Below are 49,084 nucleotides of genomic sequence, written 5' to 3'. Positions count from 1 at the left end.
ACCCTGAGATCACCGATCTGCCCATCACTCCGCCGATCGTCATCGCCGGGCTGCAGCGTAGCGGAACCACCATGCTGCACCGACTGATCGGCGCGGACCCGCAGATGCGGTCGGTCGGGTCGTGGGAGGTCGTGCACGTCCTTCCGCGCAAGCACGAGAAGCCGGGCAAACCGACGGTGCGCATCGCCCAGACCAGACTTGCCGAATGGTCGTTGCGCTACCTGAACCCTCAATTCTTCGCGATCCACGCGGTGGAGGCCGACGGACCGGAGGAAGACGTGCTGCTGCAGGAGTATTCGCTGCTGTCGCAGGTTCCCGAGGCGATGCTGACCGTGCCATCTTACGCCGACTGGCTGGCCCACCAGGACATGCACGGATCATATGCGTACCTGAAGACATTGCTGCAGGTTCTGGCGTTCCAGAATCCGCGGCCCCGTTGGGTCCTCAAGACTCCCGCCCACCTCGAACACCTCGACACGCTGCTCGACGTGTTCCCCGATGCGGTGATCGTGCAAACCCACCGCGACCCGCTGCGCACCACGGCGTCATTCTCCAGCATGCTGGCCCACGGACATTCGATGTTCAGCGATCATGTCGATGCCGAAGCGGTGGCCCGGCATTGGCTGCGGCGAAACGGTGACATGGTCGACCGCGCGCTGGATGTTCGTGCCATCCGGCCCGACGTGTTCCTCGACGTCCGCTACGACGACCTGATCGACGATCCGATGGCCCAGGTCGAACGCATCTATGCCGCTGCGGGTTTCGTTCTCACCGACTCGACTCGGTCCCGGATGGAGGAGCATCGGGCCGGGCACGCCCAGAACGCGCACGGCGTGCACCGATACACCCTCGAGGAGTTCGGGATCAGAGAGGCCGAGGTGAACGCGGTGTATGCGCGCTACCGCGCGGCGTTCGACCTGTGAGACTTCTGGTAGACGATCTCCCCACGAACGATGGTGCAGCGCACCGATTCCGAGGTCGGTTCCGCGAGTTCCTCACGCAGGGCGCGGTCCAGGAGCACCAGATCCGCGGACGCACCGACCTCGACCGTGCGCGGGTCGCGGCCGGGGCGCTCGGGCCGGGTGAGGTAGCCGACCAGGGCCTCGTCGGTGCCGATCCGTTCCTCGGGGCCGACGACGACGCCGGTCGGCGCCCTCCGGTCGGCGGCCGCGGAGATGACGGTCCACGGGTCCAGCGGACCGTACGGGGCGTCGCTCGACAATGCCAGCCCGACACCGCCGTCGAGGAGCGAGCGACACCGATACAGGTCGGGCAGATCGTCGGCGTCGACCCGCTCGAGGTAGTCGTCACCTCGGTGCGCGAGGAACCCGGGCTGGGTCACGACGCAGATCCCGTTGCGTGCCAGATCCCCGACGAGCTCGGCCGGGATCACCGAACCGTGCTCGATCCGATCTCCGGGCACGGCCCCGGCCTCGTCGAGCGCGGCGACCAACAACACCAACGCGATCCGACTGACACAGTGCACCGCAACGGCGCGGCCGGCGTCGTGGGCTCGTCGGATGGTCTCGACGAGCTCGGAGAAGTCGGGCAGTCCCGAGTCGGCCAGCACGATCTTGGACGGGCCGACCGTGACGGTGGCCGGCCACGCTACGGTGTCGACACCGATCGGAGCGCCGAGCAGGTGAAGCCGCTGGGGGATGGCACCTTTCACGTGCGCGTCGATCAGCGCGGTCATCGTCACCGGCGACAGATCGGGGGTCGCCTCGGTCACCCCGGTGATCCCGAACCGGGCCAGCCGCGCGCCGAGTGCTCGCAGATCGGGTGGGCCGTCATCGGGAAGGCGATCCCGTAACCAGTTGTCGGCCCGAAAGAGTCGCCCGGTCGCGGCGCCGGTGTTGTCACGTTCGATGCCCGGATGGTCGGCGCCGTCGAGGCCGACGAGTGCCGCCGCGACCGAATTGAGTACCCACAGGGCTCCGCTGCGGTGCTGAATCCGCATCGGCCGTCGGGTCTCGATGCGATCGAGTGCTCGGCTGTCGAGCGGTCCGGCAACGGTCTCGACGTAGCCGACTCCGCGAATCCACCCGTTGCCCGGCGCATTCCGCAGCACCCGAGCCAACTCCTCGCGGGTGCGAACCTCCGGCGGGCCACAGTGGATCGAGTCGGCGGCCGCCGCGGTCGCGAACAGATGGATGTGGTGATCGTGCAGGCCGGGGATCAGAGCGCCGCCGTGGCCGTCGATGACCGTCGCATCAGGGCCCGCGATGTGGGTGTCGAGGTGTGCGGCGATGGCGGTGATGCGACCGTCGCGGATCGCGACATCGCTGATGCCGTCGGGCAACTCCACACGACGCAGCAGCATTGCGGTCATCGTCGCAGCCCGAGGTCGGCCAACACGCTGTCGGTGTCTCGGCCCGACTCCGGCGCCATACCCGCGAGCTCGCGTCGTCGGGGCCCGGCGATCTCGACCGGTCCGAAATCGGAGTCCACCCACCAGCCGCCGTCGGTTCGATACGGCGGTGGCGCAACGTCGTCGGTCAGGGTTGCGGCGACCACCGCCGACATCGCCACCTCCCACAGCATCCCGGGCCGGTCGGTCGCCATGGACATCGCGAGAGCGGCGGCGGTGAGCCCGGCCAGCGGATCGGCGATCGCGTCGCCGACGAACATCGGGCCGTCAGCGTCGACGGCGACGAGCCCGGCGGATGCTGCGATGTCGTCGCCGAAGCCGATACGTCCCGAGGCGCGGCCGTGCGCGGTGATCGACACCCATGTTCCACCCCGGGAGACGAAATCCTCAGCGTCCAGACCGAAGCCGATGAGGGCGCGGGGACGGGACGCCTCGATGACGATATCCGCCGCGGCGACGAGTGCCGCCAGCGCCGCCCGGTCACCGGTTTCCGCGGGATCGAGGACGACCGACTCGTGACCGCCGTGCAACAGCCGATAGAACCCGGCGTTGCCGCGGCGCGCCCCATCGGGACGCGACGGAGTCTCGACCTTGACCACCCGCGCCCCGGCCAGCCCGAGCACGTGCGCGCACAGCGGACCGGCCCACAGCGCGCTGAAGTCGACGACGAGCAGGCCCGACACGTCACGGGGCCGCAGCGGAGTGGGCGGCACCGGCGGGGGTTCGGGGCGCAACACCGGGCCTGCGGCGACGCCCAGCAACTCGGCGCGCTCGGCCAGGTCGGCCCCACTGTGCTCCCGCAACCATGATTCCACCGCGGGCCACGGGTCGTCGTCGACGTCGGCACCCACCAGCGCGCCGAGCAGCGAGGGATCGTCGGGTCGCGCACAGGACACCGCCGCCCAGCCGTCGGATGTGGGCAACAGCCGGCAGGAACCGCCGACCGAGATGGCACCGGCCCGGTGGCGTTCGGTGAAGGCCGCGCGTTCGGACAGTAGGAGTGCACCGTCGAGCCGTACCCGCCCTCCGCTGGCGTCCGTGATCCGGTCGGCGAGTTCCCGTGCGACGGTGGCGGCGCGGCCGGGCGGGATGACCGGCGGGCCGTCGGGCCGCCCGGTCAGTGCGGCGACACCGCTCTGCGCCCAGTCCCGCACCGGGTCGCGGGGCGCAGGGGTCGACACACGGCGATGCTACATTCCGTGCGGACCTCTCCAGGATGGTGTGGATGGACTCGCGTGTACGAATCGTGACCGTGGCGGACCTCGCCGACGGCGCCGCGGACCTGCCGATTCTCGGCGACGGAGGGCAACTCGCCGAACCGGTCGTCATCGTCGACCTCGACGACGCGGACCCGGCCGCTGTCGAGCGGGCCATCGTCCGCGTGCCCGCGCTCGACCGGATCGTCGTCGGCCGCGCATCGGCCACGCTTCCCGTCGAGCTGGTACCGCTGACCGAGGCGTTCGACCTCACCTACGCAGCCCGGCCCGCTGATCATCGGTCGGTCATCGGTGTCGACGACGTCGACGCAGCGATCGACGCGTTCACTGCCGCAGTGGCCTCATACCCGCAGGCCTCTCTCGTCGCGGCGCAGGTGGTGCGTGTCTCCGAGACATTGCCGGTCCCGGAGGCGATCGACGTGGAGTCGCTGGGCTATTCGACCTTGCAGGGCGGCACCGAGTTCGGTGGGTGGCTCGACGAGCGCCGACATCTCGGCAGGCCCCTGCCACCTGCGCCCCCCGCCGACCCCGTCCTGGTCGAGCGGCGTGGCGACACCCTGCACGTCACGCTGAACAGGCCCGAACGGCGCAACGCCTACGGCACCGCGCTGCGCGACGCCCTCGTCGAAGCACTGCGGCTACCGCTGCTCGACGACACGATCGGCGCGGTGATCCTCGACGGCGCCGGTTCCTCGTTCTGCGCCGGCGGCGACCTCGACGAGTTCGGCCACATGCCCGACACGACGACCGCACACCTGATCCGAACCCGTGGCGGCGCAGGACGTTTGATGGCCCAACTCGCCGACCGTGTGGAGGTGCGACTGCACGGACACTGCGTGGGGGCGGGCATCGAGATCCCCGCCTTCGCCGGGCGGATCGTCGCGGCGTCGGACACCGTTCTGCGCTTGCCCGAGGTGCAGATGGGCCTCATCCCCGGCGCCGGAGGCACGGTGAGCGTGCCGCGACGCATAGGGCGCTGGCGGGCCCTGCACCTGTTCGTGACGGGTGCCGCGATCGATGCGTCCCAAGCGCTCGAATGGGGGCTCGTCGACGCGGTGGCCTGAGCCGCCCTTCGCATGGCGGGGCGCCGCAGGTGTTGACTGTGCAGATGGACTTGGGACTGGAAAGCCTCGCCGGTCGGCGCGCGGTGGTCACCGGAGCGACTCACGGGTTGGGGCTGGCGACGGCCCGCGCGCTCGCCCGCGCGGGGCTGCGGGTGGTCCTCGCGGTACGTGACGTCGCGCTCGGCGCGACGCGGGCGACCGAGTTCGGCGGGGACTGTGAGGTCATCGAACTCGATCTCGCCGATCTCGCGTCGGTCCGTGGCTTCGCGGAGCGCCTCGAGGGTCCGATCGATTACCTCATCAACAACGCCGGCGTCTTTCCGCACCGGCACGCCCGCACCGCCGATGGTTTCGAGTTGGGTATCGGCACGAACTTCCTCGGTCCGTTCGCACTGACGAATCTGTTGCTGCCGGATATCGAGCGGCAGATCGTGTGCGTGGCGTCCGACGCGCACAAGTCGGCCCGCATCGACCCCACCAATCTGGACCTGGACCACGGGAAATGGAATCCGGCCCGCGCGTATGCCCGGTCCAAACTGGCGGTGATGCTGTGGGGCCTCGAACTCGACCGCCGGTTGCGGACCGCCGGGTCACCGGTCACCGCGATGCTCACGACGCCGGGGTGGGTGGCGTCCAACATCTCCAACAAGCCGCATCTGGGGTTCGCGCACCGGTTGGTTCACGGTGCCGCGTCGGCGTTCGCCAACGACATCGACGCCGGCGCCCAGACCACGCTCTACTGCCTGACACAGCCGATCGCCCCCGGCAGCTACGTCGGTGTCGACGGCATCGGAGCGTTGCGCGGCGATCCGGTGCTGTTCGGACGGTCGAAGGCCGCCTGCGACTTCGACGTCGCCGCACGTCTGTGGGCGACCGCGGAACGATTGACCGGGACCGCGTGGCCGCTCTGACGTCCTGGCTTGCACGGTCGACGTTCCGGCGTAGTTCGATTCCGAACTCGTCGTTGGGACGATATTGTGAGTTCGTCTCATCGCAATGTTCGGACGGGCCGGAGGTGTCCCACGGTGTGCTGCATCGTCGCGGCGATCATGGTCGTGGTCATCCACCGCCTCATGCCTTGGCGTTCCCGCATCGATGACGGCGGGTTCGCACCGATGGCGACCCGTGGGGTGCCGGGTGCCACGGCGGGGCCGGCCGTGGCGTCAGCACCGCCCGTGACCTGGCTCGATCAGCGTATCGCCGTCGTCTCCTGGACCCTGCGGTTCGCGGCGCTGGCCATCGCGCTCTATCTCATCGGGGGAGCGGCGCTGCTGATCGCGGGCGTCGCATCCGACACCGGGCCGACCGTGGTGTGGGTGATCCGATCGACGCTTCTGGTGGTGGCCGCGGCGATGCTGCTGCGGCAAGCCTCACGACTCCGCCGACACGGATGCGATCCGCTGACGATCCCGCAGATCGTCGGATGTGCCGGACTCGGCGCCGGCGCCACCTCCCTGGTCCTCGTGGTCCTCGACGTCGATCTCGCCGGCTTCTATGCGATCTCCGCGCCGCTGGTGAACGGCGCCCTGCATGGAGCTCCCGCGCTGGCCGTCGTCGTCGGACTACTCCTGCTGTTCCTCCGCACCCTGCCCATCCGCAGACACCGCAACTCCGTCAACACAGCCGTCCACAGGCCGGCACCGACCTTAGTGGTGCTGTCCGTGAGTTCGCCGGGGTCTTCGGTGTTCGATGAACGACTGGCGGCGTTGTCGTCGGTCACGATGACGCTGTCATCGCTCCCTCCTCCGCCTTGCCAGTCGCCCATCGCTCCACCGAAATACCCCTGACGAATTCACGAACAGCACCACTTAGGATGACCTTGACCGCCATCGCATCTCATGAGATCAACCCACCCGCGCCGCAACAGCCGGTGGTCGTCGAGTCGAGCCCGGAGGACCTCGCCGCGCAGCGGTATCTGCTCGATCTCGCGCTGCAGCCGGTCGACAGTTTCACCGGATTCACCCGACTCGAACAGATCGGCGGGAGCGCACTGCGCTATCAGCTCAACTACGCGTGCTACGGACTCTCGACGGCCCAGTACACCCGGACGCCGGCGTTCACCGGGTATCTGCAAGAGGCGCAAGCCAATCTGATCCGCAAGATGTGCGACAAGCGGGTGTGGGGGTATTGGGCCGCGGAACGTCTGGCCGGCTATCTGCGGTGGAATCCCGACCCCATGGTGTTCGCCAACGTCATGTATACGGGGTTCTTCGCCACCATGCTCGCCTTTTACGAAACCCTCAACGACGACCGGGGTTTCCATGACGACGGCTCCCTGCCGCTGGTGTGGAACCGGCGCACCCGCTACGACTACGGGTTCGGATCGATCGCCGGCGCGATCGAGAAGAACATGCGCGACAGCAAGGTGACCCTGTACCCGTGCGAGCCGCACCTGATCTATCCGATGTGCAACGCCGTTGCCGTCGTCGGTCTGAAGGGCTACGACCGGCTGCACGACGCCGACCTGACCGGCGATCTCGTCGAGCAGATCCGTGACTCGTTCCACCGCAACGGTTTCATCACGCCCGGCGGACGATTCCGATTCGGCCTCGGCCCGGCCGGTCTCAAGCTGCCGCCGACGCTGTCCAACGACGCGGTGATGACCTACTGGCTGAACTGCGTCATGCCGGACCTGGCGAACGACACCTGGGAGATCCTGCGCGAGCGTCGGATCTGGCTGCGCAACGGACGCGCCGAGCTCCTGACCGCACCGATCGACAACCTCGACGTCGGCTCCTATCGGATGGGCGACGCCTGGGCATGGACCAACGTGGCGATCGCGGCCCTCGAGATGGGCGACGACGAGGTCGCAGACGCGGTGACGGCGAGCATCGACGAGCGGTTCGAGACCGAGGTGTCGCCGTCGGGTGCTCACAAGCTCGAAGGTGTGTCGACCTGGGCGAATTGTGCCCACGCCTTTTCGCGCTTCGTCTCGAAGGACTCGTTGCGCGGTCTCGCCAACGGTGAGGTCCCCGCCGAGTGGCGATCCGGCCCGATCCTGGAGGCGGCGCCCTACCCGGATCTCCTGGTCGCCAAGGCGGTCACCGACGGCCGCGCGCTCGACGTGGTGTTCCGCCCCGGAATGCGTCCCGTGCGCACGACCGTGAAGGTCGGACGCCTCATTCCCGGACGCCGCTACAAGGTCTCCGGAGCAGTCGTCACCGAGTTGGTGCCAGGCGCCGACGGCACCGCGCTCGTGGATATAACCGTCTCCAGGCGGTATGAGTTCCGGGTCGAGCCTCTCGCCTGAGCGGGCGCTACGGGTCGGTGGCGCGCGCCTGTTGGTCGCTGTCGTCGAGCCGGCGCAGCAGTCGGGTGAGTGTGCGAATATCGTCCGGATCCCACAGGGACAGTCGCTCGCGCCAGACCGCGACAGCGGAGGCGACGACCTCGTCGAGCCGCTGTCGGCCCAGTTCGGTCAACGCCACTCGGCGGGCCCGCGCATCTTCGGGATCGGGCCGGCGTTCCACGAGGCCGAGGCGGACGACGGCGTCGATCTGGCGGGTGACGGTGGACTTCTCGAGTTCGAGTTTGTGGATCAGCGTCGACATGGGCACCGCGTCGTGGCGGGACAGCAGCACCAGCAATGGGTAGCACGTCGGATCGAGGCGCGCGTCGATGGCTCGGGCACGCTGGCGCGTGCGGGTACGCCCGCGCCGCCAGAAGTCGGCGAGTTCCGCTTCCAGATCGGTGATCGGATCCGAGCCCATCGTCGTTCGCCGTCCCCTTCCCGTCCCCGCCGCAGGTGGGCAGGCAGCCGACCTGCGCAGATGCCAGCCTACCGATGTCGACGGCGGCGCCGCTGCGGGTGGTGGAACGGTGGGTGGTGGAACACCTTGCGGTCGGGTCGCGTTGGAGACGATGACGAGTGTTCGGCGAGAAGGAGAAGAAGATTGACTGTCACGGTCGACATCTGGACCGATGTGAACTGCCCGTTCTGCTACCTCGGCAAGCGGCGCTTCGAACAGGCGCTCGACAGCTTCGACCGGAGTGACGCGGTCACCGTCGTGCACCGGTCCTTCGAACTCGATCCGACCATCCCGACCGATGCGAGTGCGCCGATCGAGGCTCACATCGCGCAGAAGTACGGGATCTCAGTGGCGCAGGTCGAGGCCAATGAACGCGGCCTCGCCGCGCAGGCCGCGGAGATGGGTCTGCCGTATCAGACGGGCGGGCGGGACTTCGGCAGCAGCTTCGACATGCATCGTGTTCTGCATTTCGCGCTGGCGCAGGGGCGTCAGGAAGCGCTGCTCGACTCCCTGTACGCGGGCAACTTCGCCGACGATGCGCCGCTCTTCGGCGATCATGAGCGGCTCACCGCCGTCGCGGTCCGGGCCGGCCTCGACGAGGCCCAGGTCCGGTCGGTCCTCGCCGATCCCGACGCCTACGCGGATGCGGTGCGTCGCGACGAACAGGAAGCGGCCGCGCTCGGCGTCACCGGGGTGCCGTTCTTCGTGTTCGGCGGCCGCTACGCGGTGTCAGGTGCCCAACCCGTCGAGATCTTCGCCCGGGCGCTTCAACTCACCTTCGATGAGCAGGAACTGCCGCTCGAATCCGACACCGCCGACGCGTGCGGCCCCGACGGCTGCGAGTTCCCGCCGACCCGGAGATGACCGGGCCGGCGGGCGACATCACGCGTTGGTCTGCTGGGCCTCGCTGGCGGCGATCTCGGCGCGGACCTTGTCCATGTCGAGGTCGTTGACCGCCGCGATCAGCTGCTCGAGCTGAGCGCTCTGCAGGGCTCCGGGCTGGTTGAAGACGAGGATGCCGTCGCGGAAGGCCATCAGGGTCGGGATCGACCGGATGCCGAAACCGGCGGCGAGCTGCTGCTGCGCCTCAGTGTCGACCTTGCCGAAGACGATGTCCGGATAGTCCTTCGAGGCCTTCTCGAAGACGGGGGCGAACATGCGGCACGGTCCGCACCAGCCGGCCCAGAAGTCCAGCAGCAGGGTGCCACCGGCCTTGATGGTGTCGTCGAAGTTTTCCATGGTGATCTCGCGTGTTGTCATGCCAGGTTCAATGCATACCCAGTGGGGTATATTCCGCGGTTTCCCGAATTGGCCGTGACCTGAACTTTCCCCGACCGTGATCCGAGTGGGCGCGTCGGGGACACCGGTCGGCGGCAATAGGTCGCAAAACCCCTCCGACCGGCGATTTCGGCTCTTAGAGTTGTTTCACGATCAGCCGCCGAATCGACGGTTGGACCTTGCCAAAGCGGTCGGGGTTAGGAGTCCACAGTGGCGACCAGGGATTCGGCACCATCGGGCCTCGCCGGGATGAGCGTGCGCGAGCTGACCCTGCGGGGGATCATCCTCGGCGGGCTGATCACCTTGGTGTTCACCGCCGCCAATGTGTATCTGGGACTGAAGGTGGGTCTCACCTTCGCCACCGCCATCCCGGCGGCGGTCATCTCGATGAGCATCCTGCGCTATTTTGCCGACCATTCGGTCATCGAGAACAACATCGTGCAGACGATCGCGTCGGCGGCCGGCACCCTCTCGGCGATCATCTTCGTGCTGCCGGGCCTGATCATGATCGGCTGGTGGACGGGTTTCCCCTACTGGACCACCGTCGCCGTGTGCCTCATCGGCGGCATCCTCGGCGTCATGTACTCCATCCCGCTGCGGCGGGCCTTGGTGACCGGGTCGGATCTGCCCTATCCGGAGGGGGAGGCCGCCGCGGAGGTCCTGAAGGTCGGCGACACCGCGCAGGGTGCCGAAGAGAACCGTCGCGGCTTACGCGTCATCCTGGTGGGAGGTGTTGTCTCCGCGGCATTCTCGATCCTCACCCAGACCAAGCTGATCGCCGGGTCGATCTCGGGGGTCGTTCGGGTGGGGTCGGGTGGGACGATGTTCGGTGCGAGTCTGCTGTTCTCGCTGATCGGCGTCGGCCACCTGGTCGGCGTCACCGTCGGCATCTCGATGCTGATCGGACTCATCCTCTCCTACGGCATCCTGCTGCCCATCCGCACCTGGGGTGATGTGCCCGGCTCCGGTGACATCACCGACATCGTGAGCAGCGCCTTCTCCAACGATGTGCGCTTCATCGGCGCCGGGGCGATCGCGATTGCCGCCATCTGGACGCTCCTCAAGATCATCGGACCGATCATCCGGGGCATCAAGGATGCGCTGGTCTCGACACGGGCGCGCCGCGCGGGATCCACGGTCGACATCACCGAACAGGACCTGCCGATCACACTCGTGGCGGGTGTGGTGCTGGCGCTGCTGATCCCGATCGGATTCATGCTGTGGGACTTCGCGCACGGAACCGTGCTCGCCGGGGATTCCGCATCGATCATCGCGGTGAGCGTGTTGTTCGTCTTCGTGATCGGACTGGTCGTCGCGTCGGTCTGCGGCTACATGGCCGGTCTGATCGGATCCTCCAACAGCCCGATCTCCGGGGTCGGTATCGTCGTCGTGCTGGTCGCCGCGGTCCTGATCAAACTGACCTTCGGCGCCGCCGACGCCGAGCAGTCCGCCGCACTGGTCGCCTACACGCTGTTCACCTCGGCCATCGTGTTCGGGGTCGCGACCATCTCCAACGACAATCTGCAGGACCTGAAAACCGGCCAGCTCGTCGGCGCGACCCCATGGAAACAGCAGGTGGCGCTGGTCATCGGCGTCGCGTTCGGGTCCCTCGTGATCCCGCCCGTGCTACAGCTGATGCAGACCGCTTTCGGCTTCGTCGGGGCCCCCGGTGCCGGCCCCGACGCGCTGCCCGCGCCGCAGGCGGGACTGATCTCGTCGCTGGCCGAGGGCGTGTTCGGCGGCGACCTCGACTGGGCCCTCCTCGGCCTCGGCGCCCTGATCGGTGCCGTGGTGATCGTCATCGACGAGACCCTGGCCCGGACCTCCAGCCGGCTGCGGATGCCGCCGCTCGCGGTGGGTATGGGCATGTACCTGCCGATGGCCGTCACGCTGATCATCCCGATCGGTGCGTTCATCGGCCTCTGGTACAACAAATGGGCCGAACGCAGCGGCGGGAACGTCGGGCGCAAGAAGCGGATGGGCGTGCTGCTCGCCACCGGCCTCATCGTCGGGGAGAGCCTGTGGAACGTGGTGTTCGCGGCCATCGTCGCCGCCACCGGCGACGACAGCGTGCTCGCGCTCCCGTTCATCGGCGACGGTTGGCAGACGGGGTCGGAGATCCTGGGTATTCTCGCATTCGCCGCGGTGACGGCATGGTTGTACAAATGGACGCAGAAGTGGGCGTCGAAAGAATCGGTGGAGGCCTGAAACCCGTGCGAGAACCCCTCGGCATCGCAACCGTCGGAACCGTCCAGATCTGGACGATCAACCTCCCAGAGGTTGGGAACGCGATCACCGGCGAGGGGGTGATCGAGGCCTTCGAGGCGGCGGTGAACGCCGCCAACGCCGACGAGAAGATCCGCGCGGTGATCCTGACCGGCGCCGGCCACATCTTTTCCGCGGGCGGCAACGTCCGCGAGATGGCGGACGGCGAGGGCCTGTTCGGGCTGAGCGGGGCCGCGCAGCGGCAGGGATATGCCGAGGGTATCCAGCGAATTCCGCGTGCGATGCTGCGCTGCGAGGTGCCGGTGATCGCCGCGGTCAACGGGGCCGCCGTCGGCGCCGGATGTGATCTCGCGATGATGTGCGACATCCGGGTGGCCGCCGAATCCGCGTTCTTCGCCGAGAGTTTCGTACAGCTCGGCCTGATCCCCGGCGACGGTGGGTCGTGGTTCCTGCAGCGCGTCGTCGGCTACGAGCGGGCCGCCGAGATGACCTTCACCGGTGACCGCATCGACGCGCCGACTGCGCTGTCGTGGGGCATGGTCTCTCGCGTGGTGCCCGACGAGAACCTGCTCGCCGAGGCGCAGGTACTCGCGGACCGCATCGCGCGCAACCCCGGACACGCGCTGCGGATGGCCAAGCGTCTGCTCACCGAGTCGCGCACGAGTTCGCTGGACTCCGCACTCACGCTCGCGGCCGCGATGCAACCCCTCGCGCACCAGAGTGACGAGCATCGGGAACGCGTGGCGCGCTGGGCGAGTCGCTGACCCACGTCCGTCATTCACGGGCACGCGCGACGAAGTCGGTCGCCGCAACCGCCGACTTCTCGGCCGCGTCCACCAGGGTCAGGCCACGGGCGAGATGACCGGCCAGAGTGCCCACGAACACGTCGCCGGCACCGGTGGTGTCCACCGGCCGTACTCGAGCCACCGCGATCTGGGTGAGCTCGTCGTCGACGGCCACGATCACGCCCCGCCCGCCCAGGGTGAGCACTGCCGACCGTGCGAGCCCGCCGAGCGCCCGAGCCAGCTCCGCGGGGTCGTCGGACGCCTCGCCGCCGGCATAGAACGCCGCCTCGTGCTCGTTGACCACCAGCGGATCCGCCGCCGCCAGGATGGACTCGTCCAGCGCCGCCACGGGACTCGGGTTGAGGATGAATCGGCGTCGGTGCCGCGCGGCCCAGTCGGCCGCGGCGGCGGTCACCGGACCGGGGGATTCCAGCTGGGTCAGCACGACGCCCGGTCCGACGACGTCGAGGCCGCGCGTCACGTCGGCGGCATCGAGCGCCGCATTCGCCCCCGACAACACGATGATCCGGTTGTCGGCGGCGTCGTCGACCTCGATGACGGCCCGTCCACTGATGCCCTCGACGCGACCGATGTGGGCGATGTCGACCCCACCGGATCGTTGGACGGCGAGTAGCCGGTCGCCGGCCTCGTCGTCGCCGACCGCGCCGATGAGAGTGCTCGGGGTGATGGTCGCCGCGGCGAGTGCCTGATTGGCGCCCTTGCCGCCCGGGCGCTCGGACAGCGAACGTCCCAGGACGGTCTCGCCGACGTCGGGCATCCGGGTGACCCGGACGACCACATCCATGTTGAGGGTGCCGACGACGGCGACGTCGATCGACGAGGTATTCGGCTCCACGAACCCGATTATCGGGCGACGCCACGGAGGATGCGGATAATCGGATGGGTCTACCTACAGTGGACAACGTTTTACATCAATGAACCCTCGCGTGACATGCTCGTAACAGTCGCGATGTTTCATGAGATCGAACAAGGTCTACTGATGTTAGTCAGAGGCGCCGTTGTCACATCCCCACCGATCGACCCGGAGGTATCCGCATGACCATCGAGAGCACCGAGACCGCGACCCCGTTCCTCGTCACCAGCGGGGCATGGCAGAACCTGCCCAAGATGCCCGAATCGGAGTACCCGGGCACCGAGGGCTTCATCGGTGACGTGTACGAGAACCCGCAGGGCAGCGTGATGTGCTCGGGGTTCTTCGAGCTCCGCAACACCGACGCACCGCTCTACTACGAGTACGAATACGACGAGATGAAGGTCGTGCTCGAGGGTGAGTTCCTGTTGGAGAACAAGGAGACCGGGCAGAAGATCGTTGCCAAGGCCAAGGACGCCATTTTCTTCCCGAAGGGCTCGAAGATCTACTTCAGCACCCCGAGCTACGCTCTGGCCTTCTACGCCGGGCACCGCGACTCCGATCTCCTCTGAGATCCGATGTCGCAGATCGCCTATTCGAGTATCCCGGTGTGGGCGCGGTCATCGGTTCCGGCCGATGACTCCCCGGCCGATGACCCGCTGCCCGCACTGTCGGGACGTTCGTATCTGCTCGTCGGTGTCGGCGAGGGCGCCGACGACACGCTGCGGCGGTGGACCGAGGTCCTGCCCGGAGGCACGGCCTGCCGCGTGTTGTCCTACCCCGACACCGATCGGGCCGGCGCCGCGCTGCGCGCGGAACTCGCCGAAGCGCGCGTCGGTGTCCGGCTGGTGATCGCCGCGCCCACCGGCGCGTCCCTGGCGCTGCGTGGGGTGGCGGTCACCGCCGGCCTGAACGACGACGAGATCCATGTGGCATCAACCGGTTCCGGAGACATCGACGTGCTCTGCCCGCATTGCCGGACGGTCACGACGACCTCGGCGGGAGTCGACGACGTGATCGACTGCCGCGGCTGCGGACGACACCTACTCATCTACTACCACGTCTCGCGACGGTCGGGCACCTACCTCGGCTTCATGGTCGACGCCGAGACGGCGACACCCGCCGATGCCAGTGCAGGGGGAGTACACCAGTGACAGCGACCATCTCCAGTCCATCCACGAACGCGGTCCGCGACGGGTCGACCACCATGCTGCTGAAGGTGGCCGAGATCCGTGATGCCGCAGTCGATATCCGCAGCATCACCTTCGTCGATCCCGACGGAGCGACCTTGCCCGGATTCGTACCCGGCAGCCACCTCATCGTGTCCGCCGGCGACCGGTCCAACGCTTACAGCCTCACCTGCGACGGTGTCGCGCCGTCGTCGTACACGATCTCGGTGCTGCGTGTCGCCGACGGTCAGGGCGGATCGCGGTGGATTCACGACGACCTCGCGGTGGGTGACGTCGTCGAGGTCGAGCCGCCGCGCAGCGCGTTCGCACCGGCGGCGCGCGCCGCGAAGCATCTGCTCATCGCCGGCGGCATCGGGGTGACGCCGATCGTGTCGCACCTGAGGGCGGCCCGCCGGTGGGGCCGAGAGGTGCAGGTGCTCTACACCTTCCGCGAAGGGCGCGGCGCCCACATCGACGACGTCGTCGCCCTCGCCGGTGGGGCCGCCGAGCTGTTCACCGCCCCCGACGACTTCACCCGACGACTCGCCGCCACGCTGATCGATCAACCGATCGGCACCCACCTCTACGTCTGCGGCCCCGCCGGGATGATCGACCACGTCGTCGCGACCGCGGCGGCGGCCGGATGGCCCGAATCGCGCATAGGTTTCGAACGCTTCGGCGCCGACGCGCTCGACGCCGGCGACCCCTTCGTCGTACGACTCACCGAATCGGACCGGACCATCGACGTCCCATCAGGTGTCTCGGTGCTCGAGGCGTTGGAGGGCAATGGCATCCGCGTCCCCAACCGCTGTCGCCAAGGTGTCTGCGGGGAGTGCCGAATCCCGGTGTCGGGCGGCGAGCCGCTGCACCGCGACCTGTACCTGACCGACGACGAGAAGCGCGCCGGCGACGCCTTCATGCCATGTGTATCCCGCGCCTGCGAGGGCGCCACCCTGGAGGTCTCGCTGTGACCATCGCACCGATCTCACCCGACACTGACGCGGCCACGGTGAGCGGCTTCCCGTTCCCGTTCGTCGACGACACCTACCGCTACAGCACCAACGTGGAACCGGCTGATCACATCGTGACGACGGCCGCGGGCCAGTGGGGTGAACGGGTTATCGACATCGACGCCCAGTACCGCTACGAACTCGACGAACGCGCCGCGGTCCTCGCCGCCGACCCCACCCGCCACGCCGTCCTGCCGCATATGGGACCGGCGACGTGGGACGCGATGCTCACGCTCATGCGGGAACTGTCGACGGCATACCCCGACGACTTCGGGCTGATCGGTTCCGGTGACCAATGGCACTGGGAAAACCGGATTCTGGGCATCGAGCAGTGCTTCGTCTACGGCGACGACACCACCCTGCCCATCGATCCGCTCGGCTATATCTGCGGGCAGATCCAGGAAGACGTCGTCCTGCTCGATCAGCGTGACGGCCAGCTCTTCGCCGACGCCGGGGTGGTCACCTTCGCCGCCGACTGGAGCTTCGGCTTCGACGTCGGGATGAGCTTCCTGGAGATCCACGGTCCCGTTCCGCGCGTGCGTGCCGAGGGTGTGATCACCCGGGCGCACGAGTTCATCAAGCGGCTGCAGCCCCATCATCCCTATCGCCGCACCAACTGGACGCTGACCATCGGACGCCGACTCGACGTCTCGACCGAACGCTATCCCGAATGGGGCCCCGACCGGGACATGATCCGGCACGTCGACGACGAGACGTTCGGGCGACTGGTCCATCTGCGCGTCGAGGTGCAGCACCTGATCCGGCTTCCGGATTCCGGTGCGGTGATGTTCCTCATCCGCACCTACATGCTGCCGCTGGAAACCCTCGCAGGCGTCGAACCGTGGCGGGCGCGGGCCGCCGAGGTCTTCGCGGAACTGCCCGACGACATGGCCGACTACAAGGGGATCATCAAGTACAAAGAGCGTGCGGCGCAGTGGCTGCGCGCGGCCGCACAGCGCGCCGAGCCGACCCCGCAGCCCGAGCAGGGTATGCCGATCTGGCCGCGTGTCCCGGACCCCGTCGACACCGCGGGCACCTCGTTTCTGATCGTCGCGATCGGCCACGGCCCGCGTATCGCCGAGGTGTCGCGGGACTGGATCGCTGCCGCCGAACAGGTCGGGCCCACCCGGCTGACGGTGCTCGACTCGCTGACGGAGGATGCCGATCGCGCGAGTCTCGCGGACGCGTTCGAGGCCGCCACGACCGGCGTCCGCATCCACATCGTCGGCGGCCAGTACGACGTGCTGACCGCGCTCGCCGCGGCCCGCGAGGCCGGGGCGCTCGGACAGGAGTTGTCCGCGTTCGTGACCGACACCACCGATCTGCCGGTCTACTGCGCGCATTGCCGTGACACCTTCCGGATCGTCGGCGCCGCCGGTCAGGTGCTGACCTGCCCCGGCTGCTCTCGGTCGATCGAGGTACACACTCACCATTCCGCCGCGCGGGGAAGCTTTCTCGCCTCCGCGTCCGACGCAGGAGAATCGTCATGACCGCGATCGTCGACCGGCCCGCTACGGCCCACCTGCACGCGGGGTATGAGACCGGGCCACGGGAGATGCGTGTCGTCGAGGTCACCGCGCTCACCGGTCAGATCACCCATTTCCGGTTCGTGCCCGTCGACGGCGCACCGCTGACCCCGTATCAGCCCGGCAGCCATGTGATCGTCGGCGCCGGGGAACACCGTAATGCCTATTCGCTCGTCGACGACGGCATCCTGCCGACGAGCTACGGCATCTCGGTCCTGCGCCGCGGGGCCGGTGGCGGCTCGGACTGGCTGCACGACAACATCTCCCGCGGTGACGTGGTCGAGGTCGAGGGACCGCGGTCGATGTTCGGCCCGGTCTGGAACCAGCGGCACGCCCTGCTGGTGGCCGGCGGCATCGGCGTCACCCCGATTCTGTCCCACGCCCGCGCCATCGCCCGACGGGGCGGCAGCGCCGACATCGTGTATTCCTACCGAGCCGGGCACGCCGCCCACCTGACCGAGCTCCGCGACCTGGCCGAGGCGCCCGGCATCGGACTCTTCGAGGTCTCCGGGCCCGACGACACCCGATGGGTGTTGGCCGAACGCTTCGGCGCCCAACCGCTGGGTACGCACGCCTACGCGTGCGGGCCCGCACCCATGCTGGAGACCTACCAGGAGATCGCGGCCACCGCCGGATGGCCTTCGCCTCGAGTTCATCTCGAACGCTTCACCGCTCCCGAACAGGATCCCGGCGAGCCGTTCCGAGCGACGGTGGCGAGCACCGGTGAGGTGATCGATGTGCCGGCCGGGGTGTCGTTGCTGCAACGGCTCCTCGACCACGGGAGACCGGTGCCCAACCTCTGCCGCCAAGGAGTGTGCGGTGAATGCCGCATCCCGGTCCGGGGCGGCACGGTGCAACACCGCGACTTCGTATTGACCGACGACGAGCGCGCCGCCGGAGACAGCATGCTCTGCTGTGTGTCCCGCGGCCAGGACATCGAGGTGGATCTGTGACCATCACCGGATCAGACATCAACACCGCGGCCGGCGATCTCGACCGCCGGGTCGATCACCTCGCGAATCTGCCGTGGCCGTTCCCCGACGAACTCGAGGAGTTCGCCTACAGCGTCAACGTCGAACCCGCTCGGGTACCCCACCGTACCCGCGGCGGCGAGTGGGGCCGACACCTTGTCGACCTCGGCGGCGCCGAGTATCCCACGATCATGGCGGACCGTCGTCGCATCCTCGACGCCGACCCGCATCGTGTGAAGGTCCGGCACGGTATGGAACTCGCGTGCTGGGATCTACTGCTCTACTATCTGCGCGACCTGGACGCCTCCTACCCGGACGTGATGACGCTGACCGAATACCCGGACGGCCGATTCCATTGGCGCAATGACCTTCTCGGCACCGATCAGTTCTTCGTCTTCGCCGACGACGATTCGCTGCCACGTGGGCCGCTGGACTTCCTCGCCCGTGAGGTGCCCGACGATCTGCTGCTGGTCACCGAACGCGACGGACGGCTGTACTTCGACGCCGGGGCGGTCACCTTCGCCGCGGCCTGGTCGGTCTCCTTCGACGTCGGCATGGACATGTACGAGATCCATGCTCCGGTACCGGGATTGATCCGCGACGGCGTCGTGGCGCGGGCCGAACAGTTCCTGCGTCGTCTCCCGGCCGATCAGGTGTACCGGCGGGTGAACTGGACGCTGTCGGCGTCGGATTCACACAAACTCGACGTCAGCCTCGAGGAGCTGCCCGAGTGGGCCGGCGACATCCCGGCGATGCTCGCCGACAAGGACTTCGGGCGCTCCCGGCTGCGCATCGAACTCGAACACTTCATCAGGCTGCCCATGACGGGTGCCGTCACCTTCAACATCCGCACCTTCATGGCCTCGCTCGCCGAGGTCAAAGCCATCCCGGAGTGGGCCGAGCAGCTGGCGACGGTCATCGAGACACTGCCCGAACCCATCGCCGCCTACAAGGGCTTCTTCGACTACCGCGACGACGTGGTCGCCTACCTCCGCGGGCACTGACGCCCAACTCCACCCGACGATCCGACGCTGTCCGTCACCCAACGCAAGGAACACTGATATGGAAACGGTTCTCGCCGCGCACGCCGATCTGGCGTGGATGCTTGCGGCATTTGTCTTCGTGTTACTCATGTTTCCCGGCCTCGCCCTCTACTACGGCGGCATGCTGGGGGCACGCAACGTCCTCAACATGATGACCATGGTGATGGTTACGCTGGGCATCACCAGCGTGCTCTACGTCCTGTTCGGCTACGGGCTCGTGTCGGGACCATCGGTGAACGACTGGGGGCTGATCGGCAACCCGCTCGACTACATCGGGCTCGGCAACCACCTGACCGACGACGAATCCGGCGGCATCCAGGTGCTCTACATCGCCGCCTGGTTCATCCTGTTCGCCGCCATCACCGTCGCCATCGTGGCCAGCGGTGCCGCCGGGCGCATGAAGTTCTCCGCCTGGCTGGTCTTCGCGCCGATCTGGCTGACGCTGGTCTACTTCCCCGTCGCGCACTGGGTCTTCGCCGCCGATGGTGAGGGTTACAGCGGTGGATTCCTGTTGAACGACATCGGTATCCACGACTTCGCCGGTGGCACCGCGGTGCACATGAATTCCGGTGTCGCGGCGCTGGCGTTGGCCATGGTGCTCGGGGCGCGCCGCAAGCGGATGGAACGCCCGCACAATGTGCCGATGGCGCTGCTCGGCGGCGGCATCCTCTGGTTCGGCTGGTTCGGCTTCAACGGCAGCTGCGCGGGCGGCGCCAACTTCCTGACCCAGTACGTCGTCCTCAACACGCTGCTCGCAGGCAGCGCCGGCATGATCGGCTTCGCCGCCATCGAGCGCCTGCGGGAAGGACATGTCACCTCCCTGGGCGTCATCACCGGCGCGGTCGCCGGCCTCGTCGGCATCACCCCGTCGGCGAACGCGGTCAGCCCGCTCGGCGCGCTCGGCGTGGGCATCATCGCCGCCGGGGTGGTCGCGTTCGCGCTCAGCTTCAAGTCCCGATTCGCCGTCGATGACACCCTCGATGCCTTCGCCGTCCACGGCCTCGGCGGCATCGTCGGCACCCTGTGCATCGTCCTGTTCGCATCGGATGCGGCGCCGGCGGGTATCGAGGGCATCCTGTTCGGCGGAGACATCGCCATCCTCTGGCGGGAACTGGCGGGCATCGTCATCACCTGCACCTTCTCGTTCGTGATGACCTGGCTCATCGCCAAGGCCCTGGACAAGACCATCGGTCTGCGCGTCGACGAGGAGACCGAGGTCGGTGGCCTGGACGCGACTATCCACGCCGAGTCGGCCTACGAGATCCCTGCCGCGGGTGTCGGGCATGCCCCGGGCCTGACGACGACGCCGGCGCCGAGGGCGGTGTCTGTCGCGCACGGACACGCGGAGCCGGTGACGGCGTCTCACTAGCGATCCTGTGCATCGATCGGGGGTTCACCGTCGCCGGTGGGCCCCCGATTCGGCATTTCTGCAGGTCAGTGGCCATATGCGACATGCATCCACCGCGCAGTTGGATACGCGGGGATCACCGCGATGTAACGCGTTCGAAATATCTTGGAGGTCTACTAGCTGTAGACAATGTTTCACAACAGAAAACACGCCGACCGCGACCAGTAACCGTATCGGAGAACAAATGACCGACCGCAACACCCTCGCCGACCTCTGCGCGGCCAACGGGACCACCTTCATCCTGGCTCTGTTCGTCGACCTCCGGGGCAAGCCGTGCGCCAAGCTGGTGCCCGCCGAGGCCGTCGACGAACTCGCCACCGACGGAGTCGGTTTCGCCGGGTACGCCGTGGGTGCCATCGGGCAGGAACCCAAGGACCCCGACCTCATCGCCATCCCGGACCCGGCCTCGTTCACTCCGATCCCGTTCATCAAGGAGGGGCTCGCGATCGTCCACTGCGACCCCTACGTGGAGGGCAAGCCGTGGCCGTTCGCCCCGCGCAACATTCTCAAGTCGCTCATCGCGAAGGCCGCCGACGCCGGCTTCGAACCCTGGGTGGGTGCCGAGGTCGAGTACTTCCTGCTCAAGCGCGCCGCCGACGGCTCGTTGGTCACCGCCGACGACGCCGACGATTCTGATCAGCCCTGTTACGACGTTCGGGGCCTCACCCGGATGTATGAGCACCTGACCGAGGTGTCCACCGCGATGAACCAGCTCGGCTGGGGCAACTACGCCAACGACCACGAGGACGGCAACGGGCAGTTCGAGCAGAACTTCAAGTACGCCGAGGCGCTGACCACCGCCGACCGCGTCATCACGCTGCGCTACCTGCTCTCCACCATCGCCGCCGAGCGGGGCATGATCGCCACGTTCATGCCGAAGCCCTTCGCCGAGCGCACCGGCTCCGGACTGCACCTGCATCTGTCGCTCACCGCAGGTGGCGCCCCCGTCTTCCCCGGTGCACCCGGAGAGGACGAGCGCGGACTGGGCCTGTCGCCGACCGCCTACGCCTTCGTCGGCGGCGTGCTCGAGCACGCGGGTGCCCTGCAGGCGTTGATGGCCCCAACGGTCAACTCGTACAAGCGGACCGGTGCCACGGCGACCCGGTCGGGAGCATCGTGGGCGCCGCGTCGTCCCACCTACGGGGGCAACGACCGCACCCACTACGTCCGCATTCCCGACGACCAGCGCGTCGAACTGCGCGGCGGCGACGGCTCGGCCAACCCCTACCTGGCGATCGCCGCGGCACTGGGTGCAGGCCTGGACGGGATCAAGCGCAGCCTCGATCCGGGGGCGATCGGCGGATGCCCCGAACACATCGACTCGTTGCCGCTGACCCTGTTGCACGCCGTCGAGTCCCTCGATGCCGATCCGGTGGTCGTCGACGTGCTGGACGCCGCGATGCCCGATGAGTGGCCGCAGGGCAACGCTGCCGTGTCGGAGTACTTCTCCCGCCTCAAGCGCGAAGAGTTCTTCGCGTGGCACTCCGCGGTCTCCCCGTGGGAGATCGACAGCTATCTGACCGCTTTCTAGACAGACCTTCTCGACAGAACAGGAACCAAGAACCATGTGTGGAATCGTCGGGTTGCACCTGCGCAACCCCGCACTCTATCCCCGACTCGGGGAACTCCTCGGCGGCATGCTGGGCGAGATGCAGGACCGGGGGGCCGACTCGGCCGGCATCGCGGTCTACGGTGACCCCACCTGGTCGCCCGCCGGACACGGATGCGTCTCGCTGCTCGAGACCGGCATCGGTGTCGAGGGTCTCGGCGAGGCCGCCGCGGCCGTCAGCGGAGCCCTCGGCGGTGAGGTCGCCGCCCAGCTCGTCGACGACACCCTTCAGCTGAGCGCGCAGGTCACCGCTGAGGAACTGCTCGCCGCGACCAAGGGCGTCTTCCCGCAGGCTCTCGTCGCCGGCTTCGGTGAGGACCTCGCCGTCCTCAAGGGCGTCGGCGCACCGCGCGACCTCGTCGAGAACTGGGGACTGGCCGGCGCGAGCGGCTGGCAGGGCGTCGGCCATACGAGGATGGCGACCGAGTCGGCAGTGACCCCGTCGGGCTGCCACCCGTACGCGGTCGGACCGGAACAGTGCCTGGTGCACAACGGATCGTTCTCCAACCACGCGACGATACGCCGCGAACTACGTGCCGTCGGAGTCGAATTCGACAGCCAGAACGACACCGAGGTGGGCGCCCGCTTCGTCGCCCACCAGCTCGCGCAGGGCAAGGACATCGAGACCGCGCTCAAGGAGCTGTGCGCGACCTTCGACGGCTTCTACACCCTGCTCGTGTCGAATCGTGATTCCTTCGCGGTGGTGCGTGACGCCATCGCCTGCAAGCCGGCGGTCATCGCCGAAACCGACGACTGGGTCGCCATGGCCAGCGAATACCGCGCCCTGGCACACCTTCCCGGCGTCGAGAACGCCCGTATCTGGGAACCCGAGCCGGAGGTGGTCTACGCATGGACACGCTGAACCCCAATCACACATTCGATCTCGCCACCACGCCGCTGCGGGAGGTCAATTCCGCTCTGCACGGAGATATCTCGGGAGAGGTCCTCATCGAGAACCCGTCCGGCGCGCATAGCGTGGCCGCGGGGGTCAACGCCCCGGTGAAGATCACCATCGACGGACACGTCGGCTACTACGCAGCGGGGATGAACCAGCAGGCCGAGGTCATCATCAACGGCAACGCCGGCACCGGTGTCGCCGAGAACATGATGAGCGGCACCGTGGTCGTCAAGGGCAACGCGTCGCAGTCCGCGGGTGCGACCGCGCACGGCGGACTGCTGGTCGTCGAGGGTGACGCCGCCGCCCGCTGTGGCATCTCGATGAAGGGCGTCGACATCGTCGTCGGAGGCAATGTCGGCCACAACAGCGCCTTCATGGCGCAGGCCGGGCGGCTGGTCGTCCGCGGCAATGCCGGTGACGGACTAGGTGATTCGATCTACGAGACGCGGATCTACGTCCGCGGAGACGTGGGCTCGCTCGGGGCCGACTGCATCGCCAAGCCGATGCGCGACGAGCACCTCGAGGAACTCGCCGGACTGTTGAAGGCGGCGGGCTTCGGCGACGACGACCCCCGCACGTACACGCGCTACGGCTCGGCCCGCGAGCTCTACCACTTCCACGTCGACAACTCGGCTGCGTACTGAGCCTCGCTTGCGTCGAGTGGTCTCGATACGCCGCTCCTTCGTCGCGGCTACTCGACCAGCGGGGGGTCCATTCCCGCTGATCGAGTGGCCACCTACGAGCGCAGCGGGGCGGAGGCGTATCGAGATCACCACTGCGACAAACCGAACCACGACCCACGGAGAACACCATGACCGACAACCTGAGCGTCGAACAACGCGGATTGCGTGAGTCCGCCACCTTCGACCGCACCACCATCGCCGCGATCCAGCGCGCTGCCGACACCGGGATCTACGATATCCGCGGTGGCGGCGCCAAGCGTAAGCTTCCGCACTTCGACGACCTTCTCTTCCTCGGCGCATCGATGTCCCGCTACCCGCTCGAAGGGTACCGGGAGCGCTGCGGCACCGATGTCGTGCTCGGCACCCGCAATGCCAAATTCCCTCTGCACCTGGACACCCCGGTCACCATTGCGGGCATGAGCTTCGGTGCGCTGTCCGGCCGCGCCAAGGAGGCCCTCGGCCGCGGTGCGTCGGAGGTCGGTACCTCCACCACGACCGGCGACGGCGGAATGACGCCGGAGGAGCGGGGGCAGTCGAAGCACCTCGTCTACCAGTACCTGCCGTCGCGCTACGGTATGAATCCCGACGACCTGCGGCGCGCGGACGCCATCGAGGTGGTGCTCGGGCAGGGCGCGAAGCCGGGCGGCGGTGGAATGCTGCTGGGCCAGAAGATCTCCGAGCGCGTCGCCGCCATGCGCACACTGCCCGAGGGCATCGACCAGCGCAGCGCGTCGCGGCACCCGGACTGGACCGGTCCCGACGATCTCGCCATCAAGATCAACGAACTGCGTGAGATCACCGACTGGGAGAAGCCGATCTACGTCAAGGTCGGTGCCACCCGCACCTACTACGACGTCAAGCTCGCCGTGCACTCCGGCGCCGACGTCGTCGTCGTCGACGGCATGCAGGGGGGCACCGCGGCGACCCAGGACGTCTTCATCGAGCACGTCGGAATCCCGACGTTGGCCGCCATCCCGCAGGCCGTGCAGGCGTTGCAGGAATTGGGTGTGCACCGGGAGGTTCAGCTCATCGTCTCGGGCGGTATCCGCAACGGTGCCGACGTCGCGAAGGCGATGGCGCTCGGCGCCGACGCTGTGGCCATCGGGAGTGCAGCGCTCATCGCGCTCGGCGACAACGACCCGCGCCACGCCGCCGAATACGAGAAGATCGGCTCGGCCGCAGGTTATTACGATGACTTCCAGGATGGTCGGGACCCGGCCGGGATCACCACGCAGGACCCCGAGCTCGCGGCACGGTTCGACCCCGTCGAGGGCGGTCGCCGACTGGCCAACTTCCTGCGCGTCATGACCATGGAGGCCCAGACCATCGCCCGCGCCTGCGGGAAGGCTCACCTGCAGCATCTCGAGCCGGAGGACCTCGTCGCGATCTCGATCGAGGCCGCCGCGATGGCGCGGGTCCCGCTGGCCGGCACCTCGTGGATTCCAGGGACTGGGCTATGACCGCTCAGACGTCTGCGAACGTGCGCTGAGACGCATCACATGAGACTCCCACCTACACACAGAATCCTGTGTGTAGGTGGGAGTCTTTCGTCATCGTGGCGCGGAGGTCCCGTAGGTACCCCGGCCTGAACCTTGCTGGTAGACATCACCTTTGGTACACTCGAACATGTGTTCGACACACTATTTGGGGGGTGGTTCCGATACTGGCAACCGATGATGATCTGCGGGTTCTGATCACCGAATTGGTAGAGATGCCCGCAGCCGATACCGAATCGCAGGCGGCTCGACGCCTGACTGTTCTCGAGGAGATCAAGTCCGCGGCCTCCGCAGCACAGGCCCGCGAGGCCGGTCGCTTCGACGAACTGCGCAACGCCGACGAGGTCGCACGTAAGGTCCCCAAGGCGCGGCAGGGGCGTGGGCTGTCGGCCGAGATCGGTCTGGCGCGCAAGGCTTCCCCGCAGAAGGGTGCCCAGTATCTCGGATTCGCCCGAGCCATGAACGAGATGCCCCACACCTACGCGGCGTTGCAGTCCGGTGTCCTCACCGAATGGCGCGCCACCATCCTGGTCCGCGAAACCGGATACCTCACACGCGAGGCCCGCGAGGAGATCGACCGGCGGATGTGCGCCCGGCCCGAGTCGCTGATCGGCAAGAGCGACAAGCAAATCGATGCCGACACCAAGAAGCACGCCTACGAACTCGATCCGCATGCGGTGGTCGCGCGGGCGGCCAAGGCCGAGAAGCATCGTCGCGTCACCAGTCGACCGGCGCCCGACCTGATGGCAAATGTCACTGCGCTGCTGCCGATGAAGCAGGGTGTCGCGGTATACGCGGCACTGAAACGGCACGCGGACAGCGTGATTGGCGGCGACGACCGTACCCGTGACCAGATCATGGCCGACACACTCGTCGAACGAGTCACCGGACAGGCTACCGCGCAGGCCGTGCCGGTTGCGGTGAAACAGGTCGTCTCCACCGACAGCCTTCTGGGCCTCAACGACGAGGTCGCCGAGATCCCGGGGCAGGGACCGATTCCTGCCGCCATCGCGCGACAGATGATCGTCGACGGACTCGATCTTTCCGAGACCGAGGCCACGCTGCGACGACTGTTCGCCCGGCCCGAGGACGGCACACTCGTCTCCATGGAGTCACGCGCCCGCGCCTTCCCGAAGGGCTTGGCGCATCTGGTGCGAGTGCGCGACCGATGGTGCCGCACCGCATACTGCGGCAACGTGATCGCCGAGATCGACCACGCGAAGTCCCACGCTGACGGCGGCGCAACGAACGTCGACAACGCCGATGGCTGCTGCCGAACGCACAACCGTGCCAAGGAAATGCCCGGCTGGATCTATCGTGCGTACAGGTCGGACCGCGGACACACCATGAACGTGACCACGCCGACCGGTGACTGCCACAGCACCACCGCGCCGGCGGCGGTGGGCTACCGGCCCGGCGAGATCAGTCGGGCGGAGATCCGATTCCACCAGTGGTTGGCGGTGGCCTGAGTTCTGCATGGTGACTTCCCGTGCCATCATGAACGCGAACTTCCCGGCTGCAGGTGAGTGAGGATGAAGCATGGCCGACGACGCCCGTGAAGTGCGGCTGACTGAGCAGGAGGCATTGACCAATCTGCGAGCGGTGTTGGAACTGTGCGCGTCCGGTCAGCTCAAGTGCAGTGCCAAGACCGCGCGGCCGTCCGCGGCGACGGTGGAGACCGTCGTAAGCCATTTGGTGAATGGCGACTTCTACCTGCTCGACCCGATCGCGGCGTTCGCCTGGCCGCTTCTGATCCAGTCCGGCGGGATGGCCAAACTCGAGGGCACTCGACTGAGTCTGAGCCCGAAAGGTCGTGCTGCACTCAGGAAACCGCCCGCCGAGGTCATCCGCGACCTGTGGCGCCGCTGGCTCACCCACGGTGCGATCGACGAGTTCAGCCGCATCGAAACGATCAAGGGGCAGCGCGCGACCAATGTGCTCAGCGCGGTCAAGACCCGCCGCGCGACGGTCGCCGCGGGGCTGGCCACGTGCCCGCCCGGTGAGTGGATAGACATCGACACCCTGTTCTCCACCATGCGCCGGAAGCATCTCGATCCCACCATCGCGCGCAGCGAACGGGCCCTGTGGAGGCTCTACCTCGTCGACCCCGAGTACGGGAGCTTCGGGTACGCCGACAACCACGGCTGGTCGCTGCTCGAGGGGCGCTACACCCTGGCGGTGACCTTCGAGTACGCCGGCACGTTGGGCCTGGTGGATCTCGATTACCGCAATCCCATCGGCGCCCGCAACGACTACTACGACAATTGGGGCAGCGACTACATCGACGCACTCAGCAGATACGACGGCCTGCGAGCGATACGGCTCACGCCTTTGGGCGCCTACGCATTGGGCCTCGCCGATACCTTCGAGCCGACCGGCGACGACACCACAGCGACATCGCCGCTGACCATACTGCCCAACCTCGACATCGTGGTCACCCACGAGATCAGCACGGCAGAACGGCTCACCATGAACGCCTTCGCCACACAGACCGCCGACTACACCTGGGCAGTGTCGGCGGCCACCCTGACCGCAGCGCTCGCTGCCGGCCGAGACCTCACCGAGTTCACCACCTTCCTGACCGACCGGACCGACCGCGCACTGCCGTCGACGTTGACCACCGTGATCGACGATGTCCGCCGGCGCGGCGCTCAACTCGCCGACCTCGGACATCTCCGGGTCATCGAGTGCGCCGATCCGGCCGTCGCCTTGCTGATAGCGCGCGACCGCACGCTCCGTTCGCTGTGCCGCCCGCTCGGTGATCGACACCTCGGTGTCGCGGCCGAGCACGAGTCCAAATTCCGCACCGCGCTGCTCAGACTCGGGTACGCCCTCTGACGACCAGATTCCGCTGACTTTCACTCAATGAAAACTCCGCATCGACATCTGTGAGTCCGGCCTCGTACCTTTTGAACATCGTTACAGATCACAGGAGCGGAGAACAGGAATGACGCCGGTTGCGGATACCACCCGGACCCAGGTCGCCATCGTCGGCGGCGGTCCGGCAGGACTGATGCTGTCGCATCTTTTGCACGTCGCGGGAATCGAGAGCGTTGTCGTCGACAACCGGACCGTCGAGCAGATCGAGACCACCCACCGCGCGGGAATCCTCGAGCGCGACAGCGTGCGGCTGCTGGTCGATTCGGGCGCGTCGGACCGGGTGCTCACCGACGGTCACGAGCACGAGGGCATCGCGCTCCGCTTCGGCGGCGTCAGCCATCGCATCGACTTCCAGAAGCTGACCGGCGCGTCGTGCTGGCTGTATCCGCAGACCGATGTCTTCATCGACCTGCACCGCACCCGCACCCGCGACGCCGGCGACCTGCGCTACGGCATCACCGACACGGAGGTGACCGGCGTCGAAGACGCCCCCACTGTCCGCTACACCGACGCCGACGGCACCCGGCAGGAGATCACCGCCGAGCTGGTCGTCGGCGCCGACGGATCTCGCAGCATCTGTCGGCCCCTGATCGCCAATGCCCACCAGTACTTCCGCGAGTACCCGTTCGCCTGGTTCGGCGTGATGGTCCAGGCGCCGCCGAGCGCCCCCGAGCTGATCTACAACCGGTCGCCCGAGGGTTTCGCCCTGATCAGCCAGCGCACCGACACGGTGCAGCGCATGTACTTCCAGTGCGACCCGACCGAGAATCCCGACGACTGGTCCGACGACCGCATCTGGGAGCAGTTGCATACCCGCCTGTCCGGCGAGGACGGATTCCGGCTGAAGGAAGGTCCGGTGCTGGAACGCACGGTGCTGCCGTTCCGCAGCTTCGTGCAATCCCCGATGCGCCACGGCCGGCTGCTGCTTGCCGGCGACGCCGCACACACCGTCCCGCCGACCGGCGCCAAGGGCCTGAACCTCGCGCTGTCGGACGTGCGGGTGCTCGCCGAGGTGATCGAGCAGGCCCTGAACAAGAACGACGACAACGCCCTCGACACCTACACCGACCGCGCACTGTCGCGGGTGTGGAAGGCGCAGCACTTCTCCTACTGGATGACCACGATGCTCCACAACGTCTCCGGCGCATCGGATTTCGATGAACAACGTCAGCTCGGAGAACTCCAGACCCTGGTCTCTTCGGAGGCCGGCTCCACCTATCTCGCAGAAGGGTACACAGGATGGCCGCACCACTGATCGAAGGCACCGACGACTTGCAGGAGGTGTTCGAAGAACACGGCCACATCTCGTCGGACGCCGCCCACGGCACACAGCAGCAGATCAGCGACGAGATCGCGCGGATCGGCGTCGAGTACGCCGCGGAACAGGCGGCGGGTGCCGCGCCGGAGACCGCGCCGCGCCTGAACTTCCCGCCGTATCGCTCCAGCCTGCTGCGCCACCCCACCAAGAACTTCCACCACTCCGACCCGGAGGGCATCGAGCTGTGGTCGCCGGCGTTCGGGCATCGCGATGTCGACCCGCTCGAGGCCGATCTCACGATCCAGCACAACGGTGACCCGGTCGGTGAGCGGCTCATCGTCACCGGACGTGTCCTCGACGGGGACGGCCGACCCGTGCGTAACCAACTCGTCGAGGTGTGGCAGGCGAACGCCGCCGGCCGCTACATCCACAAGCGCGACCAGCACCCGGCGCCGATCGACCCAAACTTCACCGGCGTCGGCCGCTGCATCACCGACAACGACGGCTGGTACAAGTTCACGACCATCAAACCCGGCCCCTACCCGTGGAAGAACCACCACAACGCCTGGCGACCCGCGCACATCCATTTCTCGGTGTTCGGTACCGCGTTCATCCAGCGCCTGGTCACCCAGATGTACTTCCCGGGTGATCCGCTGTTCGCTTTCGACCCGATCTACCAGGCCATCGTCGATCAGCAGGCGCGCGACCGGCTCGTCGCCAGCTACGACCACGATCTGACCGAGCACGAATGGTGCACCGGCTACCGCTGGGACATCGTGCTGACCGGCTCCGCTTCGACTCCGATGGAGGAACAGCAGTGACACTCGCACCCACGCCCGGCCAGACGGTCGGACCCTTCTTCCACTACGCATTGCCCTTCCAGGGCGGGCCGGAACTCGTGTCACCAGGCCATCCGGACCGGATTCGACTGCACGGCACCGTGTTCGATGGGGCGGGTAGTCCGATCCCGGACGCATTGGTCGAGATCTGGCAGCCCGACGGCGACGGCAAGGTCAGTCAGGAACACGGCTCGATGCGGCGCGACGGATTCACCTTCACCGGATTCGGTCGAGTGCAGACCGACCGCACCGGTCATTACACCGTCGCCACCGTCGCACCCGGGCCGATGAGTCCCGGCGCCGCACCGTTCTTCTCGGTCTGTGTCTTTGCCCGCGGCCTGCTCGATCGGCTGCTCACCCGCGCCTACCTGCCGGGCGACACCGAGGCCCTGGCATCGGATGCACTGCTGAACTCCCTTCCGGAGGACCGTCGCGCGACGCTGATCGCCACTGCCGAGGACGACGGATACCGTTTCGACATCCATCTGCAGGGCGAGGCGGAGACCGTCTTCCTCGACCACGGCGGCCGGTGACCGACCTGCTCTGGCCCGGCGACCAGCACGCCGCGCGCCACTTCTCCGACTCCGCCGTCCTCGACGCGATGATCCGCGTCGAGGCGGCGTGGTCGGCGGCGATGACGAAAGCGGGGATCGCGCCGGCAGCCGCCGCGGTCACCGCGGACGGACTCCGCGGCCTGCTCTCCGCCGATGACCCCGAAGCCATCGCCGCGGCTGCCGAATCCGGTGGCAATCCGGTGATCCCGCTCGTGAAGACGTTGCGGTCCGGACTGGGTGATCCGAGCGCAGCGAGCTGGCTGCACCGCGGGCTCACCAGCCAGGACGTCGTCGACACCGCGCTCATCCTCTGCGCCGTCGACGCGTTCGCCGCAGTACGCGCGGATCTCGAAGCGCAGATCTCCACGCTCGCCCGCCTCGCCGACGATCACCGCGCCACGATGATGGCCGCGCGCACGCTGACCCAATACGCGGTGCCGACGACGTTCGGACTCAAGGCCGCGCAGTGGCTGCGCGGGGTGCTCGATGCCCACGAGCAGCTGACCGCTCTGACATTCCCGGTTCAGATCGGCGGTGCCGCAGGGACATTGGCGGCCGTCGTCGAGCTGGGCGCGGACCTGCCCGACCCGCGGGGCGCCGCGAGCGAGGCGGCCGCCGTGGCGGCCCATGAGCTGGGCCTGAGTCCGGCGCCGCCGTGGCATTCGGTGCGCACAGCGATCACCCGCTGCGGGGACGCCGCGGTCGGGTGTACCGACGCGTGGGGGCATCTCGCCAACGATGTGCTGACTCTGTCGCGTCCCGAGATCGGGGAGGTGGCCGAGGGCGCCGGCGGCGGGTCGTCGACGATGCCGCACAAGGCCAATCCTGTTCTCTCGGTGCAGATCCGGCGGGCCGCTGTCGCCGCTCCGGCCCTGGGGGCCACCCTACATCTGGCTGCGGCCGACGCGCTCGAGGAGCGGTCGTCGGGAGCGTGGCATGCCGAATGGGACGCGCTGCGGACCCTGGTGCGGCGCAGCGTCGTCGCCGGCCGGCAGACGACGACCCTGGTCGAGGGCCTGCGCGTCCACACCGATCGGATGCTCGCGAATCTGGACGCCGCCGGCGATGCCATGACCTCCGAGCAGCGGTCGATGGCGGCCGTCGCCGGCCACGAACCCGCCGAACGGTATCTCGGACTCGCCGACGAATTCATCGCGGCCCAACTCGACCGGGCGGCCCGCTTCGACCGGGCCACCGCAGTCCCCACGACCCCAGGAGACGAACGATGACCCGCTACGAAGACGGCATGAGGGTACGGCGAGAGGTGTTGGGCGACAAGCATGTCGACCGAGCCACAGCTGCCATCACCGACCTCACCGGCGAGTTCCAGCAACTCATCACCGAATACGCGTGGGGAACGATCTGGACGCGACCCGGCCTCGACCGTCGCAGCCGCTCGATGATCACCCTGACCGCTCTCATCGCACGCGGACACCACGAGGAACTCGCGATGCATCTGCGGGCGGCCCTGCGCAACGGGCTGACCCGCGACGAGATCAAGGAGGTGCTGATGCAGTCCGCGATCTACTGCGGTGTGCCCGATGCCAACACCGCCTTCCGGATCGCGTCGCAGGTGTTCGCCGAGGAGGACGCCGAGAACTGAGGTTTCGTGTCCTCGCGTCGTCGACGGGGCTAGGCTCGTGTCATCGGGCCGTAGCGATTCGGGACGTGAGGTACACCGATGGCCGGCAATACGGGCAAGCCGGGGCAATCCGTCGCCGAACGGGTGCTCGCGGTCCTCGGCGCCTTCGACCGCGGCCACCGGGCGTTGACACTGACCGAGATCGCGCACCGCGCCGACCTACCGGTGCCGACGGCTCATCGGCTGGTCGGCGAACTCGAGAAGTGGGGCGCCCTGACCCGTCGGCCCGACAACGCGTTCGTCATCGGCCGACGGCTCTGGGACCTCGGCCTACTTGCGCCCATCCAGTCGGGTATCCGTGAGGTGGCCGCGCCGTTCATGCAGGACCTCTATGCCGCGACTCTCGCGACGGTGCACCTCGCCGTCCGCGAGGGCACCCAGGTGCTCTACGTCGACCGCCTGTCGGGCCGGGCCTCGGTGCCGGTCGTGAGTCGAGTCGGCAGCCGCCTTCCGCTCTATGCGACCGGCGTCGGCAAGGTGCTACTCGCTCACGCGCCCGATGATGTCCGACGCGCGGTCATGAGCGAGCTGCGTCCGATCACCCGCCACACCATCGTCGCCCCCGGTGTGCTCGACAAACAGTTGCGTCAGATCAGGCAGCAGGGATATGCGACGACCGTCGAGGAGATGACGCTGGGGGCGTGCTCGGTTGCCGTGCCGGTGCGCAACGGTGACCGCGTGGTGGCTGCTCTCGGCATCGTCGTGCCGACCCTGGGGCGCAACCGGCCGACGTTGGTCGCCGCGGCGCAAGTGGCCGCGCAAGGCGTCGGGCGCACGCTGCAGGATGGAGCACTGCGGTAATAATTGACATTATCAATCGTTGTGGAATATGGTGATTGGCACCACAGTCACCACCGACGAGGAGCACCACATGCGCAACGAGGGCGTGGGAACCTGGCCATTCCGGGCGTCGCGTCAATCACCGGACGCGACTGCGATCGTGTTCCGCGACGAGGAACTCACATATCAGCAACTGGTCGAGCGAACCGCGCGGCTGGCGCACGCACTGGCGCAGCTGGGTGTCGGCCGTGGTGACCGAGTCGCCCTCCTGAGCGCGAATCACCCCGCCTACCTCGAAGGCTTGTTCGCCGCCGGGTTGCTGGGAGCCGTCCTCGTTCCGCTCAACGCCCGCCTGACCACGCCCGAGGTCGCCTACGCGCTGGGTGATTGCGGAGCTCGGGTCCTCATCCACTCGGCCGCGCTGTCGGATATCGCGATCACCGCGACGGCGGAGGCCGGTGGCGGGCAGCGTGTCGTCGTCGACGGAGAGCCGGACGACGACGCCCTCGGCTACGAGGCGATCATCGCCGCGGCGAGTGCCGAGATCATCGACTGCGAGGTCACCCACGACGATCCGTGCTTCATCATGTACACCTCTGGCACGACCGGTAACCCGAAGGGTGTGGTGCTCACCCACGGTGGTGTCACGTTCGCCGTGATGAACCCGATCATCGACCTCGATCTCTGCAGTGACGAGGTAGCGTTGGTCGCCGCGCCTCTGTTCCACACGGCCGCATTGAATTACATCTCGCTGCCGACCCTGCTCAAGGGTGGAACGGTGGTCATCGAGGAGGGATTCGAGCCCGGGCGCGCACTACGGATCATCGCCGAGCGCGGGGTCACCTATTCGTTCGGTGTCCCGACGATGCTGGACGCCATGAGTTCTCATCCCGACTTCGCAGGCACGGACCTGTCGTCGATCCGCCGATGGATCGTCGCGGCGGCACCGGTACCCCCGCGCACCCTGCACACGTACGTGGCGCGCGGTGTGAATCTGTGTCAGGGTTACGGACTCACCGAGACCGGACCGGGCGCGCTCGTGCTCACGCCGAAGAACGTGGAGCGCAAGATCGGTAGCGCCGGGGTGCCGCAGTTCTTCACCGATGTCCGCGTCGTCGACGCCGACGGTGTGGAGACCAAACCCGGTGAGCGCGGCGAGATCCAGATCCAGGGCCGCAACGTGATGCGCGAGTACTGGGGCCGTCCGGATGCGACAGACGCCGCGTTCACGGCCGACGGATGGTTCCGATCGGGCGATGTGGGCGTGCGAGATGACGAGGGCTACATCACCATCGTGGACCGCCTCAAGGACATGATCATCTCCGGCGGAGAGAACATCTACCCGGCTGAGATCGAAGCCGTGATCTTGGGGATGCCGGGTGTCGTCGGCTGTGGCGTGTTCGGCGTGATGCACGAGAAATGGGGCGAGGTAGGTTGCGCGGCAATCACTCTCGAACGAGGCGCTGAGCTGACCTTCGCGGAGCTGGAGGCGTACCTCGGAGAACGTCTGGCCAAGTACAAGATCCCGAAGTCGATGGTGCTGCTCGACGACATCCCCCGCAACGCGACGGGCAAGATTCGCAAGGACCGCCTTCGCGAGATATACGCGACGCCGGCCTGAGGCGAGGCGTCGTCGGGGGCGAGACGTCGTCGGGGCGCGTCGTTGTCGTCGGTCCCGGACCATCGTCGATCGTGCACAGATTTCCGTCGACCGTGCACAGAATTCCGTCGAGCGTGCAGAGATTCCCGTCGAGGCTGCGCAGGAACATCTTGCGTGCACGGTCGAGACGTGAACTGGGCACGGTCGACGGATGACTGCGCACGATCGACGGAAATTTGTGCACTCTCGGCGATCTGGTGGCTCGAGGTTGCCGTCGGCGGGAGACTGGGTGCTGTCGGTGAATTCGAGGGTGCTGTCGGCGAATTCGAGGTTGCCGTCGGCGGGAGACTGGGTGCTGTCGGTGAATTCGAGGGTGCTGTCGGCGAGATTCGGGTTGTCAGGACGTCTCGGTGGCGAGGACGCGCGACAGCACGGCACGCAGCGTGTCGATCTCGCTGTCGTCGGAGCCCACGAGGTGTTGCGCAGCGGCGGCGTCGGTGATCTTGCGGGCCTGGCTGCAGAGTTCGAGGCCGGCATCCGTGGCGACGATCAGCTTGTTGCGTCGGTCCTCGGGGTCAGTGTTGCGGACCACAAGGCCGCGGCCCTCCAGGTCGTCGACGAGTGCGACGATCTGGCTTGGATCGAGACCGACGTCTGCGGCGAGTCGTCGTTGTGTGATGCCTTCGGGCTGGTCGCAGACCGTCGCGAGCACGCTGTAAGCCCGCACCTTGAGGCCGAGGGGCGCGAGTGCACGATTGGCGGACTTGGCCAGCAAAGCGCTGACGCGGGCCATCAAGAAACCGAGATCGTCGGTGATCGGCTGTTGACGTTGACGCTGCATGGTCCTCCTTCCGTCCAGCAGAGAGAATACCAGACCGACAATCATTGACAATCTCAATTATTGATGGTCTACTCACATTGTCAGCTTCGATCGCCTCAGGAGGCACTCATGGATCTCACCGGCAAGGTCGCCATCGTCACGGGTAGCGGCCAAGGACTCGGACTCGCCTATGCCAAGGAACTCGCGCGCGGCGGCGCGGCGGTCGTGGTCAACGACGTGCGGCAGGAGACCGCCGATACCGCGGTCGCCGAGATCGTCGCAGAGGGCGGGAAGGCGGTTGCCGTTGTCGCCCCGGTCGGCAGTACCGAGACCGCGCGGGCGCTCGTGCAGGCCGCCGTCGACAACTTCGGCCGCCTCGACATCCTGGTCACCAATGCCGGAATCCTGCGCGACAAGGTGCTGTGGAAGATGACCGACGAGGACTTCGACGCCGTCGTCAACGTCCACCTCCGGGGTACCTTCACCTGTGCTCGCGAGGCCGTGAACCGATTCCGTGAGCAGGGCGAGGGCGGACGCATCATCTGCATCGGCTCGCCTGCCGGCCAACGCGGCAACTTCGGCCAGACCAACTATTCGGGCGCGAAGGCCGGCATCGTCGGGATGGTCCGCACCTGGGCGATGGAACTGAAGAAGGCCGGGATCACCGCCAATGCGGTGTGCCCGGTCGCGGTTACCGCCATGACCGAGACCGTGCCGATCTTCAAGCCCTTCATCGACGAGGCCAAGGAGACCGGGATTCTTCCCGACGTGATCCGCCGTGAGGTCGGCATGGGCACGCCGGAGGATGTCGCCGGTGTCATCGCCTTCCTCGCTTCCGATGCCGCAGCCGACATCACCGGGCAGGCCATCTCCATCGGCGGTGACCGCCTGGCTTTGTGGTCGCACCCGGAGATGACTGAAACCGCCTATCACGACGGCGGTTTCAGCGCCGACGAGATCGCCGCGGTGTGGCCTGGCACGTTCGCGAACAATCTCGAGTCGGTCGGCGAGGAATTCCCCGCCGAGGTCCTGGCGGTGACCAAGTGAGCACCCGCTACGAATACGGCGTCGACTTCGACGCCATCAAGGCCATCGACTTCCACACCCACGTCGAGATCGACGGCTGCGGACATCATTCGATGGACGACGAACTGATGGCGGCCTCCGAGAAGTACTTCAAGTCCGGCGAGGAGCGCAGTCCCTCCATCGAAGCGATGGCCCAGCACTACCGGGACCGCAACATCGCGGCCGTGGTCTTCACCGTCGACGCGCAGTCGGCGACCGGACATCCGCCGAACAGCGTCGAGGAAATCGCTGAACGCGCAGCAGAATTCAACGACGTTCTCATCCCGTTCGGATCTGTCGATCCATTGCTGGGGAAGGCCGCCGTCAAGCGGGTGCATCGCCTGGTCGACCAGTTCGGGGTGAAGGGCTTCAAGTTCCACCCGAGCATGCAGGGATTCGAACCCAACGACCGCCGTTTCTATCCGCTGTACGAGGCAATCGTCGAATGCGGTGTGCCGGCGCTGTTCCACACCGGTCAGACCGGTATCGGCGCGGGGTTGCCCGGTGGACATGGCATCAAGCTGCGGTACTCGGATCCGATGCTGCTCGACGACGTCGCCGCGGACTTCCCCGACATGACCATTGTCATGGCGCATCCTGCCGTGCCCTGGGTCGACGCGCAGATCTCCATCGCCACCCACAAGGCGAATGTCTACATCGACCTGTCCGGGTGGTCGCCGAAGTACTTCCCGCCGCAGCTCGTACGCGCCGCCAATTCGATGCTGCGCCAGAAGGTTCTGTTCGGTTCGGATTTCCCGGTCATCCAGGTCGACCGATGGCTCGCCGACTACGCGAAGCTCGACATGAAACCCGAAGTGGAGCCGCTGCTCTTCAAGGAGAACGCGATGCGTGTTCTCGGTATCAAGCACTGACTTTCCCACGACACGAAGGATTCTCACTCATGACCACTGCAACGCAGGCTTTCGCCACCAAGGTCGCGACCCTGGCCGATCTCGACCCCCTCGTCGGTCAGGTCATCGGTGTCAGCTCCTGGTTCCCGGTCGAACAGCCGCGGATCAACACCTTCGCCGACGCCACCGACGACCACCAGTGGATTCACGTCGACCCGGAGCGTGCCACGAAGGAGAGCCCGTTCGGCGGGCCGATCGCCCACGGCTACCTGACGCTGTCGCTGATCATCCCGATGTTCTCCGAGATCTTCTCCGTGGACAGCATCAAGATGGCCGTCAACTACGGGCTGAACAAGGTCCGGTTCACCAGCCCGGTGCCGGCCGGTGGTCGGGTCCGGCTGAACGCGACCCTCAAGTCGGTCGAGCACCTGCCGAAGGGCGGCGTGCAGATCGCCATCGACGGGGTCATCGAACTCGAGAACAGCGAGCGTCCGGCGGTCGTCGTCGAGGGTGTGTACCGCTACTTCGAGTGAGCGCCGTCGAAGGCGGACAGGGACTCGTCGATCCGCGGCCACGTCTGGGCGGCCGCATCGCTGCCGGCGATCAGCCCGAGGTGACTCGTCTCGACCGTGGTGAAGCGCACCTGGGCTGATCCGGTGAACACCTCCACCCCGTGGTGGGCGCCGGCCCAGCTGACGATCGCGTCGCGGTGGTTGCCGAACAGCTGGATGGGCGAGGTGATCGAGCTGAGGTCCACCGGTCGGCCGTCGAAATGCAGGACACCGGTGGCGATCTCGTTGTGGAAGACGAGATTGGTCCACATCTGCTCGGATAGTTTGCCGGGATATCCGGGCAGCACCTCCTGGAACCAGTCGATCACCTGCATCCGGGCGAGCGCCTCGGTGTTGTCGGCGTTGCGCAGGATGTAGCCGGGCTTGCGTAGTTCCCGCTGCCACGCCGTCGCCCGGTAGCCCGCCCGCACCAGCGGCGCGGGAATGCCGCCCATCGCCCGCAGAGCCAGCGCGATGGGGGTCGGGCCGATCGGCCGTGTGATGGTCCGAACCAGCGGGTACGGCTGAATGACCGAATAGTCCAGCGGGGTGCCGATGGCCGTGATCGTCCGAATCGGCAGTTCGGGGTGGGCGGCGGCCGTCAGGAACGCGACGGTTCCGCCCAGGCTCCACGCCACTAGATCGACGCCGTCGAGGTCGTCACCGGCATCGTCGAGGACCCGCCCGAGGGCCTGTGGGACGATGTCGTCGAAGAAGTCCTCGAACCCGAGATGGCGGTCGGCGTAGCTCATTTCGTCGAAGTCCACGACGTAGGGGATGCGGCCGATCGACAGTAGGAAGGCCACGACCGACATATCCGGCGCGAGGTCATAGCACCGCGCGGGCACCGCCAGCGGCGGGATCAGCAGCACCGGGCGACGACGCGCCGAGCGGGCGGCGGCGAACTCGTCGTCGGAGCCGTAACGGAGCAGCGTGCGGTGCTGGGCCTGCGCGATCACCGTGTGCGGTGTCGGGCGGTCCTCGGCGACACGGTCGCCGCGGGTCAATCGGTAAAGAGTGCGGACGCCGTCAAACATGCGACGGAGTATACAAAGCGCAGGAACCGGGATGCTCGAGCATGGTACTGGTAGGGTGCGGCCGAGACCTACCGGGACGGGGGCACGATGAAGTATCTGGCGGGGCTCGGCGCCTTCGTTCTCGAACTGGTCGCCTGGGGTGCGGTGGCATCGCTCGGGCTGGTGTTCGCCGGCACCGGGGTGATCGGATGGCTGGTCTCCGTGGTGATCCTGATCGCGGTGGTCGGCTTCTGGGGTGTGTTCATGGCGCCGAAGGCGGCCCACCGGCTGCCCATGGTGCCGTATTACGTGGTGAAGGCGATCATCTATCTTGTCGCCGCGTATGCGATCTTCCGCGCGAGTCCGGTTTGGGCGCTCGTCTTCGTGGTCGCCGTCGTGATCACCGAACCGCTGTTCTATCGACACAACACGGGTCAGGAAGGTCCGCCGCGGCGCTGACCGCGGTCCCGAGTCGACGAAGCGGGCGGTGGGCAACACACCCGCCACCCACCGCCCCGCTTCGTATCGGTTACTGCTTCTGGCGGAGTTCCCGGCGCAGGATCTTGCCGGTGACCGTCTTGGGCAGTTCGCCGACGATCTCCACCTCCCGCGGATACTTGTAGGCCGCCATCTGTTCTTTGCAGAACGCGACGAGTTCCTCAGGCGTCGCCGTCGCGTCGTCGCGCAGGGACACATAGGCTTTCACGGTTTCCCCGCGGTACTCGTCGGGAACACCGATGACCGCCGCCTCGCGCACAGCCGGATGGGTGTAGAGCACGTCCTCCACCTCGCGTGGCCAGACCTTGTATCCGGATGCGTTGATCATGTCCTTCTTGCGGTCGACGAGGTAGAACCAACCGTCGGCGTCCATGAATCCGACGTCCCCCGTGCGCAATTCGCCGCCCGGGAGCGATTCGGCGGTCTTCTCCGGTTTGTTCCAGTAGCCCTTGACCACCTGGGGTCCCGAGGTCGCGAACTCGCCGATCTCACCCACCGGTACGTCGTCGCCGTTCTCGTCGATGACCCGGACCACGGTGTTGAATACGGGCACTCCCACCGACAACGCCCCCGACGCCGGATCGACCGGCGCCCGCACGCCCAACGGCACACCGTGCGACGGTGACGACGTCTCGGTCAGGCCGTAGATGTTGTGGATGTAGGCTCCGAAGACCTTCTCCAGCCGATCACCCATCGCGGGTGCGATCGGCGCACCACCCGAATAGAGGATGCGCAGACTGGCGAAGTCGTCCGGGGTGGCCCCTGGCGCGGCCGACAGCGCGTTGAACGCGGTGATCGCCGCCACCGTGAACACCGGCCTGTGCTCGCGGATCGCGTCGAGCGTCACATCTGGGGCGAAGCGGTGTGCCAGGGTCAGTGGCGTCCGGGCGAGCATCGCCAGCATCACGTGGCCAACCAGTCCGGTGATGTGGAACAAGGGGGCGATACCCAGTACACCCTCACCCGGCTTCAGCCCGGTCCAGTCCCGGTACGTCTGGGCGTTGAACGCCAGGTTGCCATGAGTGTTCATGGCGCCCTTGGGCTCTCCGGTTGTGCCAGAGGTGTAGGTGAGGACCGCGGTGTCGTCGGCGGACAATTCCGGCGCGGGTAGTGGTGTGCCGTCGTGGTTCTCGATGATCTCCACCAGGTCGACGGTTCCCGGACTGCGCCGCCGGGCGACACCCTCAAAAAGCCTTGGGTCGTCACGCGTCTGGAAATCCAGCGGCGATGTCGTGATGACGGTACGTACCGACGTGTTCCCGGTGGCGATGACCGGTTCCGCCACATCGACGTAGAGATCGTCGAGGGTGAGGAGCGCGGTGGCACCCGAGTCGCCGAGGATGTAGGTCAGCTCGCGTTGCTTGTTCATCGGGTTGACCGCCACCGCGATGCCGCCGGCCCGCCATGCGGCGAGCAGACCGATGATGAACGACGGGTTGTTCTGCACGTACACCGCGAGACGGTCGCCCGGCGAGAAGCCCTCGGCAACGAGGGTTGCCGCCAACGCGGTGGCGGCCCGATCCACCTCGGCGAAGGTGAGGGTCTTGTCGAAGTAGTAGATGAACGGCTCGTCGGGTCCGGCCGATGCCGCGGCGTCGAAAACATCCAACGCCGTGGCGTATTCGGCCTCGATGTCGGCCGGGCTGCCCGCGGGGTAGCGGGCCAGCCACGGCCGGTCGGCGTAACTCACTTGATCACCACCGGGTTCACCGGAGACCCCGTGGCATTGTGGATCTTCAGCGGTGCGGCCACGTAGAAGAACTCGTAGGCGCCGTCCTCGGCACAGTCGGCGGCGAGCTTCTCCAGATCGCAGATCTCGGTGAACGCGATACCCAGGTTGCGCATCAGCGCGTTGTGCAGGACGAGTGCGACGCCGTTGTGCGGGTCGGTGGTGACCTCGTTGGCGATGGTGTCGGTGACCAGGTTCGGGATCTCTTTGTCCTGGAACCACTGCACGAGTTCCGGCGAGTAGACGAGTCCGGGTTCGCAGAAGTCCTCGTAGAAGCCCTCACCCTGGCGGAAGAACAGTTCGAGGTGGTTGGTGCGGATCAGCAGGATGTCGCGCGGACGGATCTCGATACCCTGTGCGGCGGCGCACTTCTCGAGATCGGTGTGGTCGAAGGTCTCGCGCGGCCCCAGGCAGTCCACGCCCTGGTAACGGGCCATGTCGAGCAGGACTGCCCGACCGGCGACACCGCGCTCGGCGATGGGCTCGACGCTGGCCTTGTCCAGACCGCCGATGGTGGTGCGAGCGTCGTACCCGTTCCAGATCTGGCCGTCGTACCAGACGTGTCCGAGCGCGTCGTACTGTGTGGAACCCTGCAGGAAAGCGTTGATCTTGTCGTCGGCGTAGTGCAGACCGCCGGGGAAGGCGGGTCCGTCGCCGCCCTCGTCCCAGTGGGACTCGTCGAGGATCATCTCGCGCGTCGCGGGGCTGCGGCCGGGCCAGACCGGGTCACCGTTCGGGTCGCCGATAAGGCGCTGGAGGGTGAACAGCGCACCCTTCTTGATCAACGATGCGCCGCGCAGCACCTGCTCGGCCGTGAGGTAGTTCAGGCTGCCCACCTCGTCGTCGGGGCCCCATTTGCCCCAGTTGCTGGGCGAGCCGTCGAGCAGTTCGGTCAGATCGGGTGCAGTGGTCATGAGCGTCCTCTCCGCTGAGTGATGACGATGAACTGAACGTTCCGATCGAACGTTCGGGATGTTCAGTGAGATGAGCATCACAGGGAATCGGGCGCGCGTCAAGGGGCTGACCCGAACCGAATCTCGATGTCCGGAGCGGGGTTTCGAAGTTCAGCTTCCCTGAACTCGTGGCGGTGCCTGCATCATCGCCAGTGAGTGGTCGGCGTATTGACGAGCGACCTCGCCGGCCGACATCGGTCCGGTGGCGGAGAACCAGTACGGCAGGGCCATGCACATGGTGGCGACGGCGCGTGCGGTGTCGCGTGGATGGGCGGTGGTGAAGGTGCCGTCCTCGGTCGCGGCGACTGCGGCGGCATCGAGCCGGTCCTGGAGTCGTCTCCGCATGGCGACGATGCGACTGCGGTCGGGTTCCTCGAGGCTTCGCATCTCCGTCGCGGAGATGAACGCGAGGTCGCGGCGCATTGTGTGGTAGAGGGCAATGGCCTCCACCATCCGCATGAATCGTTCGGCGGGCGCGCCGCCCTCGGCATCTGCGGCGATTACCCGTGATTCGAGATCGTGCAGCGTCAGGTCCATCAGCGTGGCGAGCAGATGCTGTTTGCTGCGGTGGTAGTGGTAGATGCCCGCGACGCTGCTGTCGGCGGCGGTTGCCACCAGCCGCATCGTGGCGCCGTGATAGCCCATCTCGGTGAACACCTCGATCGCGGCCCGCAGCGCCGGGTCGAGGTCCAACTCGGCGAAGTATCGCCAGTCGCCCGCGGCCGCGGGCGGGACCTCGGCATCCTCGGCGACCTCGGGTTGCGGACGCAGCAGGTGCGCCGGCGGGACGTCGAGGTGCCGGGCGATCTCGGTGAGCCGGTCGATGGTCAGAGCGACCTTCCCGTTCTCGATGGCGCTCATCGTCCCGACGCTCACGCCGATCGCCGACGCGAGAGCGCGCAGCGTCAGCCCAGACCGGACGCGGGCCTGCCGCACCGCCGGCCCTGCCCCATTGTGTTCAGGCATGCTGAACAGACTACTTGTTGGTGGGAGGGCCGGTGGCGTCCGTAGACTTCTGCTGGAGGGTTCGCCGCGTGAGGGGAGGGAGGGAGTCGGCGTGACGACGTACGACGACCGACCATGGCTTGCGCACTACGACGGTCGTCCCGCCCATCAGCGCGTCGAGTACGGCACCGCGCTCGACATCTTCGACGCCGCGGTGGCGGGCGCCCCCGATGGTCCGGCGATTCATTACTTCGATGCCACGATGACGTGGGCCGAACTCGATGCGGCCTCCGATGCCCTGGCCGCACTATTGGCCGCCCGCGGGTTCCGCTCCGGTCATCGTCTGGCGCTGTTCGTTCAGAACAACCCGGCCTTCGTCATCGGACTTGTCGCGGCGTGGAAATGCGGTGGCATCGCCACGGCGATCACTCCGATGAGCAAGAGTGACGAGTTCGCCTATTTCCTCCGGCGGTACCGGCCGACGGGGTTGCTGGCGCTCGACGATCTCTACCTCGAGATCGCCAGGGATGTGCTTTCCGACACCGAGCGTGACATCACGGTGCCGATCGTCGTGACCGTTTCGGCGCTCGACGGTCAGTCGCGTGATGACCCGCGGATCTTCGACGGTGTGCGGCGACACCGACCGGCGGACACGATCGACCTGGCGTCGTTGATTGCCGATCACCCGGGCGGACGCCCGATCCGGCGTCCGGTCGGTCCAGGTGACGTCGCTGTGTTGCTGGGGACGTCGGGCACCACAGGCTTTCCGAAGGGTGCACAGATCAGCCACGCGAATCTGACCTTCAATACACAGACCTACCGCGACTGGACACGGTTGCGCGCGGGTGAACCGATTCTGGCGCTCGCGCCCGTCTTTCATGTCACCGGACTCGTCGGCGCGGTGACGCTGGCGATGCTGATGCGATCCCCGCTGGTGCTGACCCACCGCATCGCGCCCGCGGTGATCGCCGACGCGATCCGTGAGTGGCAACCGGCTTTCGCCGTCGCCGCGATCACCGCCTACTTGGGCCTTGCCGACGAATCGGACATCACCCGCGACGAGATGAGTTCTCTGCGATTGCGCTATTCGGGTGGCGCGCCGATCGATCCCGTCGTCGAGCAACGGCTCGAGGATGCGCTCGGCGGATACGTGCACAACATCTACGGGCAGACCGAGACCACCTCCCCGTCGCATATCGTGCCGCCGGAACTGCGCGCGCCGGTCGACAAGGAGACCGGGGTGCTGTCGGTCGGTATCCCGGTGTCGGACACCGTGGTGCGCGTCGTCGACGACGAGGGCCGCGACCTCCCGGTCGGGGAGATCGGGGAGTTGATCACCACCGGACCGCAGGTCATCCCCGGCTACTGGGAGGACCCCGAGGCGACCGCGACGGCCCTCTCAGGTGGTGAGTTGCACACCGGCGACATCGGGTTCATGGATGACGACGGGTGGTTCTACGTCGTCGACCGGAGCAAGGACGTGATCAACGCCTCCGGGTACAAGATCTGGCCGCATGAGGTGGAACTGGTGCTCGGCCGCCATCCGGATGTCGAGGAGGTGGCGGTCGTAGGGATTCCCGACGACTACCGAGGCGAGAGTGCGAAGGCGTTCGTGGTGCTGCGGCCCGGGAGTTTGGTGTCCGAGGCCGATCTGGTGGAGTACTGCCGCGCACGGATGGCGGCGTACAAGTATCCGCGCGAGGTGGAGTTGGTCGGTGCGCTACCCCGGTCGGCGACGGGGAAGTTGTTGCGGCGCAGGCTGCGTGATGGGTGAGGGTCGAGACAAACGATCTGGGCGTCGTCTGATCACAGCCGTTCGCGAAGCTCGCGACGAAGAATCTTCCCCGACGCGGACTTCGGTATGACCTCGACGAATGAGACCTTGCGGATCATCTTGTATGGCGCAACGCGGCTCTGCACGTGTTCGAGGACGGCGTCGATCGTGAGGTTCGATCCCGGTGCCCGAACGACGAACGCGTGCGGCGCCTCGTCGCCGTTGCCCAGTGGGTGGCCGACAACTGCGGTGTCCGCAATCTGACGGTGTTCCAATAGAATTCCCTCAAGTTCCGCCGGTGCGACCTGGTACCCCTTGTACTTGATGAGCTCTTTGAGTCGGTCGACGATCGTCACGTGTCCGGCGGCGTCCACGACCGCGATGTCGCCGGTGTGCAGATAGCCTTCGTCGTCGAGGGCTCCCGCGGTGGCCTGGGCGTTGTCCAGATAGCCGACCATCACGTTGGGTCCGCTGCACCACAACTCGCCCGGGGAACTGGTGCCGGTCGTGGGTTGCTGGATTTCTGTGTCGTTCTCGGGATCTACGAGTTTGCAGGACATGTTCGGCACCGCGAAGCCCACGGATGCGGCTGGGATGGTCGTGTCCGCAAGCGGCGCGATGTGACTGACGGGGCTCATCTCGGTCATCCCGTAGGCCTGTCGTACTGCGCAGCCAAACCGTCGTTCCACCGTTTCGGCAAGCGCCGAGTCCAAGGGGGCGGCCCCCGACAGTATGAGGCGGACCGAGGAGAGGTCGTAGACGTCGACCAGCGGAGACTTACCGAGCGCAACCATCACCGGCGGTGCGACCGGTAGATGGGTTCCCCGCCAGGCCTCGATCGCCGAGAGGAATCGCTCGAGGTCGAACCGTCGCATCGTCACGATGGTCGCCCGCTTGCGCAGCGACAGGTTGACGACGACGGACATTCCATAGATGTGGGCAAACGGCAGGATTCCGACCACCGTGGAGTTCTCATCCACGCCAATGGCTTCGTCGAGCTGGGCGACGTTGGCTACGAGATTGCGATGGCTGAGCAGCACACCCTTCGGCACGCCTGTCGTCCCGGACGAGTAGGGGATGGCCGCGATATGTGACTGCGGGTCCGTAACTCGATCCGGAATCGGCGTAACCGCATCGGGATACAGGTCGATGTCGTCGAGGAGCCGAACACGGTCGCTCGTGAGTCCAGCGATCTCGGCGCCGGCACGGGCGGCGGTCGCGGTCGCGGAGTCGGTGAAGACCACGACGGCGTTGGAATGGCTGATCTGCTTGCCTACCTCCTCTGCCGTTGCGAGCGTGGTCAGCGGTGTCACGGTGACCCCGGCTTTGAGGTATCCGAGATAGGCGATCACCCATCGCGCAGAGTTGGGCCCCATCAGCGCGGCGACATCGCCCGCGCGGGCGTCGGCCGTGATGAGCGCGGCAAAGTTGTCAACCGCACGGCTCAGCTGGCCGTAGGTCAACACCTCGCCGCTGTCATGGTCGACCAGTGCGCGCCGCTGAAGGTCGTCGGGCGTCAATCCGCTGAGCAGATGTGACACCAAGCCGGTGTCGGGGATCGAGACGGACCGGAATGGACTAGCGAACGACATGGCGATCTGATCCTGTTCTTCGGCACTCGATACTTGGGCGAGAGTGCTTGACCTATTGGTGTCCTCGGTCACGTTAGAGACCGACGGACATAATTTCCAAGAACAAAATATTCATGAACATATAATGAAAGAGTTATGCTTCTACCGATCGTCGGCATCATGAATCTCTTATGTCTGAGTCCAATTATTGGTATTTGCGTTTACGTCAGGCCGGAATACCGTGATCAGGGTCACGTGGAGCCCACCGCGGCACCATCCCTCACAGCGAAAAGGGACTCTCATGAAATCGCAATCTCTCGACCCGTCTGAGCTGCACTTCGGATACTTCTTTCCGTCCGGCAAGACGAACTTTCTGTACTCGGACGAGGCGGCATCGACCCGGCCCGACATGAACAAGGCCAACTTGCTCGCCCTTGCCCAAGCGGCGGAGGACGTGGGCTTCGACTCCCTGTTCATCGCGGACAACTGGTCCGGCCACCAGCGGGCCGCCGAGCGCGGTGGCCACCAATCGCCGGCGTATCACGCTCCGCTGCTGGCCATGGCGCTCTTCGCCGCGACCGAGCACATCGGGGTGACCTCGACGTTCCACACGACTCATCACCACCCGACACACGTGGCTCGAATGGGAGCGACGCTGGACGCCTTCAGCGACGGGCGGTGGGCCTGGAACGTCGTCACCGGATTCAGCGCCGATGAGACGGCACTGTTCGGCGAGGATTTCATCGAGCACGACGAGCGGTATCGAATGGCGTCGGAGTTCGTCGAGGTGGTCGAGGCTTTGTGGAGCGAAGGGGAGCCGATCGACCACAAGGGCACCTACTATCGGGCAAAGGGTCGTATCAAACTGCCCCGGCCGGCCGCCAAGCCTCGGCCCCTGCTGGTCAGTGCCGGCGCCTCGCCGGCCGGCACCGCATTCGCAGCGCGCCATTGCGATCAGCTGGTTGCCATGGGTAACTCCGTTGAGATGGTTGCCGGCGCCGGTGCGCGACTCGCGGAGCAGACCGCGGTCACCGGCCGTGAGGTGGGGTTGTGCCCGTTTTCGATGGCACTGATTCGAGAGGGCGACGGCGAGGCGGAGGAGGTCTTCGAACGTCTGCTCACCTCGCTCAACATCGATGCGACGAAGGAGATCGCGACCGACGTCATCGGGTCCATCGAATCCACCCAAGAAATGTGGGCTGAAATGGGAGTCGAGAAGGCGGCACGCGCGTTCGGGGCCGCGGGCTCGATGCTGAAGTTCATCGGAACCCCGGCCCACGTGGCTGAGCAGATCCTCGAGCTCAAGAAGTCGACGGACGCGACGAACCTGCTGATCAACTTCCCGCTGTGGAGCCCCGCCGAGCTGCAGACCTTCGCTCCGGTGCTGGAGATCCTCCGTGAAGCCGGGGTCTGGAGTCCGCCGGCGGATCGGAATCATTCGTGGTGATCTCGGATATCGAACTCGCGCAAGGCTGTACGGATGGCGGAGACCACATCCCGCTGAAGGGGTGAGGGAATTCGGTCTCGTCGTTGCAGCAATACGATGCGTTCGGTGAGGTGCAGATCCGGTACGTCGATCTCGTGTAGCCGAGGGTCGTCGGCGAGTGCGTAGACGGGTGCGAAGATCGCCCAGTCATTCGCACTCGCCGCGCGGATCATCGCCTCGGAGTGGCCGAGACGCAGCGTGAAATGCGGTTCCGGCGCATCGGCGGCCCGGAGCTGTTCGACGAGATTACGTTGGTAGACAACGTCACTCGGGGCTCCGATGAACGGCAATTGCATCGCCTCGGCGACCGTCATGGAGGTTCCGGGAGTGACGAGGTCTGCCGTGGCGAAGATCCCGAGACGCGCCTGCACCAGCAGCTCGAGGGTCATGGAATCGGGGATGTCGCGCTCATCCCAGTTCAACACGGCGAAGTCGAACTCCCCGGTGTCGACACCGTGCACCACTTCGTCGGGCCGGCCGACCGCGACGGTGATGTCGGCCTGCGGGCGCTCCTGGCCCAGTCGTGCGACCGTCGGCGGGATCAGATACGTACCGACGGCCATGCTTGATGCGATGATCACACGGCCGGTCTGTCCGGATGAGAGGTCGCCGACCTCTCGTCGGATCTGTGCGGCCCCCGCGAGCACCTCCTTGGCCCACGCCGCGGTGCGTTCACCCGCTTCGGTGAGCACCAGCCGATTGCCCCGACGGACGAAAAGCCGAGCGCCGACCCATGACTCGAGTGCGCGAATCTGCGCCGACACCGCAGGCTGCGCGATCATCAAGACCTCCGCAGCCCGGGTCACGCTTCTCTCCTCGACGACCAGCCGAAACACCTCCAGCCGGCGGAATGACAGCTGCGTATCCATATCCACTCCATAACGATCTGCATATGTGC

General features: G+C 66.9%; 46 protein-coding genes. 34 read left to right on the top strand and 12 right to left on the bottom strand.

Annotated elements, in window-relative coordinates:
• On the top strand, positions 1-923 hold a 923-nt coding region (locus GORHZ_RS22545; protein WP_006337306.1), incomplete at its 5' end, for a sulfotransferase family protein.
• Here the strand turns inward: GORHZ_RS22545 and GORHZ_RS22540 are convergent.
• Together GORHZ_RS22540 and GORHZ_RS22535 are read right to left on the bottom strand one after the other, a co-directional pair.
• Complete coding sequence (locus GORHZ_RS22540) at positions 899-2,332, bottom strand: amidohydrolase (protein ID WP_040533022.1); 1,434 nt, start codon at positions 2,330-2,332, stop codon at positions 899-901. The two genes, GORHZ_RS22545 and GORHZ_RS22540, sit on opposite strands and share 25 nt — an antisense overlap.
• On the bottom strand, positions 2,329-3,552 hold the full coding sequence (locus GORHZ_RS22535) for a CoA transferase (protein WP_006337304.1): 1,224 nt from the start codon (positions 3,550-3,552) through the stop codon (positions 2,329-2,331). Before GORHZ_RS22535 ends, GORHZ_RS22540 begins: the two co-directional genes overlap by 4 nt.
• A gap of 44 nt (positions 3,553-3,596) precedes the next feature.
• Between GORHZ_RS22535 and GORHZ_RS22530 the strand changes: the two genes are divergently transcribed.
• The 4 genes from GORHZ_RS22530 (at position 3,597) to GORHZ_RS22515 (ending at position 7,902) form a co-directional block, all read left to right on the top strand.
• Positions 3,597-4,652, top strand: a complete 1,056-nt coding sequence (locus GORHZ_RS22530; protein WP_006337303.1) for an enoyl-CoA hydratase/isomerase family protein — start codon at positions 3,597-3,599, stop codon at positions 4,650-4,652.
• A 44-nt stretch (positions 4,653-4,696) separates the two neighbouring features.
• Positions 4,697-5,563 carry an SDR family NAD(P)-dependent oxidoreductase gene (locus GORHZ_RS22525; RefSeq protein ID WP_040533020.1) on the top strand — a complete coding sequence of 289 codons (867 nt, stop codon included), beginning with the start codon at positions 4,697-4,699 and terminating at the stop codon, positions 5,561-5,563.
• 114 nt (positions 5,564-5,677) lie between these two features.
• On the top strand, positions 5,678-6,439 hold the full coding sequence (locus tag GORHZ_RS31030) for a hypothetical protein (RefSeq protein WP_006337301.1): 762 nt from the start codon (positions 5,678-5,680) through the stop codon (positions 6,437-6,439).
• Between the two features lie 32 nt (positions 6,440-6,471).
• Positions 6,472-7,902, top strand: coding sequence for a linalool dehydratase/isomerase domain-containing protein (locus GORHZ_RS22515; protein WP_006337300.1), 1,431 nt, complete (start codon positions 6,472-6,474; stop codon positions 7,900-7,902).
• A gap of 7 nt (positions 7,903-7,909) precedes the next feature.
• Here GORHZ_RS22515 and GORHZ_RS22510 read toward each other — a convergent pair whose 3' ends face one another.
• Positions 7,910-8,362 (bottom strand): MarR family winged helix-turn-helix transcriptional regulator, encoded by a 453-nt coding sequence (locus GORHZ_RS22510; RefSeq protein ID WP_006337299.1) that lies wholly within the window; start codon positions 8,360-8,362, stop codon positions 7,910-7,912.
• 183 nt (positions 8,363-8,545) lie between these two features.
• Between GORHZ_RS22510 and GORHZ_RS22505 the strand changes: the two genes are divergently transcribed.
• Positions 8,546-9,265: a DsbA family oxidoreductase gene (locus GORHZ_RS22505; protein WP_006337298.1), complete on the top strand. Its 720-nt coding sequence runs from the start codon at positions 8,546-8,548 to the stop codon at positions 9,263-9,265.
• Positions 9,266-9,283: 18 nt separating this feature from the next.
• Here GORHZ_RS22505 and trxA read toward each other — a convergent pair whose 3' ends face one another.
• Positions 9,284-9,661 (bottom strand): thioredoxin, encoded by a 378-nt coding sequence (trxA, locus tag GORHZ_RS22500; protein ID WP_006337297.1) that lies wholly within the window; start codon positions 9,659-9,661, stop codon positions 9,284-9,286.
• A 267-nt stretch (positions 9,662-9,928) separates the two neighbouring features.
• On the opposite strand from trxA, the gene GORHZ_RS22495 reads away from it, so the two are divergent.
• Both GORHZ_RS22495 and GORHZ_RS22490 read left to right on the top strand, forming a co-directional pair.
• Complete coding sequence (locus GORHZ_RS22495) at positions 9,929-11,887, top strand: OPT family oligopeptide transporter (protein WP_051999038.1); 1,959 nt, start codon at positions 9,929-9,931, stop codon at positions 11,885-11,887.
• Positions 11,888-11,892: 5 nt separating this feature from the next.
• Positions 11,893-12,669 carry a crotonase/enoyl-CoA hydratase family protein gene (locus tag GORHZ_RS22490; RefSeq protein WP_040533017.1) on the top strand — a complete coding sequence of 259 codons (777 nt, stop codon included), beginning with the start codon at positions 11,893-11,895 and terminating at the stop codon, positions 12,667-12,669.
• A gap of 10 nt (positions 12,670-12,679) precedes the next feature.
• On the opposite strand, the gene GORHZ_RS22485 is transcribed toward GORHZ_RS22490, so the two are convergent.
• On the bottom strand, positions 12,680-13,546 hold the full coding sequence (locus GORHZ_RS22485; RefSeq protein ID WP_006337294.1) for a ribokinase: 867 nt from the start codon (positions 13,544-13,546) through the stop codon (positions 12,680-12,682).
• A 200-nt stretch (positions 13,547-13,746) separates the two neighbouring features.
• Here GORHZ_RS22485 and GORHZ_RS22480 point away from each other — a divergent pair, with 200 nt between their 5' ends.
• The 20 genes from GORHZ_RS22480 to GORHZ_RS22385 all read left to right on the top strand — a co-directional run bounded on the left by GORHZ_RS22480 (position 13,747) and on the right by GORHZ_RS22385 (position 34,948).
• The gene (locus GORHZ_RS22480) at positions 13,747-14,133 is read left to right on the top strand and encodes a cupin domain-containing protein (RefSeq protein WP_006337293.1); all 387 of its coding nucleotides are present in this window, start codon (positions 13,747-13,749) and stop codon (positions 14,131-14,133) included.
• Between the two features lie 6 nt (positions 14,134-14,139).
• Positions 14,140-14,715: a dimethylamine monooxygenase subunit DmmA family protein gene (locus GORHZ_RS22475; protein ID WP_006337292.1), complete on the top strand. Its 576-nt coding sequence runs from the start codon at positions 14,140-14,142 to the stop codon at positions 14,713-14,715.
• Between the two features lie 53 nt (positions 14,716-14,768).
• Entirely contained in the window at positions 14,769-15,701 is a 933-nt protein-coding gene (locus GORHZ_RS22470) for a PDR/VanB family oxidoreductase (protein WP_083877407.1), read from the top strand.
• Entirely contained in the window at positions 15,698-17,230 is a 1,533-nt protein-coding gene (locus GORHZ_RS22465) for a heme-dependent oxidative N-demethylase family protein (protein ID WP_006337290.1), read from the top strand. Before GORHZ_RS22470 ends, GORHZ_RS22465 begins: the two co-directional genes overlap by 4 nt.
• A complete protein-coding gene (locus tag GORHZ_RS22460) occupies positions 17,227-18,219 on the top strand; it encodes a PDR/VanB family oxidoreductase (RefSeq protein ID WP_006337289.1) in 993 nt (330 codons plus the stop codon). Before GORHZ_RS22465 ends, GORHZ_RS22460 begins: the two co-directional genes overlap by 4 nt.
• Positions 18,216-19,241, top strand: coding sequence for a heme-dependent oxidative N-demethylase family protein (locus GORHZ_RS22455; protein ID WP_006337288.1), 1,026 nt, complete (start codon positions 18,216-18,218; stop codon positions 19,239-19,241). The genes GORHZ_RS22460 and GORHZ_RS22455 overlap by 4 nt, the downstream gene beginning before the upstream one ends.
• 58 nt (positions 19,242-19,299) lie before the next feature.
• Positions 19,300-20,649 carry an ammonium transporter gene (locus GORHZ_RS22450; protein ID WP_006337287.1) on the top strand — a complete coding sequence of 450 codons (1,350 nt, stop codon included), beginning with the start codon at positions 19,300-19,302 and terminating at the stop codon, positions 20,647-20,649.
• A 223-nt stretch (positions 20,650-20,872) separates the two neighbouring features.
• Positions 20,873-22,219: a type III glutamate--ammonia ligase gene (glnT, locus tag GORHZ_RS22445; RefSeq protein WP_006337270.1), complete on the top strand. Its 1,347-nt coding sequence runs from the start codon at positions 20,873-20,875 to the stop codon at positions 22,217-22,219.
• Positions 22,220-22,253: 34 nt separating this feature from the next.
• Positions 22,254-23,159, top strand: a complete 906-nt coding sequence (locus tag GORHZ_RS22440) for a class II glutamine amidotransferase domain-containing protein (RefSeq protein ID WP_006337262.1) — start codon at positions 22,254-22,256, stop codon at positions 23,157-23,159.
• A complete protein-coding gene (locus GORHZ_RS22435) occupies positions 23,147-23,839 on the top strand; it encodes a GltB/FmdC/FwdC-like GXGXG domain-containing protein (protein ID WP_006337260.1) in 693 nt (230 codons plus the stop codon). Before GORHZ_RS22440 ends, GORHZ_RS22435 begins: the two co-directional genes overlap by 13 nt.
• A 167-nt stretch (positions 23,840-24,006) precedes the next feature.
• The gene (locus GORHZ_RS22430; RefSeq protein WP_006337259.1) at positions 24,007-25,338 is read left to right on the top strand and encodes an FMN-binding glutamate synthase family protein; all 1,332 of its coding nucleotides are present in this window, start codon (positions 24,007-24,009) and stop codon (positions 25,336-25,338) included.
• Between the two features lie 251 nt (positions 25,339-25,589).
• On the top strand, positions 25,590-26,843 hold the full coding sequence (locus GORHZ_RS22425) for an HNH endonuclease (protein ID WP_006337258.1): 1,254 nt from the start codon (positions 25,590-25,592) through the stop codon (positions 26,841-26,843).
• 70 nt (positions 26,844-26,913) lie between these two features.
• Positions 26,914-28,212: a helicase-associated domain-containing protein gene (locus tag GORHZ_RS22420; protein ID WP_006337257.1), complete on the top strand. Its 1,299-nt coding sequence runs from the start codon at positions 26,914-26,916 to the stop codon at positions 28,210-28,212.
• Positions 28,213-28,321: 109 nt separating this feature from the next.
• Complete coding sequence (locus GORHZ_RS22415) at positions 28,322-29,509, top strand: 4-hydroxybenzoate 3-monooxygenase (RefSeq protein WP_006337256.1); 1,188 nt, start codon at positions 28,322-28,324, stop codon at positions 29,507-29,509.
• On the top strand, positions 29,494-30,333 hold the full coding sequence (gene pcaH, locus GORHZ_RS22410; RefSeq protein ID WP_006337255.1) for a protocatechuate 3,4-dioxygenase subunit beta: 840 nt from the start codon (positions 29,494-29,496) through the stop codon (positions 30,331-30,333). Before GORHZ_RS22415 ends, pcaH begins: the two co-directional genes overlap by 16 nt.
• On the top strand, positions 30,330-30,884 hold the full coding sequence (gene pcaG, locus GORHZ_RS22405; RefSeq protein ID WP_006337254.1) for a protocatechuate 3,4-dioxygenase subunit alpha: 555 nt from the start codon (positions 30,330-30,332) through the stop codon (positions 30,882-30,884). The genes pcaH and pcaG overlap by 4 nt, the downstream gene beginning before the upstream one ends.
• On the top strand, positions 30,881-32,134 hold the full coding sequence (locus tag GORHZ_RS22400) for a lyase family protein (RefSeq protein WP_006337253.1): 1,254 nt from the start codon (positions 30,881-30,883) through the stop codon (positions 32,132-32,134). Before pcaG ends, GORHZ_RS22400 begins: the two co-directional genes overlap by 4 nt.
• Positions 32,131-32,508, top strand: a complete 378-nt coding sequence (gene pcaC / locus GORHZ_RS22395) for a 4-carboxymuconolactone decarboxylase (protein ID WP_006337252.1) — start codon at positions 32,131-32,133, stop codon at positions 32,506-32,508. The genes GORHZ_RS22400 and pcaC overlap by 4 nt, the downstream gene beginning before the upstream one ends.
• A gap of 78 nt (positions 32,509-32,586) precedes the next feature.
• Positions 32,587-33,348, top strand: a complete 762-nt coding sequence (locus tag GORHZ_RS22390) for an IclR family transcriptional regulator (protein WP_006337250.1) — start codon at positions 32,587-32,589, stop codon at positions 33,346-33,348.
• Between the two features lie 70 nt (positions 33,349-33,418).
• Positions 33,419-34,948, top strand: a complete 1,530-nt coding sequence (locus tag GORHZ_RS22385; RefSeq protein WP_040533029.1) for an acyl-CoA synthetase — start codon at positions 33,419-33,421, stop codon at positions 34,946-34,948.
• Between the two features lie 376 nt (positions 34,949-35,324).
• Here GORHZ_RS22385 and GORHZ_RS22380 read toward each other — a convergent pair whose 3' ends face one another.
• Complete coding sequence (locus GORHZ_RS22380; protein WP_006337247.1) at positions 35,325-35,768, bottom strand: MarR family winged helix-turn-helix transcriptional regulator; 444 nt, start codon at positions 35,766-35,768, stop codon at positions 35,325-35,327.
• 108 nt (positions 35,769-35,876) lie between these two features.
• Between GORHZ_RS22380 and GORHZ_RS22375 the strand changes: the two genes are divergently transcribed.
• The 3 genes from GORHZ_RS22375 to GORHZ_RS22365 are packed head-to-tail and all read left to right on the top strand — an operon-like array spanning position 35,877 to position 38,196.
• On the top strand, positions 35,877-36,794 hold the full coding sequence (locus GORHZ_RS22375; protein WP_006337246.1) for an SDR family NAD(P)-dependent oxidoreductase: 918 nt from the start codon (positions 35,877-35,879) through the stop codon (positions 36,792-36,794).
• Positions 36,791-37,684 (top strand): 4-hydroxyphenyl-beta-ketoacyl-CoA hydrolase, encoded by an 894-nt coding sequence (gene couO, locus GORHZ_RS22370; RefSeq protein WP_006337244.1) that lies wholly within the window; start codon positions 36,791-36,793, stop codon positions 37,682-37,684. Before GORHZ_RS22375 ends, couO begins: the two co-directional genes overlap by 4 nt.
• A gap of 29 nt (positions 37,685-37,713) precedes the next feature.
• Entirely contained in the window at positions 37,714-38,196 is a 483-nt protein-coding gene (locus tag GORHZ_RS22365; protein ID WP_006337233.1) for a MaoC family dehydratase, read from the top strand.
• On the opposite strand, the gene GORHZ_RS22360 is transcribed toward GORHZ_RS22365, so the two are convergent.
• Positions 38,184-39,251, bottom strand: coding sequence for a polyhydroxyalkanoate synthase family protein (locus GORHZ_RS22360; protein WP_006337232.1), 1,068 nt, complete (start codon positions 39,249-39,251; stop codon positions 38,184-38,186). The genes GORHZ_RS22365 and GORHZ_RS22360 overlap by 13 nt on opposite strands.
• 87 nt (positions 39,252-39,338) lie before the next feature.
• Here GORHZ_RS22360 and GORHZ_RS22355 point away from each other — a divergent pair, with 87 nt between their 5' ends.
• A complete protein-coding gene (locus GORHZ_RS22355; protein ID WP_006337231.1) occupies positions 39,339-39,689 on the top strand; it encodes a YrdB family protein in 351 nt (116 codons plus the stop codon).
• A 70-nt stretch (positions 39,690-39,759) separates the two neighbouring features.
• Here GORHZ_RS22355 and GORHZ_RS22350 read toward each other — a convergent pair whose 3' ends face one another.
• The 3 genes from GORHZ_RS22350 to GORHZ_RS22340 all read right to left on the bottom strand — a co-directional run bounded on the left by GORHZ_RS22350 (position 39,760) and on the right by GORHZ_RS22340 (position 43,376).
• On the bottom strand, positions 39,760-41,418 hold the full coding sequence (locus GORHZ_RS22350; protein WP_006337230.1) for an AMP-binding protein: 1,659 nt from the start codon (positions 41,416-41,418) through the stop codon (positions 39,760-39,762).
• Positions 41,415-42,371 (bottom strand): cyclase family protein, encoded by a 957-nt coding sequence (locus GORHZ_RS22345; RefSeq protein ID WP_006337229.1) that lies wholly within the window; start codon positions 42,369-42,371, stop codon positions 41,415-41,417. Before GORHZ_RS22345 ends, GORHZ_RS22350 begins: the two co-directional genes overlap by 4 nt.
• A gap of 150 nt (positions 42,372-42,521) precedes the next feature.
• A complete protein-coding gene (locus GORHZ_RS22340; protein ID WP_006337228.1) occupies positions 42,522-43,376 on the bottom strand; it encodes a TetR-type transcription factor C-terminal domain-containing protein in 855 nt (284 codons plus the stop codon).
• Positions 43,377-43,467: 91 nt separating this feature from the next.
• Here GORHZ_RS22340 and GORHZ_RS22335 point away from each other — a divergent pair, with 91 nt between their 5' ends.
• Positions 43,468-45,129, top strand: a complete 1,662-nt coding sequence (locus GORHZ_RS22335) for a class I adenylate-forming enzyme family protein (RefSeq protein ID WP_006337227.1) — start codon at positions 43,468-43,470, stop codon at positions 45,127-45,129.
• 32 nt (positions 45,130-45,161) lie between these two features.
• On the opposite strand, the gene GORHZ_RS22330 is transcribed toward GORHZ_RS22335, so the two are convergent.
• Positions 45,162-46,721, bottom strand: a complete 1,560-nt coding sequence (locus GORHZ_RS22330; protein ID WP_006337226.1) for an AMP-binding protein — start codon at positions 46,719-46,721, stop codon at positions 45,162-45,164.
• A 280-nt stretch (positions 46,722-47,001) separates the two neighbouring features.
• On the opposite strand from GORHZ_RS22330, the gene GORHZ_RS22325 reads away from it, so the two are divergent.
• Positions 47,002-48,147, top strand: coding sequence for an LLM class flavin-dependent oxidoreductase (locus GORHZ_RS22325; protein ID WP_006337225.1), 1,146 nt, complete (start codon positions 47,002-47,004; stop codon positions 48,145-48,147).
• Here the strand turns inward: GORHZ_RS22325 and GORHZ_RS22320 are convergent.
• On the bottom strand, positions 48,135-49,055 hold the full coding sequence (locus tag GORHZ_RS22320) for a LysR family transcriptional regulator (RefSeq protein ID WP_006337223.1): 921 nt from the start codon (positions 49,053-49,055) through the stop codon (positions 48,135-48,137). The two genes, GORHZ_RS22325 and GORHZ_RS22320, sit on opposite strands and share 13 nt — an antisense overlap.
• Positions 49,056-49,084: the final 29 nt, after the last annotated feature.

The organism is Gordonia rhizosphera NBRC 16068 (assembly GCF_000298195.1).
Classification (GTDB): Bacteria; Actinomycetota; Actinomycetes; order Mycobacteriales; family Mycobacteriaceae; genus Gordonia; species Gordonia rhizosphera.
Note: the sequence above shows the minus strand (reverse complement) of the source record. Positions and strands in the feature narration are given on the sequence as shown.

Coding starts and splice junctions, on each gene's coding strand:
- GORHZ_RS22540 (WP_040533022.1), bottom strand. CDS start 2,332: ATGACCGCAATGCTGCTGCGTCGTGTGGAGTTGCCCGACGGCATCAGC.
- GORHZ_RS22425 (WP_006337258.1), top strand. CDS start 25,590: ATGCCCGCAGCCGATACCGAATCGCAGGCGGCTCGACGCCTGACTGTT.
- GORHZ_RS22325 (WP_006337225.1), top strand. CDS start 47,002: ATGAAATCGCAATCTCTCGACCCGTCTGAGCTGCACTTCGGATACTTC.
- glnT (WP_006337270.1), top strand. CDS start 20,873: ATGACCGACCGCAACACCCTCGCCGACCTCTGCGCGGCCAACGGGACC.
- GORHZ_RS22525 (WP_040533020.1), top strand. CDS start 4,697: ATGGACTTGGGACTGGAAAGCCTCGCCGGTCGGCGCGCGGTGGTCACC.
- GORHZ_RS22460 (WP_006337289.1), top strand. CDS start 17,227: ATGACCGCGATCGTCGACCGGCCCGCTACGGCCCACCTGCACGCGGGG.
- GORHZ_RS22375 (WP_006337246.1), top strand. CDS start 35,877: ATGGATCTCACCGGCAAGGTCGCCATCGTCACGGGTAGCGGCCAAGGA.
- GORHZ_RS22510 (WP_006337299.1), bottom strand. CDS start 8,362: ATGGGCTCGGATCCGATCACCGATCTGGAAGCGGAACTCGCCGACTTC.
- GORHZ_RS22450 (WP_006337287.1), top strand. CDS start 19,300: ATGGAAACGGTTCTCGCCGCGCACGCCGATCTGGCGTGGATGCTTGCG.
- GORHZ_RS22430 (WP_006337259.1), top strand. CDS start 24,007: ATGACCGACAACCTGAGCGTCGAACAACGCGGATTGCGTGAGTCCGCC.
- GORHZ_RS22320 (WP_006337223.1), bottom strand. CDS start 49,055: ATGGATACGCAGCTGTCATTCCGCCGGCTGGAGGTGTTTCGGCTGGTC.
- GORHZ_RS22330 (WP_006337226.1), bottom strand. CDS start 46,721: ATGTCGTTCGCTAGTCCATTCCGGTCCGTCTCGATCCCCGACACCGGC.
- GORHZ_RS22415 (WP_006337256.1), top strand. CDS start 28,322: ATGACGCCGGTTGCGGATACCACCCGGACCCAGGTCGCCATCGTCGGC.
- GORHZ_RS22345 (WP_006337229.1), bottom strand. CDS start 42,371: ATGACCACTGCACCCGATCTGACCGAACTGCTCGACGGCTCGCCCAGC.
- GORHZ_RS22340 (WP_006337228.1), bottom strand. CDS start 43,376: ATGCCTGAACACAATGGGGCAGGGCCGGCGGTGCGGCAGGCCCGCGTC.
- GORHZ_RS22495 (WP_051999038.1), top strand. CDS start 9,929: ATGAGCGTGCGCGAGCTGACCCTGCGGGGGATCATCCTCGGCGGGCTG.
- GORHZ_RS22380 (WP_006337247.1), bottom strand. CDS start 35,768: ATGCAGCGTCAACGTCAACAGCCGATCACCGACGATCTCGGTTTCTTG.
- pcaC (WP_006337252.1), top strand. CDS start 32,131: ATGACCCGCTACGAAGACGGCATGAGGGTACGGCGAGAGGTGTTGGGC.
- GORHZ_RS22480 (WP_006337293.1), top strand. CDS start 13,747: ATGACCATCGAGAGCACCGAGACCGCGACCCCGTTCCTCGTCACCAGC.
- GORHZ_RS22390 (WP_006337250.1), top strand. CDS start 32,587: ATGGCCGGCAATACGGGCAAGCCGGGGCAATCCGTCGCCGAACGGGTG.
- GORHZ_RS22530 (WP_006337303.1), top strand. CDS start 3,597: ATGGACTCGCGTGTACGAATCGTGACCGTGGCGGACCTCGCCGACGGC.
- GORHZ_RS22435 (WP_006337260.1), top strand. CDS start 23,147: ATGGACACGCTGAACCCCAATCACACATTCGATCTCGCCACCACGCCG.
- GORHZ_RS22440 (WP_006337262.1), top strand. CDS start 22,254: ATGTGTGGAATCGTCGGGTTGCACCTGCGCAACCCCGCACTCTATCCC.
- GORHZ_RS22420 (WP_006337257.1), top strand. CDS start 26,914: ATGGCCGACGACGCCCGTGAAGTGCGGCTGACTGAGCAGGAGGCATTG.
- GORHZ_RS22470 (WP_083877407.1), top strand. CDS start 14,769: ATGCTGCTGAAGGTGGCCGAGATCCGTGATGCCGCAGTCGATATCCGC.
- GORHZ_RS22355 (WP_006337231.1), top strand. CDS start 39,339: ATGAAGTATCTGGCGGGGCTCGGCGCCTTCGTTCTCGAACTGGTCGCC.
- trxA (WP_006337297.1), bottom strand. CDS start 9,661: ATGACAACACGCGAGATCACCATGGAAAACTTCGACGACACCATCAAG.
- GORHZ_RS22475 (WP_006337292.1), top strand. CDS start 14,140: ATGTCGCAGATCGCCTATTCGAGTATCCCGGTGTGGGCGCGGTCATCG.
- GORHZ_RS22365 (WP_006337233.1), top strand. CDS start 37,714: ATGACCACTGCAACGCAGGCTTTCGCCACCAAGGTCGCGACCCTGGCC.
- GORHZ_RS22385 (WP_040533029.1), top strand. CDS start 33,419: ATGCGCAACGAGGGCGTGGGAACCTGGCCATTCCGGGCGTCGCGTCAA.
- GORHZ_RS22360 (WP_006337232.1), bottom strand. CDS start 39,251: ATGTTTGACGGCGTCCGCACTCTTTACCGATTGACCCGCGGCGACCGT.
- pcaH (WP_006337255.1), top strand. CDS start 29,494: ATGGCCGCACCACTGATCGAAGGCACCGACGACTTGCAGGAGGTGTTC.